This window comes from Pseudoalteromonas peptidolytica, from assembly GCF_012641745.1.
Lineage (GTDB): Bacteria > Pseudomonadota > Gammaproteobacteria > Enterobacterales > Alteromonadaceae > Pseudoalteromonas > Pseudoalteromonas peptidolytica.
The window spans coordinates 1-57,671 of record NZ_WEHZ01000017.1; the positions used below are offsets into that span (position 1 = coordinate 1).

Here is a 57,671-nt window from a genome sequence, read left to right on the forward strand (position 1 = left end):
CACCACCGTATACTTTTGCAAGTACGTTAGTGATTGCTGCAGTTAGAGTTGTTTTACCGTGGTCAACGTGGCCGATTGTACCTACGTTTACGTGCGGTTTTACGCGTTCAAACTTTTCTTTTGCCATTTTAAAATTTCCTATAAAGAAATTAAAGTCCAGCCCTAAGACCGGACCGAACTAAAATTACTTAACAGCGCGAGCTGCAATTATTGCATCAGCTACATTTTTAGCCGCTTCAGCATACTTTAGAAACTCCATTGAGTATGATGCGCGACCCTGAGTAGCAGAGCGTAAATCTGTTGCATAACCAAACATTTCAGAAAGCGGTACCTGAGCATTAACTTGCTTAGAGCCACCAAATGCTTCTTCCATGCCTTCAATTATGCCACGACGACGGTTTAAGTCGCCTACTACATCACCCATGTTTTCTTCAGGGGTGATTACTTCTACTTTCATGACAGGCTCAAGTAAAACTGGACTTGCTTCTAGCGCACCATTTCTAAAGCCCATCGAACCGGCGATTTTAAACGCCATCTCGTTTGAATCGACATCGTGGAACGAGCCATCAAACAAAGTGGCTTTGACACCCAATAGCGGATAACCAGCAAGAACACCTTGCTTCATCTGCTCTTGAATCCCTTTATCAACCGCTGGGATATACTCTTTTGGTACTGTACCGCCTACGATTTCGTTAACGAATTCATATATTGGCGCATCGTCATCAGAGACATCCATTGGTTCTAGCTTCAACCAAACGTGACCATATTGACCACGACCACCAGATTGACGCACAAACTTACCTTCAGCTTCAACAGAAGCTCGGATAGTTTCACGGTATGCAACCTGAGGCTTACCAACGTTACACACAACGTTAAACTCACGCTTCATACGATCGACAATGATATCTAAGTGAAGCTCACCCATACCAGAGATAATCGTTTGACCTGATTCTTCGTCCGTTTCTACGCGGAATGAAGGATCTTCTGCTGCAAGCTTACCGAGTGCAACGCCCATTTTTTCTTGGTCAGCTACTGTTTTAGGTTCTACTGCGACTGAGATTACGGGCTCAGGAAATTCCATACGTTCTAACGTAATTGGCGCTTCTTGAGCACAAAGTGTATCACCAGTAGTTACATCTTTTAGGCCGATAGCAGCCGCGATGTCACCCGCATGAACTTCTTTAATCTCTTCACGCGAGTTAGAGTGCATTTGAACAATACGTCCAAAACGCTCTTTTTTACCTTTAACAGGATTTAGTACCGAATCACCCTGGCTCACTTTACCAGAATAAACTCGGAAGAAAGTAAGTGTGCCGACGAATGGATCGGTTGCGATCTTAAATGCAAGCGCCGCAAACGGTGCATTATCGTCAGCTTCACGCGTATCTTCGGTTTCGTCATCTAAGACACCTTGGATAGCCTTTACTTCAGTAGGCGACGGCATGAATTCAATTACAGCGTCAAGCACAGCTTGAACACCTTTGTTCTTGAATGCGCTACCTGTCGTCATAGGCACAATTTCATTGGCCAATGTGCGTTGGCGAAGGGCTGATTTAATCTCTTCTTCGCTCAACTCACCATCTTCAAGATATTTTTCCATTAGTTCTTCAGAAGCTTCTGCTGCACTCTCAATTAGATGAGAGCGCCATTCTTCAGCAAGCTCTTGAAGGTCTGCAGGGACCTCTTCGTAAGTGAAAGTCATCCCCTGGTCTTCTTCATTCCAGTTAATCGCTTTCATTTTGATGAGGTCAATAACACCTTTAAATTCGTCTTCAGCACCAATCGGCAACTGAATAGGCACAGGTGTAGCACCAAGACGTTTTTTAACCTGCTCAACTACAGACAAGAAATCTGCACCCGTACGATCCATCTTATTGACAAAAATCATACGTGGCACTTCATACTTATTTGCCTGACGCCAAACCGTCTCAGTTTGCGGTTGCACACCTGATGAAGCACACAACACAACAACAGCACCATCAAGTACACGCAATGAGCGCTCTACTTCGATAGTAAAATCTACGTGTCCTGGAGTATCGATGATGTTTATACGATGCTCATCAAACTGAGCATCCATCCCTTTCCAAAAACACGTTGTTGCAGCAGAAGTGATCGTGATACCACGCTCTTGCTCCTGCTCCATCCAGTCCATAGTTGCGGCACCGTCGTGTACTTCACCAATCTTATGAGAAAGACCAGTATAGAAAAGTACGCGCTCGGTCGTAGTTGTTTTACCCGCATCTACGTGAGCACAAATACCGATGTTACGGTAGCGCTCAATAGGAGTTGTCCGTGCCATAATATCCTCTTAAAGGGTGTTAGCAGATTACCAACGGTAGTGAGCGAATGCTTTGTTCGCTTCAGCCATACGGTGAACGTCTTCACGTTTCTTAACCGCAGTGCCTTTGTTTTCAGCAGCGTCGATCATCTCTTGAGCAAGACGAAGACCCATTGATTTTTCGCCACGCTTACGAGCAGCTTCAACCAACCAACGCATACCTAGTGCGTTACGACGCACTGGACGTACTTCTACTGGTACTTGGTACGTTGAACCACCAACACGGCGAGATTTAACCTCTACCTGTGGGCGAACGTTATCAAGTGCAGCTTCAAAGATTTCTAGGTGCGACTTGCCTGATTTTTCAGCAGCCACGTCTAGCGCACCATATACGATTTTTTCAGCAGTAGATTTCTTGCCGTCAAGCATTACTACGTTAACGAATTTAGCAAGAAGCTCTGATCCGAACTTCGGATCTGGAAGAATTTTACGTTGACCTATTACGCGTCTTCTAGGCATTTTCTTTCTCCGGTATCTTCAGGTCCGTGTGTTACACGGATTCCCAAAACAATATATAAAAATTTAAAACTTAAGTGCTTGGCCTTACTAACGGAGAACCATTAGCCCTTAGGACGTTTTGCACCGTACTTAGAACGACCTTGCTTACGGTCGTTAACACCCGCACAGTCAAGCGCACCACGAACTGTGTGGAAACGCACACCTGGTAAGTCTTTAACACGACCACCACGGATTAGGATTACACTGTGCTCTTGAAGGTTGTGGCCTTCACCGCCAATGTATGAAGTTACTTCGAAACCGTTCGTTAGACGAACACGCGCTACTTTACGTAATGCAGAGTTTGGTTTCTTTGGTGTCGTTGTATATACACGAGTACATACTCCACGCTTTTGTGGACAAGCTTTAAGAGCAGCTGAGTTGCTCTTAGTAACCTTGCTACGACGTGGCTTACGCACTAGCTGGTTAATAGTTGCCATTAAATAGCTCCTGAATTAATAAATTACTACTGAAAAATAAAATCTTACCATTTAAGCGCGCTTCAATTTATTGAACGACTAAAATGGGTGGCCGAATTTTAATGACCAAAGTTTAACCTGTCAACCAAAAGTAATCATTAGCGGTCTTTAAATACCTTGAACCTAGCCTATTTTCAGCTTGAACTTATTGAAAGTTAACAAATCTTATGGGATTAGCGGAAAAACGATTATTGCAGTATACATATTCATATGACGTTTTGATGGCAACACGACAGGTCGCAACTTTGGCATGCTTTTCCTTAAATAGACCATAATAGTATAGGCATAAAAAAACCGCTGTGGAGTTAGCACAGCGGCTTTTAACTTATTTAGCTAACTGACTCGATTACTCGTTGCCACCTAGTAAATCAGCGTTTAATGCGTCTGTTAGCGCTTGAGTTGCTTCTTCCGCACTTACTGTTTGTTCTTCAAGTGCAGCTTCGCCTTGCTTACGACGATTGATACGCTCTTCATGGTAAGCAAAACCTGTACCCGCTGGGATCAAACGACCCACGATTACGTTTTCTTTCAGACCACGTAGCTCATCGCTCTTACCATTCACAGCCGCTTCTGTTAGAACACGAGTTGTTTCTTGGAACGATGCAGCTGAGATGAACGACTCAGTCGCAAGTGATGCTTTGGTAATACCCATCAGCTGAATTTCAAACTTAGCTGGGATCTTACCTTGCTTTTCTAGCTCACGATTTGCGATGTTAACACGCGCAACTTCTGCTTGCTCACCTGCTAGGAATTCGCTGTCACCACCATCAAGGATGATACACTTACGAAGCATCTGACGAACGATAGTCTCAATGTGCTTATCGTTAATCTTTACACCCTGTAGGCGGTATACTTCTTGTACCTCGTTAGTGATGTAATTAGATACATCAGTAACACCACGCAAACGTAGGATATCGTGCGGTGATTCTGGACCATCGGCAATAACTTCACCTTTAGCCACTTGCTCACCTTCGAACACGTTAAGCTGACGCCATTTCGGGATCATTTCTTCGTACGCATCACCTTCATCAGGTGTGATCACAAGGCGCTTCTTACCTTTAGTCTCTTTACCGAAGCTAACAGTACCTGTGATTTCTGCAAGAATTGCAGGATCTTTTGGTTTACGCGCTTCGAATAGGTCAGCAACTCGAGGTAGACCACCCGTAATGTCACGTGTCTTCGAACCTTCTTGTGGGATACGAGCTAGTACAGAACCTGGTAGTACTGTTGCACCATCTGTGATTTCAATCGTTGTGAATGAAGGTAGACGGATCTCTTGAAGACCACGCTCTTCGTTCTCAATGATTAGTTTAGGCTCTTTCGCGTTTACTTTCGCAAGATCCTTAACAACCACACGTGTTAGACCAGTTAACTCATCAGTCTGTGCTTCAGTGTTTGAATCGTCGATATCGCTGAACGATACTTTTGATTCATGTTCAATGATGATTGGGTGACTATGCGGATCCCAAGTAGCAACGATGTCGTTACCTTTAACGTCAGCACCATCTTGTACAGTTAATACTGCACCGTAAGGTACTTTATAACGCTCTTTCTCACGACCGTGCTCATCGATAATCGTGATCTCGGTTGAACGAGACGTGATAACGATTTTGCCATCAGCATTGATTACAAACTTCGCATTGTGCAGCTTCAAGTTACCATTGTTCTTAACTTGAACACTGTTCTCTGCAGACGCTCGAGATGCCGCACCACCGATGTGGAATGTACGCATCGTAAGCTGTGTACCCGGCTCACCGATTGACTGTGCCGCGATTACACCAACTGCTTCACCAGGATTGATGATATGGCCACGGGCCAAGTCACGACCGTAACAGTGTGCACACACACCAAAGTCGTTTTGACAGGTGATTACAGAACGTACTTTAACTTCGTCTACTGAATGCTCTTCTAAAAGATCACACAGTTTTTCGTCAAGCATTACGTTACGTGCAACAAGTACTTCAGTAGTACCTGGCTTACATACATCTTCCGCAACAACACGACCTAGTACTCGCTCGCGAAGTGGTTCTACAACGTCACCACCTTCGATTAGCGGCTTCATTACTAGACCTTCTTCGGTGCCACAGTCTGATTCGTTGATAACCAAATCTTGTGCTACGTCTACTAGACGACGAGTTAGGTAACCCGAGTTCGCTGTCTTAAGTGCAGTATCCGCTAGACCCTTACGTGCACCGTGCGTCGAGATAAAGTACTGTAGTACGTTTAGACCTTCACGGAAGTTCGCTGTAATTGGCGTTTCGATGATTGAACCATCTGGACGTGCCATTAGACCACGCATACCCGCTAGCTGACGGATCTGAGCAGCACTACCACGAGCGCCCGAGTCTGCCATCATAAACACTGAGTTAAATGACGGTTGCTCTTCTTCGTTACCTTCAGCGTTGATAACCGTTTCTTTTGAAAGGTTAGCCATCATCTCGCGAGAAAGGTTTTCGTTTACACGTGACCAGATATCGATAACTTTGTTGTATTTCTCACCGGCAGTTACAAGACCTGATTGGAACTGTTGGTTGATTTCTGCAACCTCAGCTTCCGCACGATCGATGATCTCACCTTTAGTTGGTGGGATTACCATGTCATTGATACCGATAGAAACACCAGACTTCATCGCGTAGTGGAAACCGGTATACATCACTTGGTCAGCAAAGATAACTGTATCTTTAAGACCTAGACGACGGTAACACTCATTAAGAAGACCTGAAATTTGTTTCTTACCTAGTGGTTTATTGATCAGTTCAAACGGCAAACCTTCAGGGATATTCAATGAAAGGATTGCACGACCTACTGTCGTATCTACTAGGTGAGTTAACGTGCCGCGCTCACGTGTTTCTTCGTCGATAGTCACTTCTGTGATACGCACTTTAACACGAGCGTGAAGCTCAGCAGCACCTACACGGTATGCTTTTTCAGCTTCTTTTGCATCTTTAAATACAGTGCCTTCACCTTTACCGTTGATGCGATCGCGAGTCATGTAGTAAAGACCTAGTACAACGTCCTGTGAAGGAACGATAATTGGCTCACCGTTCGCTGGTGCTAGGATGTTGTTGGTAGACATCATCAATGCACGCGCTTCCAACTGCGCTTCAAGCGTCAGTGGGACGTGAACCGCCATTTGGTCACCATCGAAGTCAGCGTTGTACGCCGCACACACTAGCGGGTGCAGGTGAATCGCTTTACCTTCGATAAGTACTGGTTCGAATGCTTGGATACCTAGACGGTGAAGTGTTGGTGCACGGTTAAGTAAAACCGGATGCTCTCGGATAACTTCGTCTAGTACGTCCCAAACCTCAGGTACTTCACGCTCAACCATCTTCTTCGCAGCTTTGATGGTTGTCGCCATACCACGGCGCTCTAATTTACCGTAGATAAATGGCTTGAATAGCTCAAGTGCCATCTTCTTAGGTAGACCACACTGATGTAGTTTCAGCGTAGGACCAACGGTGATAACAGAACGGCCTGAGTAGTCAACACGCTTACCTAGAAGGTTTTGACGGAAACGACCTTGCTTACCTTTAATCATGTCTGCAAGCGACTTAAGTGGACGCTTGTTAGAACCTGTAATTGCACGGCCACGACGACCATTATCAAGTAGCGCATCAACCGCTTCTTGAAGCATACGCTTTTCGTTACGTACGATGATGTCAGGTGCAGCTAAGTCTAGAAGACGCTTCAAGCGGTTGTTACGGTTGATTACACGACGGTAAAGGTCGTTCAGATCTGAAGTCGCAAAACGACCGCCATCTAGTGGTACTAGAGGACGTAGATCTGGTGGAAGTACTGGTAATACGCTCATTACCATCCACTCAGGGTTGTTACCTGATTGGTGGAACGCTTCCATTAGTTTTAGGCGCTTGGTGATTTTCTTACGCTTGGTTTCAGAGTTGATTGTTGGTAACTCTTCACGCATTTCAGCGATTAACTGACCAAGGTCTAGCTCGCGAAGTAGATCAAGTACAGCTTCTGCACCCATCTTAGCTTCAAACTCATCACCGTGCTCTTCAAGCGCATCTAGGTATTCTTCTTCACCTAGTAATTGACCGCGCTCAAGCGTAGTCATACCCGGCTCAGTTACCACGAATGATTCGAAGTAAAGTACACGTTCGATATCACGAAGCGTCATATCTAGCATTAAGCCAATACGTGACGGAAGTGATTTCAAGAACCAAATATGTGCAACTGGGCTAGCCAGCTCAATGTGACCCATACGGTCACGACGTACTTTTGTTAGCGTTACTTCAACGCCACACTTTTCACAGATAACACCACGGTGCTTCAAGCGCTTGTATTTACCACACAAACACTCGTAATCTTTTACTGGGCCGAAAATACGGGCACAGAATAAGCCATCACGCTCAGGCTTGAAAGTACGATAGTTGATTGTCTCAGGTTTCTTTACTTCACCGTAAGACCATGAACGCACCATGTCTGGCGAAGCAAGACCAATGCGAATTGCGTCGAATTCTTCGGTCTTATTTTGTTGCTTCAGAAACTTAAGTAAGTCTTTCACCTTAGCTCTCCTGTCGGAGGTTAATCTTGAGGGTAAACGCTGTTTACCCCTACATTCTTTTCAGTCCGGTTGCTGTTAAGCAACGCCGCAGCGCACTGCGGCGGTCGGATTAAATTTCTTCCAACTCGATGTTGATACCTAGTGAGCGGATTTCTTTCAACAATACGTTGAACGACTCAGGCATACCCGGTTCCATCTTGTGGTTACCGTCAACGATGTTTTTATACATCTTGGTACGACCGTTTACGTCATCCGACTTCACTGTCAACATTTCTTGTAGCGTGTAGGCAGCACCGTATGCTTCTAGTGCCCATACCTCCATCTCACCGAAACGCTGACCACCGAACTGTGCCTTACCACCCAGCGGCTGCTGAGTTACTAGGCTATAAGAACCAGTTGAACGCGCGTGCATCTTGTCATCAACTAGGTGGTTCAGTTTCAGCATGTACATGTAGCCCACTGTCACCTGACGCTCAAACGCATCACCAGTACGACCGTCATATAGCGTAACCTGACCACTTCTCGGATAACCACCAAGCTCTAACATGTCTTTGATTTCAGCTTCACGTGCACCGTCAAATGCTGGAGTTGCGATTGGTAGACCACCTTTAAGGTTTGCTGCCAAGCGACGGATTTCATCATCAGAGAAGTTAGCAATATCTACTTTCTGGCGACAATCACCAATTTCGTAAGCTTTCTTGATGAATTCACGCAGCTCATGAATTTCGCGTTGCTCTTTCATCATTTCTTCAAGACGTTCACCGATACCACGAGCAGCTAGACCCATGTGGGTTTCTAGGATCTGACCGATGTTCATACGAGACGGTACACCTAGAGGGTTAAGTACGATGTCTACAGTACGACCTTTGTCATCGTAAGGCATATCTTCAACAGGAACGATAGTTGAAATAACACCCTTGTTACCGTGACGACCAGCCATCTTATCACCAGGTTGGATACGACGTTTAACAGCTAGGTATACTTTAACAATCTTAAGTACGCCAGGTGCTAGGTCATCACCTTGAGTGATCTTGCGACGCTTGTTCTCGAAGCGCTTGTCGTAGTCAGCTTTAAGCTCGTCATACTGTGCAGCTAGTTGCTCAAGCTCTGCTTGATGCTCTTCATCCGCAAGACTTTGCGTTAGCAATTTCTCAGTATTAAAGCCAGCTATTTGCTCTTCACTCATACCTGCTTTGATCAGTAGGTTACGAGCGTGAGTTAGGATACCGCCTTCAAGGATTCTAAACTCTTCGTTGAAGTCTTTCTTCGCTTCACGAAGCTGCATTTCTTCAACTTCTAATGCACGTTTGTCTTTTTCAACGCCATCACGCGTAAACACTTGTACATCGATTACTGTACCAGATACTGAGTTTGGTACACGTAGCGAGCTATCTTTTACGTCAGATGCTTTTTCACCGAAGATTGCACGTAGTAGCTTTTCTTCTGGTGTTAGCTGCGTTTCGCCTTTAGGTGTTACTTTACCTACAAGGATATCGCCGCCTTTCACTTCAGCACCGATGTATACAACGCCAGACTCATCAAGTTTGCCTAGTGCAGATTCACCCACGTTTGGAATATCCGCAGTGATCTCTTCTGGGCCAAGCTTAGTATCACGGGCAATACATTGAAGCTCTTGGATGTGGATAGTCGTTAGACGATCTTCTTTTACAACGTTCTCTGAAAGTAGGATTGAATCCTCGAAGTTGTAACCATTCCAAGGCATGAACGCCACACGAAGGTTTTGACCAAGTGCTAAGTCACCAAGGTCTGTTGAAGGACCATCAGCAAGTACATCACCACGTACTACCGGCTCACCAACCATACAAGTTGGTTTCTGGTTAATACAAGTGTTTTGGTTTGAGCGTGTGTACTTAGTTAAGTTATAGATGTCGATACCCGCTTCACCAGGGATACGCTCATCTTCATTAACGTTAACAACAATACGGCTCGCATCAGCATATTTAACAATACCACCACGCTTCGCAACGATAGTTACACCAGAGTCTTTTGCTAGTGTACGCTCGATACCAGTACCAACTAACGGCTTATCAGCACGTAGTGTAGGTACAGCTTGACGTTGCATGTTCGATCCCATCAATGCACGGTTTGCGTCATCGTGCTCTAGGAATGGAATAAGTGCCGCGGCCACAGAGATTACCTGCTGTGGAGATACGTCCATATACTGAATGCTGTCGCTTGGCATAAAGGTTGATTCACCTTTAAAACGACAAGGAATTAGTTCTTCAGCAAATTGGTTATCATCAGTTAGCGTTGTATTCGCCTGTGCGATAACGAACTGACCTTCTTCAATTGCTGATAGGTAATCAACATCGTCAGTAACGATTCCATCTACTACTTTGCGGTATGGAGTCTCTAAGAAACCATAGTCGTTTGTACGCGCGTAAGTAGATAGTGAGTTGATTAGACCGATGTTTGGACCTTCAGGCGTTTCGATTGGACAAACACGACCATAGTGCGTTACGTGTACGTCTCGTACCTCGAAGCCTGCACGTTCACGTGTTAAACCACCCGGACCTAATGCAGAAATACGACGCTTGTGCGTTACTTCTGAAAGCGGGTTGTTCTGATCCATAAACTGTGAAAGCTGTGAAGAACCAAAGAATTCTTTTACTGCTGCTGAGATTGGCTTAGCGTTGATCAAATCCTGTGGCATCACGTTATCTAGGTCACCAAGACTTAGACGCTCACGTACCGCACGCTCAACACGTACAAGACCTACACGGAATTGGTTTTCTGCCATTTCACCTACAGAACGAATACGACGGTTACCTAAGTGGTCGATATCATCTACATCGCCTTTACCGTTACGGATGTCGATTAACACCTTCATCACACTAACGATGTCTTCTTTAGATAACGTGCCTTCGCCTTCGTCTGAATCATAACCAACTCGGCTATTGAACTTCATACGACCAACAGTCGATAGATCATAACGCTCTTCAGAGAAGAATAGGTTATCAAATAACGCTTCTGCAGCTTCTTTTGTCGGTGGCTCACCAGGGCGCATCATGCGGTAGATTTCTACCAATGCCTCTAGGCGGTTATTTGTAGAGTCAATACGTACTGTTTCTGACATGTACGCACCGCTGTCGACTTCATTGATATAAAGGGTATCAATCTTCGTGTGACCAGCTTTTACCAGCTCAGCCATAAGCTCAAGAGAAAGCTCAGCGTTCGCTTCTGCAATGATTTCGCCTGTTGACTCGTCAATATAGTTGTTAGCAACGATACGCCCAATGATGTACTCATGCGGTACTTCAAGGGTATCAATACCTTGCTTTTCTATACTCTTAATATGACGTGCAGTTATACGACGGCCTTGCTCAACTAGTACATCACCATTTGCATCTTTGATGTCAAATGCTGCGGTTTCACCACGCAGACGTGAAGGTACAAGCTCCATCAACACTTTACCATCTTTTACTTCGAAACTGGTTGTCTCAAAGAATAGTGCCAAAATCTCTTCAGTCGTGTACTCAAGTGCACGTAAGATGATAGATGCAGGTAATTTACGACGACGGTCAATACGTACGTAAAGGTTATCTTTTACATCGAATTCAAAGTCTAACCATGAACCACGGTAAGGAATTACACGTGCGTTATATAGTACTTTACCAGATGAATGTGATTTACCACGGTCGTTATCAAAGAATACACCAGGTGAACGGTGTAGCTGAGAAACGATAACACGCTCAGTACCATTAATTACAAAAGTACCGGTGTCAGTCATGAGCGGGATTTCGCCCATGTAAACTTCTTGCTCTTTTATGTCTTTGACCGTGCCAGGTGCATCTTTGTCCATTAGCACAAGACGTAGTTTAACGCGAAGTGGAGCAGAATATGTCACACCGCGGATTTGACATTCTTTAACGTCAAATACTGGCTCGCCAATACGATAACTAACGTATTGAAGCTCAGAATTGCCCGAGTAGCTCTTGATAGGAAATACAGAACGGAATGCAGCTTCCAGTCCAGTATCACCATCAGCGTCAGGCGCAATGAACTTATCGAACGATTCCAACTGCATTTGCAGTAGGAAAGGTATATCCAAAACCTGTGGACGTTTACCAAAATCCTTACGGATACGTTTCTTTTCAGAATAAGAGTAAGCCATGGGGTTCCTCAGCTTGCTGATCTTTGACCCAACCTGTCCAAAATTGAACAGACTTCACTGGCATCTAAGCCATGATAACAACATCTAAATTGTCACACTAACTTGCTTAACTAAGGACTTTAATACGCATCAGTTGCGCTTTATTGAAGTTCTAGTGTAACCAAGACAGTGTATCTTCAAACGCCATTGCGATTTTCAACAAAGATCTAAGTTATTGAAAATTACACTGAAATTTGAAGTTATATGCACGATAGAAATACATCGCTCTATAGCGCAAAAAGGCCGGTGATTAAATAATCACCAGCCCTTGCCTGATTTCTCAGGCAGCGAACCTAGCGGGAGCTAGATTACTTGATCTCAACTTCAGCACCAGCTTCTTCAAGATCTTTCTTAAGTGCTTCAGCTTCGTCCTTAGATACACCTTCTTTGATAGGTGCAGGAGCAGACTCAACTAGCGCCTTAGCTTCTTTAAGGCCTAGACCTGTTGCGCCACGTACCGCTTTGATTGCAGCAACTTTGTTACCGCCAGCAGCAGCTAGGATTACGTCGAACTCAGTCTTTTCTTCAGCAGCTTCAGCAGGGCCAGCAGCAACAACAGCAGCAGCTGCAGTTACACCGAACTTCTCTTCCATAGCTTCAACTAGTTCAACAACTTCCATTACTGACATTTCAGCAATCGCGTCAAGGATTTGGTCTTTAGTTACAGACATTTCAAATTTCCTAATTATTCACGAACCCAAGTGGTTCTAAAAATTTATTGATGAAAGGAGCGGTGCTTGGATTAAGCAGCTTGCTCAGCTTTCTGTACACGTACTGCTTCAATTGTTTTACACAATTTACCGGCAGACGCTTCTTTCATAGCGCTCATTAAGCGTGCAACAGCTTCGTCGTAAGTAGGTAGCTTAGCAAGCATTTCTACGTCAACGATGTCACCTTCGAATGCAGCAGTCTTAAGCTCAAATGCTTCGTTCTTTTTCGCGAAATCAGCAAAGATACGCGCAGCAGCACCTGGGTGCTCTGAAGAGAAAGCGATTAGGCTTGGGCCTACTAGCGACTCGTTAAGACATTCATAGTCAGTGCCTTCAACAGCACGTTTAGCTAGAGTGTTACGAACGACTTTCATCCATACACCCGCTTCACGAGCTTCTTTACGAAGAGCAGTGATCGCGTCTACTGTCACACCACGAGAATCTGCAACAACTGCAGATAGAGCACCTTTGGCAGCTTCGTTGACTTCAGCAACAATTGCCTTTTTGTCTTGAAGATTTAAAGCCATGGGTGTTACTCCTGGTTTGTTGGGAAAAACTTCCCAGTTCTACTTTACTCTACCGAAGTAGAGCTGCTTTTTACGGCGAGAACCAGAAGATTAGGAAAATCTAGCTGGGATTCACACCGTCTACGTAGGCGATTAATTAAGCAAAAGCAAGCTTTTGCACCTACGGTCTTGGACGGAAACGCAATTTATCGATTTATTGTAGACTATTAAGAAAACAATTTTCGAAATTATACGCTTCAACCCGAATTCTTTGCTTTGTAAAGAAGCACACTTCTCTACAAAATGGCGCAAAATTATAGTCTAATTTTTACGCCATGTAAACGCCAAACTCTAAATTATACTACTTGAGTATTTAGTGTAGCTTGGTCTACAGCAACACCTGCACCCATCGTAGTAGAGATGCTTACTTTCTTCACAAAAGTACCTTTTGCAGTAGAAGGCTTAGCCTTCTTAAGCGCAATGATTAGCGCTTCAAGGTTTTCTTGAAGTTGGTTAGCGTCAAAGTCTACTTTACCGATAGTAGTGTGGATGATACCGTTTTTGTCGTTGCGGTAACGAACCTGACCAGCTTTAGCGTTCTTAACAGCTTCTGCAACGTTAGGTGTTACAGTACCTGTCTTAGGGTTAGGCATAAGACCACGTGGACCTAGGATTTGACCTAGTTGACCAACAACGCGCATTGCATCTGGAGAAGCAACAACAACGTCAAAGTTCATTTCGCCTTTTTTAACTTGCTCAGCAAGGTCTTCCATGCCTACTAAATCAGCACCAGCTTCTTTAGCAGCTTCAGCATTTGCACCTTGAGTGAATACCGCTACACGTACTTCACGACCAGTACCGTGAGGTAGTACAGTTGCACCACGTACGTTTTGGTCAGATTTACGAGCATCGATACCCAGGTTTACAGCAACGTCTACACTTTCAACAAACTTAGCAGTAGCAAGTTCTTTAAGAAGAGCAACAGCTTCGTTGATTTCGTACTCTTTAGTGACATCCACTTTTTCGCGGATAGTACGCATACGCTTAGTTAATTTAGCCATTCTCTATTACTCCTCTACGTTCAAGCCCATTGCACGTGCAGAACCTGCGATCGTGCGTACAGCTGCATCCATATCAGCAGCAGTAAGATCTGGACGTTTCATCTCAACGATCTCTTCAAGTTGAGCACGAGTAACTGTACCAACTTTCTCAGTGTTAGGACGACCAGAACCAGACTTGATACCAGCTGCCTTCTTAAGAAGGTATGCAGCAGGTGGAGTCTTCATGTCAAAAGTGAATGAACGGTCACTGTAAACAGAAATAATTACAGGAACAGGTGCACCTTTCTCTAGAGACTCTGTACGTGCGTTGAACGCTTTACAGAATTCCATGATGTTCACACCGTGTTGACCTAGTGCAGGACCTACTGGAGGACTAGGGTTAGCCATACCAGCAGCAACTTGTAGCTTGATTAAAGCTTCAACTTTCTTAGCCATGATAATACCTCAATTGTGGGTCTTTGCCTCGTGCGCGCGAGGACGCGTACTCAAACGGCTTCCCAGTTAAAAAAACAGTCTTTTTGTCGCGTTTTTTACGCAATAACAAAAAGGCCGCTGATTATAGATTAATCAGCGGCCTTTGACAACTTTTTCAAGTTAGATTTTACTTGTCTTTCTCAACCTGACCAAATTCTAGGTCTACAGGCGTTGAACGACCGAAGATAAGTACCGATACCTTTAAGCGGCTCTTTTCGTAATCCACTTCTTCAACCACACCGTTGAAGTCAGCAAATGGACCATCGGTAACACGAACGACTTCACCAGGTTCAAACAATGTCGCTGGTTTCGGTGCTTCCGCGTTTTCTTGCAGACGGTTAAGAATACGATCAGCTTCTTTCTGACTGATTGGTGCAGGGCGGTCTGACGTACCACCAACAAAGCCCATTACACGTGGTGTGCTATTCACCAAGTGCCAAGACGCATCGTCCATTACCATTTGAACCAAGACATAGCCAGGGAAGAATTTACGCTCAGATTTACGTTTCTGACCTGCACGCATTTCAACCACTTCTTCAGTCGGCACAAGGATCTCACCGAATAGGTCTTCTAGCCCTTCGATTTTAATATGCTCGATAATGGTTTGTGCTACGCGTTTTTCAAAACCTGAAAACGCTTGGATCACGTACCAACGTAATTTCTTTTCTTTATTCTCATCCGACATGGGATCAGATCTCCAATCCAGTTAAAAAGCCTACTGCACGGAAAAGTATACCATCTAATCCCCATAGGATTAATGCCATAATCACCGTTGCAATGATCACGATGAAAGTAGTGTGAGTCGCTTCCTGACGCGTTGGCCAGATAACTTTACGTACTTCAATACGTGATTCTTTAGCAAAAGCGATAAAGGTACGGCCTTTCTCAGTCGTTACCAAAATGCCCAAAGCCACAGCGATAGCCGCAACTACGCCAACAGCGCGTACTAAAACAGATAAATCGGCATATAGATAATTACCAACTACGGCACCAGTTAGAAGTGCAATAGCAGCTAGCCACTTTACCGTGTCCATCGAGCTTGACGAGTTTTCAACATTAGTGCTCATAATCAATTTTACCTTAAATACAGACACAACAACCCTGCATAGAACAGGGTAAATCCATTCAATCCAAATTTACAAATAAGCGACTTAAGTGGTTTTGGGTCACGTTATTTTAAATGTGGACTTGTTGCTGAATTGGCAGGGGCGGCAGGACTCGAACCCGCAACCATCGGTTTTGGAGACCGCTGTTCTACCAATTGGAACTACGCCCCTGCAAAGTGGATGCCCATTATACTGACGAAGCAAACGAAAACAAGTGTAAAAGATGTGCAAAGTAGCAATTAATCAGATCTTGAATTTGTATCGCGATTAAAAAAGCTGCAAAAGCTCCCCTTGATAAAAATCACAAAGTAGCCAAACCTCCTCAAATGGATGGCTATCCGGTATCGCCCAGCTGTTTTTGAGACGTTTAAAATCCTCACTATGATAAATGGGGCTAGCATTTCGAATTAGTAGCCATACGCGCTCTGAATCATATTTCTTTTTAGCTTTTTGATTTAACAGACGTTGCAGCCCGATACTTAAAGGATCGCTATTAACAGTTTGACTCATTGCCGCCAATTCGCGTTGAATAGAAAGTGATAATGGACGCCCGAGCACCGCCATGGCTTCTTGTTCGCTGGCATAAAAATGGGCAACCTCTATATCAAGTTTGTATTCTCCTTGATAGCAGCTCACATCCGGCTTATTTGGCTGGTTATGCCAAATATGACGCATAGGTACCGAAAACTGTTCTTCATAGCAACGTAAAAACAGTTTCACGGCATCATGCTCTAATTTAATTTTTTCAGCTTCGCTTGCTCTGTCCATTTACAACCACTGCAACATCACTCAATAAGCTTGAAGCACCGAACCTAAAATTATCAGCGTTCAACCAATTTGCGCCCATAATATCCTCTGCCATGCGTAAATAGACTTGGGCTTCAGTCACAGACTTTACGCCACCTGCCGCTTTGAAACCAACGTCTTTACCGCTATTTTTAATGACCTGTAAGATCACTTCAGCCGCTTCAGGTGTCGCATTCACCGTAACCTTGCCTGTACTTGTTTTGACAAAGTCAGCACCCGCCATAATGGCTAATTGCGACGCTTCTGCAATTAACTTAGATGTTGCTAGCACACCACTTTCAATAATCACTTTTAGTTTGGCTTTCCCCGCACACAGCGCCTTACTAGATTGTACATATTGCCATGGCGTATCAGGGTCTCCGGCTATCAATTGTTGATAAGGCAATACCAGGTCTATCTCATCAGCGCCATCGGCAATAGCCTGCTGAGTCTGTTTCAGTACTTGCTCTAGCTTTTGTTCCCCTGACGGAAAGTTTGTAACCGTTGCTATTTTTATTGTTTGCCACTGGCGTATTTGCAGTTGCTGCTTCACCAGTGTGACGAATTGTGGGTACACGCAAATGGCGGCAGGTAAACCAATAGTTGGATCTATGCTGTCTAGCAACGCCATGATACTTTGCGTAGTGTCATTGTCTTTCAACGAGGTTAAATCCATCAAACTCAGTGCCAGCTGAGCATCAGCTTTAACTGTCATTATTGTTTTCCTTTTCACTGTATTTAGAAAGCCAAGTTAAAAGCATACGCTAAAACAGCAATAGGACAAATGTCCGCTCTTTGATGGATAACTACCCATACTGTGGCTCTTGCTACTTTATAATGAATAACTCATAACCAAAGGCTATATATTAACTTAGGCTGGGTCAAAACAAACTTAACCGCATGAAAAAATAGAAAAATTAATTTAAACCGTGATTTTTATAACTTTTGGTTATATGGGGTCGGTTTAAATTATTTTTTCCTCGTTTTGCAACTCTATATGCTGCCAACTATCAATGATGCTGGACACCGGTCTGACATCCATTATCAAAAAGTTAAGAGGTCGCTGTGCAATACTTGCCTATTTTTACCAAATTAGAAAATAAACCTGTGTTAATCATAGGCGGTGGTGAAGTTGCACTAAGAAAGTGTCGTGCCTTCTTGAAAGTAAACGCAGCTATTACGTTAGTCGCTCCAATATTTTGCTCTGAACTTGAAACACTTGCTGCCGAAGCTCAAGTGACACTTAGAAATAAAAAGTTTGACGAAACAGATTTAGATAATGCGATGCTGGTAATTGCAGCCACCGACATTGAAGCTGTCAACGCCGAAGTCGCGCAATTAGCAGAAGCACGTAACCTATTTGTTAACGTTGTCGATGACCAACCGAAGTGCAACTTTATCTTCCCCTCTATTGTCGACAGAAATCCAATTACCATCGCCATATCCAGTGCAGGCACAGCTCCGGTACTTGCAAGGCGCTTACGTGAAAAATTAGAAACACTGATACCTCAACATATCGGCCCACTTGCGAATTTAGTGGGCCAATTTAGACATAAGGTAAAGTCACGGTTTAAGCACTTTGCTGATAGACGACAATTTTGGGAATCAGTTTTCGATTCAAATGTAGTTAGTGAAGTACAAGCTGGCAATAATGAAAGTGCACAAATGCAACTTGAAGCCATGTTAGCAAGTACTCCTTCACCTGAAGGCGAGGTTTATGTCGTCGGTGCGGGCCCTGGAGACCCAGAGCTACTGACGCTTAAGGCATTACAACTAATGCAACAAGCAGATGTTGTGGTGTATGATTACTTAGTTTCTGATGAAATCATGGAACTTGTACGTCGCGACGCTGATTTGATCTGCGTCGGTAAAAAAGCAGGCAACCATAGTGTAAAGCAAGAGCAAACCAATCAAATTCTGTTAGATCTCGCAAAACAAGGCAAGAAAGTTTGTCGTATAAAAGGGGGAGATCCCTTTATTTATGGCCGAGGTGGAGAAGAAGTTCAAGTACTTGCAGAGCATGGGATCCAATATCAAATCGTACCTGGGATCACAGCAGCAGCTGGCTGTAGCGCCTATGCAGGGATCCCGCTAACGCATAGAGATCATGCTCAAGCGATCCAATTCGTTACTGGCCACTGTAAACAAGATGGCCAAGAATTAGATTGGGAGGGGTTAGCGAAAGCCAACCAAACCCTCGCGGTTTACATGGGTGTGATCAAATCTCCCCATATTCAAGCACAATTGCTTGCGCATGGTCGTTCACCTAGCACCCCTGTCGCCATAGTTGAGAATGGCACGCGACAATCACAGCGGGTAATAAGAACACAGCTTGACCAATTAGCCAAAGCAATCGATGAACATAGTATATGCTCGCCTGCTCTGCTGATAATCGGTGAGGTCGCTGCATTACATGAGCAACTAGCTTGGTTTAATCAGAACAATCAAATAAGCAGTTTCGCTCAACCGATTACGCAAGTTGCGTAATCACTGTACAAGATAGTTAAATTTATAAGTAGGACATAAATCATGGCTTTAACTCATCTCCAGCAATTAGAAGCTGAGAGCATAAAGATTATTCGTGAGGTTGCCGCTGAGTTTGAAAACCCAGTAATGTTGTATTCTATTGGCAAAGACTCTTCGGTACTGCTGCACCTGGCGAGAAAGGCATTCTTCCCTGCAAAAATACCATTTCCTTTGCTCCATGTTGATACTAACTGGAAATTCAGAGAGATGATTGAATTTCGCGATCGCTTAGCAAAAGAATATGGCTTTGAATTGCTTGTGCACAAAAACCCTGAAGGGCTCGAAATGAATATTAGCCCCTTCGTCCACGGCTCCGCCAAGCATACCGACATTATGAAAACACAAGGCCTAAAGCAGGCTCTTGACCAATATGGCTTTGACGCTGCATTTGGCGGCGCCCGTCGTGATGAAGAGAAATCCAGAGCAAAGGAGCGAGTTTACTCATTTAGAGATAAACATCACCGCTGGGATCCAAAAAATCAACGACCAGAGCTGTGGAATACCTATAACGGCCAAGTGAATCCTGGTGAGAGCATCCGCGTATTCCCATTATCTAATTGGACTGAGCTTGATATTTGGCAATACATCTATCAAGAGCAAATTGAAATCGTTCCGTTGTATCTCTCTAAGCCCCGCCCGGTAGTAGAAAGAAACGGTACACTTATCATGGTTGATGATGATCGTATGCCACTTGCTGAAGGTGAAGTGCCGGAAATGAAATCTGTACGCTTCAGAACACTTGGCTGCTACCCGCTAACGGGCGCTGTTGAGTCAGAAGCAGATACATTAACTGGTATTATTGAAGAGATGTTGCTATCAACGTCGTCAGAACGTGAGGGCCGAGTCATTGATCATGATTCAGCAGGGTCAATGGAGAAGAAAAAGCGTGAGGGGTATTTCTAATGTCAACGGCAAATGAAGTAAAAGAATTAGGCATTGAAACCTATTTAACGCGTCAACAAGACAAAAGCTTGTTGCGCATGATGACCTGTGGCAGCGTTGATGACGGTAAGTCAACACTGATTGGTCGCCTGCTCCACGACAGTCACCAAATTTATGAAGACCAACTAGCGGCACTACACAAAGACAATGAAAAAGTTGGCAATGCTGGTGAAGAGCTAGATTTAGCATTACTTGTTGATGGCTTACAGGCTGAGCGTGAACAAGGTATTACCATTGATGTGGCTTACCGCTATTTCTCGACAGCGAAGCGTAAATTTATTATTGCCGATACGCCGGGACACGAGCAATACACCCGCAACATGGTAACAGGAGCCTCGACCAGTGATTTAGCCATTATTCTGGTTGATGCCCGATATGGTGTTCAAGTACAAACAAAGCGTCATAGTTTTATCTGTGACTCTTTAGGCATCAAGCAGTTTGTAGTCGCGATAAACAAAATGGATATTGTTGACTTTGAAGAAGCCGTTTTTGAACGCATTAAAGCTGACTATTTAAAGTTTGCTGAGCAACTGAATGTAGAAGATATTCGCTTTGTACCCATGTCTGCATTGAAAGGTGACAACGTTGTTAATCGCTCAGAAAAAACACCTTATTACAATGATAAGCCACTACTTGAACTACTCGAAGATTCTCCGGCAGCAGAACCGAATCACACATTCGAAGCGCGCTTCCCAGTACAGTATGTAGTGCGACCAAACTTAGATTTTCGTGGATTTCAGGGAACCCTAACATCTGGCAACTTACGTGTAGGTGACGCCGTTAAGATCCTACCTTCAGGCAAAACGTCAACGATTAAAGAGTTGGTGACATTTGATGGTAACCTAGCACAGGCAGAAACGGGTCAAGCATTCACCATCACCCTCAATGACGAAGTAGATGTCAGCCGTGGAGATGTCATTGTGCCAGCCAACTCCAGCGCTCAAGTTACCAATAAACTTAGTGCTAAGCTTGTATGGATGCATGAAACGCCGCTACAACTTGGTAAGAGCTACAATATCAAACTAGGTAGCAAGAAAACCACTGCAACCATAACGCACATTGACTATACCATTGATGTCAATACTCTTGAGCATGGCCAGGCAGATTCATTGTCATTAAATGAAATTGCCATTGTAACACTCGAGCTGACTGAAAATGTAGTTGCTGACGAGTATAGCCGCAATCATGAGACTGGCTCGTTCATTTTAATTGACCGCCTCACCAACCTAACCATTGGTGCAGGTATGGTCGCAGAGGTACAAACTGCGACCACCACATCCTCAAGTCAATTTAGCGACTTTGAGATTGAGTTTAACGCATTAGTTCGCAAGCATTTTCCACATTGGCAAGCGCTTGATATTTCGAAATTAAAATAATGCACCAGCGCCTGTTAGTCGAGGTATGACAGTATTATGGAACAAGTCATTTTAACAGGCATTATGCTAGCGTTAATCGTGTGTCTATTTGCCACACGTATTAACGCAGCTTGGCTGTTTACAGGTGCAATTGCAACGAGTTATTTGACTGGATTGATCGATTTAGAATCCATGCTAGCCAATTATGCTAATCCTTCGTTGATCACGCTTGTTTTGCTCATTTTGGTTTCCATAGCAATAGAAAAAACAACGCTGGTAAGCAAACTTGCCCAGTCAATGGCACAAGGGAGCTTAACAAAAGCGGTTTTAAAGCTTGGACTATCAACTGCATTTTTATCTTCTTTTACCAATAATACAGCTGTAGTGGCATCTCTCATTACTAAGGTTAAGGAGAGTAAAACCCACGCCCCCTCTAAGCTTCTACTCCCATTGTCATATACCGCCATCTTAGGTGGAACTTTGACATTAATAGGGACATCAACAAACTTAATCGTCAATGGTTTTGCTGTTGAAGCTGGTATGGCGCCATTTGGCTTCTTTGATTTTACCTTGGTAGGACTGGCGGTTTTGGCCGTTGGTTTGGTGACTATCACCATCATGCTTAAGTATTTGCCTGATAATGGAAAAAATGATGACGAAGTGGTGCCGTTCTATCTTGAAGGAAGAGTAGAGCCTAGCTCAAAACTCGTCGGTCGTACCGTAGAGGAAAATGGTCTACGCGACTTGAAAGACTTATTCCTTGCCGAAATCATACGTGGAGAAAGGCGTATTTGTGCAGTTACGCCACAACAAGAGATCCTTTCAGGCGACGTATTATTATTTGTTGGAGACATCAATTCAGTCCCCCTCTTGCAACGTTTTGATGGACTCAAGATAGTCCATGATAAACACGAAAAAGACGTGGAGCATTTAGTCGAAGTCGTTGTTAGCCAATCGTCTCGATTCTTAGGGAAAACCATTAAAGAGATCCGCTTTAGAGAACAGTTTCATGCTGCGATTATCGCCATTCGTCGTGGACATGATCGACTACAAGGAGGGATCGGGCAAGTTAAGTTACAAGCAGGTGACTCATTAATTTTGGCACCGAGTAGTGACTTTTATGCACTGCCAAACCTGAAACGCGAGTTTGTCTATATTTCAGGACTAGACCTTCAAGCACACCTTTCTAGCAATAAGTCTAATACGGTGTTGGCTAGTTTTGCCACCGTCATTGGCTTGAGTATCTTTGGTATTGTGCCGCTAGTTAAAGGGCTAATTGTTTTATTAGGCGCACTTGTACTACTTGGTACTATTAAAGTACCTGAGATGAAACGTCGCTTTCCCATCGAGCTGGTCGCGATCGTCGGCAGTGCAATTGGGCTCGCCAAACTCATGATTGAAACCGGGTTGGCAGCTGAAATTTCATCTAGCCTGCTGTGGCTACTCGGAGATTTTGGTCCTTATGGTGCCTTTATCGCTATTTTTGTGATGACGGTAGTATTTACAGAGCTTATTACTAACAACGCGGCAGCCGCACTGTCATTTCCGGTTGCCTATGCACTCGCGAGCGGCTTTGGGGTCAACCCCTTGCCTTTTGTGATGGCGGTCGCGTTTGGTGCATCAGCAAGTTTTATTTCACCATTTGGTTACCAAACAAACCTAATGGTGTATAGCGCAGGCAACTACCGTATTCGTGACTACATCACCATAGGGCTGCCCTTGTCGTTGATTTATTCCGCAACGGTACTCATTGTAATTCCATTTGTCTTTCCATTTTAACAGAGCAGAATATGGACGAAAATATTGTTTGGCATCACTATGCCGTAGATAAAACCAAACGCAGCCAATTAAAAGCTCATAGACCTTGTATACTTTGGTTTACTGGCTTTTCAGGCTCGGGGAAAAGTACTGTAGCCAATGCCTTAGAACATGCACTGTTAGCGCGAAATATACATACCTATCTATTAGATGGCGATAATGTCAGACATGGGCTCTGTAAAGATTTAGGATTTAGCGATGCTGATCGTGTCGAAAATATTCGCCGGGTTGGTGAGTTAAGTAAGCTAATGGTCGATGCCGGACTGCTCGTGCTCACCGCTTTTATTTCGCCTTTTCAAGCCGAGCGAGATATGGTTCGTGACTTGGTGTCTGAAGGTGAGTTTATTGAGGTTTACCTTGATACTCCACTCGACGTTTGTGAGCAGAGAGACCCAAAAGGACTGTATAAAAAAGCGCGTGCAGGCGAGATAAAACATTTTACCGGCATTGATTCTGCGTATGAGCCCCCAATTAACCCAGAAATATGTTTAAATACTTCTGAGCAGTCGTTGGAATGTTCTGTCCAGCAACTAATAGAGTATCTACTGTCAAAAAATATCATAAGGTAAGTCATGAATCATACGGATCTGCTAGAAGAAGTATTAAATCTGAGTATTCGCGCTGGTGAAGCAATTATGAAGATTTATGCCAAGGACTTTAACATTGAATTTAAAGAAGATGAGAGTCCAGTCACTGAGGCAGATCTTGCTGCACATAAAGTGATAGTTGCAGGACTAAAAGAACTTACCCCAGAGCTCCCAATTTTAAGCGAGGAAAGTGCGGTAATTGACTGGGAAGAACGCCGCCAGTGGCAATCATACTGGCTAGTTGACCCAATCGATGGCACAAAGGAATTTATCAAAAAAAATGGGGAGTTTACCGTCAACATCGCGCTTATCAACAACGGCGAACCCATTCTGGGTGTCGTTCATGCTCCGGCACTCAATGAAAGCTACCTCGCTGAACAAAGCATTGGCGCTTTCAAACAAACCGGTGAAGCGCGCATTGAACTTAAAGTCACCACTAAACCAAACCAAGGCGTAATTAAAGTGGTTGGTTCGCGCTCCCACCCGTCAGCTGATCTTGCACAATATCTTACCCGTTTTGAACAAGTTGATATGGTACCAAAGGGAAGCTCATTGAAGTTATGCTTAGTCGCAGAAGGCAAAGCCGATGTATACCCACGCCTAGGCCCCACTTCTGAATGGGATACAGGCGCTGGACATGCAGTTGCAAATATCGCTGGAGCAAGCGTAGCCCAGCTCAATGGTGAGCCGCTACGGTATAACCAAAAAGCTGACTATCTCAATCCTTACTTTGTGGTGTCTAGATTAGAAGAGTGATACCACATAATCGCTTATACATGTTAGCCCGAGATTAACTCAACCGATACCGCCAATCTTGGCGTAGGGTTTACTTATGCTAAGTATTGGTTGGTTTATTCGCAGCCCGAGTCAGTACTTTATCGTACACCTGTTTTAAAACTTCGCTGGGTACAGTTAAAGAAAATTGTTCTCTTACTAACTTCTCAAGCTGCGCAAAGCTTTCGATCGGTTGCTCTACTACATTTCCATCGCACTCATGCCATTCAAAGTAGCTTTGGTTTCGGATCAAGTAGCGATGGCAATGACTGACACGAGATACAATCAAGTTATTGACAAACCCAGCATCAGGGTGTTGATGAGAGAAAAAATGGCCGATTTCACAATCTGATTCAAAGATTTCACCCAAGTCAACATGATACAAAGTGAGCGGAGCTTCTCCTTCCTCTAACAATGTCACTTTCACATAATCAGATGATTTTTGTACCTGATAAGTTTGGCGTCCTTGTATACTAAGCGCTTGGTTGATATTGATGGGTGCTTGGGGAGACTTTACCCCAAAACCAACGTCAACTAAATACTCTTCCCCTTCCAGTTCTAGTAGCGTCATGCGATGAGAGCGAGGGTTGTCCTGTTGACCATTGAGCATTACCCTTGCAAGCACAGGTCGAACCGTAAAGCCTAGCTGTTGTAACGCCAAATAGGCAATCTTATTTTGTTCAAAACAATAGCCACCTTGCTTTTGGGTGATTAGGCGATTAAATAAAGCGTCTTCATCAAGTAATAAGCGTTCACCATACATAGCATTAATACTTGAAAAGGCGTATCGATCTAAATGTTTTTGCTGCAACTCAGTTACAAGTGCAAGGCCTGAGCCTTGCTCTAGAGACAAGCTATCTAGGTAATTTTTAATATTCATTGCTAATTCCATCACTGAATCCTTAAGTTGATGGGAGCAGGTTAAAACCTCGACTTAAGTTTAGGTCAATACTTAATATAAACTTTTTACCATCAACATCATGCAAACAACTGATGTATTTTTGAGTCTGATAAAAGTAGGTGCTTTGCGCGCTCTACTGATAAAGGTTTTGACATTAAATACCCCTGACTTTGCTGACAATAAAGCCGAGACATCACAGCTAATTGCGCCGCCGTTTCTATCCCTTCTGCTGTTACGACAAGATTGAAGCTCTTAGCAATAGCGCAAATTGCCTCAATAAGCTGCTCGGCTTTGTCATCATACTCAATCCCTGCGATAAATGATCTATCGATTTTTACTCCGTCAATTGGCAGATGATTGAGCCTAGCCAGACTGCTGTAACCAGTACCAAAGTCATCAATATAGATCCCAAATCCTGCGTCATGTAAGCGTTTTAATGGCTCAACTAGCATATTCTCCTCTGCCATCATCGCAGATTCGGTTAGCTCTAGCTTAATTTGTGATACAGAGATCGACGCGACTTCACACTGTTCTATCAGCCAATCCACAAATTGCTGAGAATGTAGCTGTAACGGAGACACATTGACAGCAACAAACATACTGTCATCCCCCACATCATGAATGAAACTCAGCGCTTGTTCAAAAACCCACTGACCAAGCATGGTAATTTTTCCACACTGCTCAGCGATGGGAATAAACTCAGCTGGGCTTACATCACCGAGCAAAGGATTGTGCCATCGTAACAATGCTTCAAACCCCTTCAAGCATTTACCTTGCTGACAATACACAGGCTGCAGATTTAACGTCAGCTCTTGAACAGGGTTCATCACGTTCAATGCCTGCTCCAATTGAATCTTTCGTCCCGCCTCGTTAGCAATCGCGTTAGTAAAAATATGATACGTATTTTTGCCGCGCTTTTTGGCTTCATACATCGAAATATCAGCATCATGCAGTAACTTTTCAGCATCACAGCTGATGCAAGGTGTTGTGAAATGCCTTACTCCTATACTGCCACTTACACTATGCGCTTGATCTTTTAGTGAAAAGGGTGCACGGATCTGTACTAAAACATCTTCTAATACCCCTTCTATCGGCTGCGGTAGTTGCTTATCCTCAATGAGGACGGCAAACTCATCGCCTCCAAGTCGTGCAATCTCAGCGTAACCACTTAGCAACCCCCGCATGCGCGAAGCAAACTCGGCTAATAACTTATCGCCAGCTTGATGTCCTAACATGTCATTTATCAATTTAAACCTATCTAAATCAATGTATAACAGTGTATATTTTGCGCTCTGTTTTTCGCGCACTTTATCAACTAAAGAAATAAAACTTTGTCGGTTAAGGAGATCGGTGAGGCTATCATGTTGTGCTTTATACCTCAGCTGCTCTTGAAGTAATTTTCCTTGAGTAATGTCTGTTACTCGGCCTTCATACAAACATGAATCAGGGAGGTGCAACCAGTTGCCTGAGTGCCTAAGCCAAATATGCTCACCACACTCAGACGTTGCCAGCCACTCCATTTCTTGGTGCGCGTGCTTATTCGTTACAATGCCTTGCCATAGATCTTTGCACTCATAATCTTGCATGAGTGTCGCAAAACTGGTTTCAGGCTTAGGCGGATTGCCCGCAAACAAAAGCTGATTGAATGCTGGGTTTGAGTCTACTATGTTGCCATCTTGATTTAAAACGAATAGCCCTTCATGACTATTGATAAACAGGCTTTTATACTTTCGTTCAGCCGCTACCTGTTGCTGCAGTGCCCCTAGTCGTTTATTTGACTCGCTTTGTAACCTTTGATTGGTAATTTCCAATCGTTTGGTTCTCTCAACCACGAGATTATTTACTGTTTTGTTGCGATTCTTTAGCTGTTGCAGCTGCAACCAAACCAAAAGAATACACACAGTGATAACGGATAAGAAAAGCACAATTAAGATTTTATGATTATTTAACCAGCTGGGATGCAAAAGAGACTCATCAAACAACTGCATGGTAATGGGCATACCATAGAAGTTGATGGTTCGCTCAGCACTTGGTGTGAATTCATCCAAAGCAAATTGCTGTTGCCAATCGGAACTATAAATAGCCTCCCCCTTGGAGGCAACCACGAGATGCTGTTTGCGTTGTTGGTAGAGTTGACCAAATAATGATTCCAGCAAAATAGGTAATTCAAAGCTTAACCCAAGTATTACGTTAAACTCGTCCCCTTTAGCTTGCTGTATTAAGAGGCTGAGCTTCTTTTGATTTGGCCACACAAAAGTAGATAGTGCATTTTGATTTTGTTGAGTAAATATATCTTCTGTCAAAAGCTCAGCCTGCCCCACTGTTTGACCAACTTCTGAGACTGGTGCAGCTTTAGTCACCACCAACCAGCGGCCAGATTCACTTACCTCGTTATGACGGATTTTAAAGTCAAAATAACCACGATTTCGCTGTGCGGTTTCAAGTGCAGAGAACTGTCCGGGCTCAACCAATACATATGTTTCCATACTTAACCCTAAATTGGTTGTAGCTAGCTGAGACTGAGCAATTTCATAAAAATCAGCACTTTGATGTCGGTTTAAATAAGCATCTATTGAATAAAGCAAATGAGCCACATGTTGCAATTTACCATTAAGTAAATACTCAAGCCTTGATAACTCCTGCTCTTGTTTATGATCTAGCTGCTCTTGGTAGTAAATATTGACAATCACGCCTACGTAGAGCAAAGACGTAAACAAAAACAATAAACCAAACATTGGCAAGCATCGCCGTATGGTACGCAAGGCTTTAACATCTTTGATATTACTAATTTGCGGTCGTTTAAATCTGGACATATTTACTAAACATTGTATGCTACTGCCATTCGATAATAATTCTTATTTACAATGAATAAAAGTAAACTTTTCCTTTTTTTGCTTTTTTGGGTACATTTTGATCAAGCCATCGCGCTGCAATCATCACAGCCACAAGTTAACGTTTATTCATTTCGAAAATACAAGCTTATCCAACCTGTTATTCACGCTTTTGAGCAAGAGACGGGCATAAGTGTCAATCTCGTCAATGGCAAGTCACAGCAGCTCCTCTCACGCTTAAGAACTGATGGAATTAACTCGCAAGCAGACGTACTACTGACTTCTGATCTGATCCAATTGCATGACTATAAAGATCTACTACGCCCATTAGATGAGATTGGAAGTTGGCACATCATTAATCCTGCGTTTAAAGATGATGATAAACGCTGGGTCAGCGTTTCGATGCGAACTCGCGCCATATTTAGAAGAAAAGCTTCAAATACACCGTTACCACAGGTTTATTCTGATCTGAATAAGCCACAATTTAAAGGGAAGTTTTGTATTCGTCAGTGGTCTCATAGTTATAACCTCGCTCTGGCATCAATACTCTATACTTCTTCATACTCTGGTGATTACATGTGGCTAGAACAAGCCAATACATTGCTAGCAAAACGCCCAGTTGGCGGTGATAGAGATCAACTTAGAGCACTTGCTCTTGGGCAATGTGAACTGGCGTTTGCTAATCATTATTACTGGCTAATGATGCACCACTCTGACAATAAAAGAGACAAGATACTGGCAGAGCAACTCGAGATCCACCATATAAAAATGCACTCGGGTAAAACTCCAGTTTCCACAACCACAGCAGCAATTTCACGACATGCGCCTAATGCCAAGGCAGCCATGCAGTTTGTGGAGTTTTTATTAAAACCAAGTACCCAGTCTATGTATGCTGAGTTACTTCACGAATATCCTGTCCTTGGCAGCGCACAATACAACCGTGTGCCGTTTCATCCAGCTATTGAACAAATCAAACAAGGTCTAAAGCAAGTCAAACGAGCACAGGCGGTGATTAAATCAATTAGCGAAAATCACCTGTAAGTCACAATTAAATATTGGTACAGGTCGTTTGGCTAATTGTATTCTGGTAAATGTCTTAGCCGGCTTTGGACCCTGTAGGGTTTGTACACTGTGCTCACGCTCTGAATATACTTGTTGATAGGGGTATTTGTTATCATTTTCACGCCACGTCAAGGTAAGATGACCACCTTCATAACGCCAGCGACCTTGGTAGTGGCTCCCAACCTGCTCCCAGCTCCCCCTTTGGTTGAGCTGCAATTGCAGCGCATCGTCACATTGATGAGAAAATAATAGGTTTGGAAGTAACTGCACGGCTCTATTTTTAACCAAGTACAGCCCAGCATTCCCAGGAGTATAGCGATGCCCTTCCATGTTAAATTCAGAAGTGGTGAGCGATTCAAAACCAACCGCTTTTACAGCCGCCTCAACTTCTCCAAGCCATCTCTCACCCGATGTCATCGGCGCAATATTCAAACGTGCACTATCATACTTTTCAGGAACAGGCAGTGAAGTAAAGCGAAAATTAACCTCTCGCTGCGCTAACTCACGCATCAGATTTTGTCTTGTGGTGTCGTCTAGCCCTGATTCAAAAATGTGTAAAGTTTGGGTACTACAACCGCTCAGCAAGCAAGCGGCTACTAAATAAATATATCTCATATTCATCCTTGAGCACGATAACTTGAGGCTGAATTATATTATCCACTTACCTTCAAGTTTGGTGCTATTTTTGCTCCAAGTTAACACCTAGATAGCCAAGTTTCAACTGCAGATTTTGGATAAAGAATATCTTTGAAAAGATGGTGCTGTTGATGATGTAAATGTTGCTCTTGACTCGGTAACCCTGCTTGGATTTGACTGTGATGCTCATTAAAACGTGAGATGACTGAGAGCTTGTCTTTGGCTTGAGTAAGCGACTCATTGACATAGTGACGTACATCATCCGCGGTCATTAGATCTGTCTTATCGACCTGCATAAGCTCTTTTCTCAATGCTGTGCGAATCCCCATCGTTGCCTCCATTAACATACTGATAAAAACAAATCGCGTGGACGACCTGCAAAATACACACCAAATACTTCAGTAATGTTAAAGACACAGGTTTTAGCAAAAAAGTTTCGTCATTAATCGTAGTAATTTTATATACTGTCGTATAAGGCAATAAGACACTCGCTGTGTTAGGTAAATACGGCATGTTGAGGTTATAAAAATGCAAGATGGGTTTATTGAAATTGAGCTCGAAGAAGAGCCGATAGAGTTGTGCAACCTTTTGAAAGTGCTCGACTTAGCAGAAACTGGAGGACATGCAAAGTTATTGATCACTGAAGGTTATGTAGCAGTCAACGATGAAATATGTACGCAAAAACGTAAAAAGATTTACTCGGGCGATATTCTGCATTTTGATGGCGATGAATTTCATTTAACGTTAGCACCAGACGCGACACCACAGCCTAGAGCAGTTGCAACACCAAAACCATCAACTGCCACGCCGACTGCCAGTAAGAAAAAACGACAAAAGTCGGGAAAATCTTACACACAAGTGGACAAAAATACAGGCCGTAAGCCCATTTCTTTTGGTTAACTCGTATCGCTTTGACAGCAAACCACAACTCTTTTCTCACCGCTGTAGTGCACTAATGCCCCGCTAGAGTGCACTCATCTCTTGAAAAATTCCCTTTTCAACACTAGGACTATAGATGTACAAAAATGCAGCAGGTTTGCAATTGGTACATTCTATGCAAATTTCTTTGCATGATTAGAATAAGGAAAAGGGTCAAGCATGAACAATTCATATAATACCCTGACTCAGCTTACCGTCGGCGAGCGTCAGGTGCACATTCACTCACTACCAGCGTTGAACGATAGGGCAAAGAGACTGCCATTTTCTCTGAAAATCTTACTCGAAAACCTACTACGCCATGAAGATGGTAAAAATGTTACTGCCAAGGACATCGATGCGCTACTTAACTGGAAGCCTGAAGAAAAACCAAGCAAAGAAGTGGCTTTTACCCCAGCCCGCGTCGTAATGCAAGACTTCACCGGCGTGCCCGCAATCGTCGACCTTGCAGCAATGCGTGATGCGATGGCAAAGCTAGGTGGTGACCCAAATAAAATCAATCCCCTGTCTCCTGCTGAAATGGTCATAGATCACTCAGTGCAAGTAGACGAATACGGTCATGATGGCGCATTTGATTTAAATGCAAAACTTGAGTATCAACGCAATAAAGAAAGGTATGAATTCCTGCGTTGGGGGCAAGGCGCATTCGACAACCTAAAGGTTGTGCCACCAGCAACGGGTATCGTGCATCAGGTAAATTTAGAGTATTTGGCACGAGTCGTGTTTGAAAAAGATATCAATGGCATGCCCTTCGCCTACCCCGACACACTTGTCGGTACAGACTCACATACAACCATGATCAACGGCCTTGGCATATTAGGCTGGGGCGTAGGAGGGATTGAGGCTGAAGCCGCAATGCTTGGTCAACCTATTTCCTTACTCATCCCTCAAGTGGTTGGCTTTAAATTGGAAGGTCAATTACCTGAAGGAACAACCGCAACCGACTTAGTTCTAACAGTAACGCAGATGTTACGTGAGCACGGCGTTGTGGGTAAGTTTGTTGAGTTCTTTGGTGATGGCTTAGCTGACCTGCCACTAGCTGACAGAGCCACGATTGCTAATATGGCGCCTGAGTATGGTGCCACATGTGGGATCTTTCCTATTGATGATGAAACCCTTGAATACCTTCGCCTCACCAACCGTGACGAAGAGAAGATAGCGCTGATTGAAGGTTACGCAAAACATCAAGGCATGTGGCGCGAGCCCGGTGATGAGCCACTTTACACCGACGTTTTAACACTAGACTTAGCGACTGTCGTTCCAAGTCTTGCAGGTCCAAAGCGCCCACAAGATAGAATCCCTCTCAATGACGCAGGTAAAATTATCCAAGCCCATTTAGGAGAATTTCAACATGAGCGCAGTGAAAAAAATGCCGTGTCGGATCAAGATGAAGCTCGCACCGTTAGTGAAGGTGGGACTTCTCGGGTTGACCAAAACGAACCGGCAACCCTTGGTGTTGGTAAGGTTAAATTTAAAAAACAAGAGTTTGAATTAGTCGACGGTGCCTGCGTTATTGCGGCTATCACAAGCTGCACAAACACCTCAAACCCAAGTGTCATACTTGCTGCTGGCCTTGTTGCAAAAAAAGCCAAAGCACTTGGATTAAAGCCCAAGCCTTGGGTGAAAACGTCATTAGCTCCAGGCTCAAAAGTAGTCACTGATTATCTAAAACAAGCTGACCTTTTAGCGCCACTTGCGGAACTCGGTTTTGATTTAGTCGGCTACGGCTGTACAACTTGTATCGGTAACTCCGGCCCATTACCAAAAGAAATTAACGACGCCATCGTTAAACATCAGCTGGTCGTCAGCTCAATTCTATCTGGAAATCGTAACTTCGAAGGGCGGATCCACCAAGATGTAAAAATGAACTTCCTCGCATCGCCGCCACTTGTCGTGGCCTATGCAATCGCAGGGCGAACTGATATTGACGTCTACAATGAAGCATTGTGCCAAACTGATGACGGACGGGATGTATTCTTAAAAGACATTTGGCCATCGGTCTCTGAAGTCAGTGAACTAGTTTCTCAAACTGTGACCCAAGCCATGTTTGCTGAAAACTATGCCAATGTTTATCAAGGGGATAAACATTGGCAAGAGATCGCTGTTAATCAAAGCGAACGCTATCACTGGCAAGATAGCTCTACTTATATTCGTAAAGCACCCTTTTTTGATGATATGAGCAAAGAGCCACCAGGGATCCCAAGCATCAAAGGCGCAAGGTGCCTTGCTAAACTCGCAGATTCAGTTACTACCGATCACATCTCTCCTGCCGGGAACATTAAAGCGTCAGCTCCCGCTGGGGAATATTTACAATCACAAGGTGTGAAGCAAGCGGATTTTAACTCTTATGGCTCACGCCGTGGTAATCATGAGGTAATGATGCGTGGTACCTTTGCGAATGTGCGCTTACGCAATCAGCTAGCCCCGGGTACCGAAGGAGGGATCACTAGGTTATTACCTGATGGCGCTCTTATGAGTATATTTGATGCAGCTGAACAGTACCGACAACGTAATACACCATTGGTGATCTTAGCCGGTAGTGAATATGGTACAGGCTCATCGAGAGATTGGGCCGCTAAGGGTTCATTACTCCTTGGCATAAAAGCGGTTCTGGCAAAAAGTTATGAGCGTATCCATCGTTCTAATCTTATTGGTATGGGTGTGTTGCCTTTGCAGTTCAAACCAGACGAAGGTCATGAAGAGCTTAGTTTAAGTGGTGAGGAGGAATTTGAAATAGAAGGGATCTACGACACCGCAACTGAAGTCATCGTTACCGCCAAAAATGCCAAAGGTGAGGAAAAACAGTTTTCAGCAGACATTCGCATAGATACCCCAAAAGAGTGGGAATACTATCAACATGGTGGGATATTACAGTATGTGCTGAGACAAATGCTCAATTAATCTAACAGCATTAAAAGAGCATAGCACTTCAGCTGAAATCAGCGCTATGCTCTACTTTGATACCGAGCTTCAGCGAAGCTCGTTTTCTGTTGTCACCGCTGTTATACCAGTGCAAACTTGAATAACATGAACTGTGAATAATTCAGGGTTTTCGAGCGTTAAAGAGTAAGCGCACCTTACCCAAACTTCAGGTTAAGTATCAAAACCGTCCCGTATAAATAAGTGTAACAGTGTTAAGGTCGGCATCGTTTAGATCCGACCCTAAACCAAATCGAACCGCTGAATGAGCATTAAACCAGTACTCTGTTTGCAGCTCAACGATTGACTCATTAAACTCTTCTTCTTGTAGCCTCGCAGACACCGCAACTTGCCAGCTTTTGTTGAAATAATAACCAGCTTGTACTTGCCAAAAGTCCGTATCTGCTGCCACTTTTTGCATCTTCACATCCCACCCAACACCATCCTCAATCTCGGTATACCTAAAAAAGGGCGCAAGTGCTGTTTCAGTACTATGATCATCTACACCAAAGCCATCAAACTCTGAACGTTGACCGATAAATGTTAAGCCTAGCTGCATATTTCGACTGACGAAACGACCCACCTGTAACAATGCAATGGTATCTTTGGTGGACACAGAAAATGCCTCATCATCACTAAATTGAGTGACATCTACCGCCACCCGCCAGTGCCGCCCAATAAACAGCTCAGCATCAGCTTGGTACAATTGCCAATCATCATTTGTGAATCCCCCGATGGAAAAGTTATCACTTTTCTGTAAATAGCCCTGCAAGCTATAAGGTGTGCTATTGTTTTTCAAAGTTGTCAGATAATGCTTATACTGAACACCTAAGAATCCATCCTCAATTTCCAAAAACTCACCGAAACCGATACTTACTTCGTGTGAATTGGCTGCACTCATACCGGAATAAAGTAACAACCCAAGTATTGGTAGTACTCTCATGTTTTCCCCTTTACGTTAATGCAAAGATTGTAACGATGAGAAAAAATCGCCATAGTAAAAAAATGTAAGCATATGTATAAGAAAAGGAGACAAACATGTCCATTTGGTTTTCCCCAATTAGCCTTGAGTTGTGTAAATCACTAGATGAGGGAGCGACGGGTAAAGGTACATTAATGAAAACTTTGGGTATCGAGATTAGCGAAATTGGCGATGATTATCTTGTAGCGACTATGCCTGCGACCCCTCAGCATCACAACCCTATGGGAATTGTACATGGTGGTGCAAATGTGGTGTTAGCGGAAACCGTCGCAAGTTATGCGGCAAACTTTGTCGTAGATACCGAACGATTTTACTGTGTCGGTCAGGAGATTAATGCAAATCACTTAAAAGCCTCGCGAAACGGTATACTACGAGCTGTTGCTAAACCTATCCACCTAGGAAAACGCTCTTCAGTGTGGGAAGTACGCATTACTAATAGTAAAAATGAACTATGTTGTATCTCACGAATGACAGCAGCAGTGGTATCACGTTAAAGCTTGATCTACCACAATTCATAACGATGCAATTCACCTCATGATTATTGCACCAACAAGCATGGTGAGGTGAATATAATGTCAGCTTCCAAACTCTGGCCTTTACACCTACTTATCGTATCAGGGCTTGCGCTCATTGTGATAGGTCATACTATACTGACGACTCAATGGCTGCATGAGTTGGGGCCAAGGGGCTTGTAGTAGGTGCCAGCTGTATTGCTCTTGGCCTTACTTGCTCGCTACCCACCAAAATCTATCTTACTATTTTACTCATGCGCCGCGAGTATAAGGGGTGATATGTTCTGAGCTTAATTTCAGAAGTCTGTTAGTTAACTACAATAATGTCTAAGTGCAATGGAGTATTGAGTTATAACATGTGGTGCTTAATACCTAGTTGCTCAGTATTACTTGATATTAGAGTGTGATTACTGCACCCTAAACCAAGAGTTTGAGATAGGCGTTAAACAGTGGATAAAGTTGATACTATCATTATTGGCGCGGGCGTTGTCGGCCTTGCTATTGCAGCAAAACTTAGCCATAACCGTAGTGTGCTTGTCATCGACAAGGAAACTCATGTTGGCGAACATACCAGTAGCCGTAACAGTGAAGTAATCCATGCAGGAATTTACTACTCTTTAGATAGCCTCAAGCAGCTGTTATGTGTTAGGGGTAAAGCGCTTCTTTATGAACGTTGTAAACAACTTAATATCCCTTACAAGCAACTCGGTAAGTTTATCGTCGCGACCGACGAAAGTGAGGCGCAGCAACTCGACGCAATCAAGCAGACAGCGTATAACAACACCGTCACGGATCTGAGCTTCGTTTCGCCTCAAACCATTAGCCAACAATTAAGCCATTTAAGCATTCACAGTGCGTTGTTTTCTCCTACCACTGGTATTGTGGATAGTCATCAGTTGATGCTGTCTTTGATTGCCGAAATTGAAGCCAACGGTGGTATTGTTGCAACCCAAACAGCATTCATGGATGTTCAGAAGCTGGCCGAAGGCTTTGTCATAGCGATGCGCTGTAAGGACGAGCATTATGAGCTGTGTTGTAGTCAACTCATTAACAGCGCAGGGCTGTCAGCGCCTGATATACTGAACAAAATAACTGGTAATAACCCCCAAGTGGACGCTTATTATTGTCGTGGTCGCTATTACCGCTATCAAGGGAAACACCCATTCCAACACTTAGTTTATCCTATTCCAAATAGACATGGCCTTGGGGTACATGCCACATTAGATTTGGCTGGACAGTTAAAGTTTGGGCCTGACACTGAGTATATAGACAACATAGATTATCGCTTTGACGACTCGCACAAGGCACAGTTTATAAAAGCGATAGCTCAATACTGGCCACAACTCGACCCCTCTAGACTGACACCAGACTATACCGGGATCAGGCCAAAGCTCAGCCGCCACCAACAAAGTGATTTTGTGATTCAGTTCGAGGCAACACACGGTATCGCTAACTTTGTCAATTTGATGGGGATTGAATCCCCAGGCCTAACTGCAAGCTTAGCGATTGCTGAGTATGTTGAGCAGCACTTATAGACTGTTTAGCGGTTTTCCTTTAGCGCCTCATCTATTTTTTTTGCTCTCTCGTCCATTAACTTTTGTACGTCTTGGGTGTCCTTCATTAACTGCTGCACCGCAGCAGGGTTTAACGCTGTCGGTACTACTTTTGAAGAGGAGTTATTGGGCTCTTGTTCAGCCTTGGCGGCAAGAATACTTGTATCTTCAGCTGCTATAACTGTAATTTTACTCTCGTCTATTTGATATGCTTGAGAATGACCATGCGGGTTTGGCTTATCGGAATAATGCCACTGTCCCTTTGCATCCTGCCAGCGATATACTTGTGTATGCGAACTCGACGCTGGCTTACTGTCACCTAACAAGTCGTTTGTATGTGATTTGACTTGATCCATTGCATCTATTCCTTGGCGCTTCAACTCATTTGCATTGTGTTCTACCGACTGGGTTATCGACTGCACACTTAACCAAGGCTTTCCATCTGGTCGTTTGAGCACAAATAAACAGGCCACTGCGACTAGCATGACCATAATCATCAAATAACTCGCGGCTTTCATTTTCATCTCTTCATTGTCCTTTGAGCCCATACTTTAGCAGTATCTTTTTAAATTGTTCAGTCTTTTTAAAGTCAGTTAGAAAATGATTAAAATCATTGCAAAGCGTTTTTGCTTTTTGACTGTATCCAAATTGTAATTGCAATGGTGCAACATCAGATATACCTTGAATTACTAGCTTCTCATCAAAATGGGCGTGTTGTAGCTGGTACCAACGTAGGGTAGGTTTGCCAATAATAGTAAAAGCGATTGCCTTATGCCCCCCACCGGCGAGCACAGATAAAACATCATGCTCAGAGTAATAATCTTTCCTCTGTAACTGGTCATGTTCTAAATACGGCTCCAACTGAGGGTAGGTATAGCCAAAACGCCCAAGAAACAAATGCGATTTTACGTCCGTCATATCAAACTGTTCGGCTTGTTTATGTGTCACGATCACATCTTCAATAACATAAAGGGGCTCACTCCAGCACATTGGAGTTATACCTCGATACCACAGCTCTGATTCCATTCTAACATCAACTGTTCCCTTTTCGATTTCAACTGATGAGCGCCTTTCGGGGTACAGTAGATAGTTGATTTTATATCGATACTGCGCTGCGAAGAGTTTAAACACATCAATAATAAGCCCTTGCTCAGCGCCATGCTCAATAATAAAAGGAGGGTAATATTGAATGGCAAAATTAATATGCTCCTCACTACTAGCAACACGCCCCGATACAACAGCTAGCAAAGTGCAAAGACATGTACAGAAATAACCCACTTTTACAAACGAGATCAAAGCCACCTCCTCGACTTTGATTAAGCAATAGTCTAAGTATGACTGATAGCCACCAATTTCCAAGTTAATGCCTTTGATAATTCGGCTCAGTTATATGAGGCATACACACAAAAATAGACGAATAGGCGTCTTTGGGTAACATTGTTTTTCAAAATTGACTGGATACTCAGATGAACATAACAAGGAGGGTATTCATGAAGTACACACCGCGTTGCTTGGTGATACTCAAACTGTAGAGCGCGCTTGTACCGCTCTATCCTCGCCCACAGCAGCCAATTAAGGTATAAGGTAGATTGACCTGCATGGGCGAGGCGGCGCCTTTTATGCAACAATGCTCACGATATGGTAGCCCGAGGTTGAAACGTTGGCGTAGTTGGCATTAAATACCATCACCATCAATATGTAACCCACATTCACGATTCAAACCGAAGAAGCGTGTTTCTTCCTCTGTCATGCCGGGCTCAAGCTTACGAGTAGTATGTACATCCCCCATTGATACATAGCCCTGCTCCCACAGTGGATGATAAGGCAGATCAAATTTGGTGAGGTATTGGTATACATCTCGATTATGCCAATCAATGATAGGATAGAATTTAACAGTTCCTCGACTTAACTCAACAATCGGTTTGTCAGCGCGTGTCGCAGACTGTTGTCGGCGCAGGCCACTAAACCATGTACCTGCATTAAGCTCACGCAATGCTTGAGTCATGGGCTCCACTTTATTTAGGGTATTATACTGCTTAATCCCCTCTTCACCTTGCTCCCAAAGCTTGCCGTATACTGCTTCTTGCCAAGCTGGACTTTGTTTAGCGCGGTATATTTTAAGATTAAGTGCCAAGCGCTCTGTTAACGATTCAATAAATTGATACGTTTCCGGAAACAAGTAGCCCGTATCGGTCAGTACCACTGGAATATCTGGTTGTTGTTGAGTCAGAAGGTGTAGCATCACCGCTGCTTGAATACCGAAACTAGAAGACAAAAAGTGAGTATCCGGTAAATTTTCCAGTGCCCAAGCGACTCTTTGCTCGGCTGTTTTATCACTCAATAAGGCATTAGCATCAGCAAGTAACATTTGCTGGGTTGCACCATCAAGAGTTAATATTTGTTTAAAATTACTCATTTTCTCATCCAATGGGCAGCTTAGCTGCCCGTTTTAAGTCAAGCGTGGAAATCAGTTTTTGATACTTTGACTTCCGCAACAATTTCTTTGCGGATAACATAATCACCAAAACACTCGCCTTCTTTACGCTCTTTAACCCACTGCCCAATCAGCTCATCAAGAGCGGGAAGAAATACCTCTTCACCGACATTTTCCAAGTACAGTTTAGGAATACGAGTACCCGCGCGGTTACCGCCTAAATACATATTGTATTTACCAAGTCCTTTACCAACGAACCCAACTTCAGCGAGCATCGCTCGGCCACAGCCATTAGGACAACCAACGACACGAAGAATAATATTCTCCTCAGCCACCCCGTGCTTAGCGAGCAAATCTTCGACTTGTGTTACAAGCCCTGGTAAATAGCGTTCTGCTTCTGCCATTGCCAATGGACATGTTGGTAGTGACACACATGCCATGGAGTTTTTGCGCTGCTCTGAATGCTTACTATCAATCAAACCATGCTCGCGGGCGATTTGCTCGATTTGCGCTTTATCTTCAGCCGCAACACCAGCAATAATAAGATTTTGATTTGCAGTCATGCGGAAATCACCTTTATGGATCTCTGCAATTTTGCGACAACCAGTTTTTAGAGGTTTATCTGGGAAATCTAAAATACGGCCATTTTCGATAAACACCGTTAAGTGATGCTTACCATCGATACCTTCAACCCAACCAAAACGGTCACCACGATGCGTAAATTCATAGGGGCGGCTTGGTTCAAATTTCATACCGGCACGATTTTCAACTTCCGCCTTAAACACCTCAGTGCCAAATGTATCTAGCGTATATTTGGTTTTTGCGTTTTTACGGTTTACTCGGTTACCCCAGTCACGCTGCACAGAGACCACATGCTCAGCAACAGCAAGCGTGTGCTCAAGCGGGATAAAACCGAGGTCATCTGCTTTACGTGGATAGGTATTCACATCACCATGGGTCATCGCCAAACCACCGCCCACAAGCACATTGAAGCCAACTAGTTTGCCGTCATCAGCAATAGCAACAAAGTTGAGGTCATTCGCATGTACGTCTACTTCGTTATTTGGTGGAATGGTTACCGTAGTTTTGAACTTACGCGGTAGATAAGTATCACCTAAAATCGGTTCAGCTGTTGTTTCCGTTTTTTCACCGTTCAACCAGATCTCGGCATATGCTTTGGTTTTTGGTAATAAGTGCTCAGAAATCTTGGCCGCCCACTCATAAGCTTCTTGATGTAACCCAGACTCAACAGGGTTTGTGGTACACAACACGTTACGGTTTACATCACCAGCCGTCGCAATAGAGTCGATCCCGACGCTATTTAGCAATTGGTGCATACCTTTGATGTTTGGCTTCAATACACCGTGGAATTGGAAAGTTTGGCGCGTTGTTAGACGAATACTACCGTACATGGTTTTATCCGCTGCAAACTCATCAATTGCCAACCACTGGTGTGGTTTAATGATGCCGCCAGGCATACGAGCACGAAGCATCACGTTATGCAATGGCTCAAGGCGTTGCTTAGTACGCTCAGGACGGATATCGCGGTCGTCTTGCTGATACATACCGTGGAAGCGGATAAGTTGAAAATTATCCGCTGTAAAGCCACCGGTTAGCTGATCGGTCAGATCCGTTGAAATTGTGCCTCGCAAGTGGGCACTTTGTGACTTCAAACGCTCGTTATCAGAAAACTTTGCGCTTGCATCGAGCTTACTATTCGGTTTGATTTCAGAATTGCTCATTGTCTTTCCTACATTAAAATTGGCTGACGGTATAACAAGACGTGTTAGTAAACGTCTTTCTGATAACGGTTTGCGCTGCGCAATGCTTTTAGATATTGCTCAGCTTGTTCATCATCTTTCCCTCCATGGGTTTTAATGATGTCGATAAGTGCTTGATGTACATCCTTAGCCATTCTAGTGGCATCGCCACAAACGTAAAAATGGGCACCCTTTTCAAGCCAAGCAAACACAGCTTCGCCTTTCTCTCTCAACCTATCTTGCACGTAAATCTTTTCTGCCTGATCACGGCTAAACGCTAAATCTACATGGGTCAATAGACCCGACTTTACGTATTTTTGAATTTCTACTTGATATAGGAAATCTTCAGTGAAGTGTGGATTGCCAAAAAACAGCCAGTTTTCACCTTCAGCGTCTCGTGCTTCACGCTCTTGTAGGAAGGCTCTGAACGGCGCGATACCAGTACCTGGCCCTACCATAATCACAGGTGTTGTATTGTCACTCGGCAACCTAAAGTTATCATTATGCTCACTGAATACTTTAACTTTAGCCCCTTCTTCAGCACGATTCGCTAAGTAGCCTGAGCAGCCGCCGAAGTGTTTTTCACCAAAAGCATCAAACTCCACTAAGCCAACGGTGAGGTGTACTTCCTCTTCAACTTCCGCTTGACTTGACGCGATGGAATACAAACGCGCTTGCAATTTACGACAGCAATCAACCAACGCTTGCGCCTCAATGTTCGCAGGGTTTTGTTTAATCACATCAAAGATCTGTCGCTCTTCAATATAGGCACGTAATGCCGCTTTATCGTTTGCAAGTGCGCTTAGTTCCTCATTCCCAGTCGCTATCGCATATTTTTCAACAAAGCCTGGATATGACTGTGTTAGCTCAAGATGCTCAATTAAGGCTGTTTCTACTGAAACAGTTAGGTCACCCACCTTGACAGTTTGCGCTTTATCAAGGTTAAGTACCTCAAGAATAGCAGCCACTTCTTGTGGATCATTTAAGAAGTACACGCCAAGAGAGTCTCCTGGTTGATAAGTAATATCAGAGCCTTCAAGTGAAATCTCGATATGACGAACATCTTTACTGGAATTTCTCCCGGTTATTTTTTGAACCACATTTAGCTCTGCGGCAAACGGATTTTGTTTGGTATATTGACTGGCGACAGGCTCTGGCATGCCAAAGGGCATGCTGATGACATTACCACCTCCGGTTTGCTGCGCTTTGAGCTCTGGCTCAAATACGTCTAATGCTTGTGTTATCCACTCTTGCGCTTGCGCTTCATAGTCTACATCTAAGTCAATACGGGGGACGGCAATCTCAGCACCTAACGCGCCTAGTCGTGCTTCAAAATCTTTTGCTGTCTGGCAGAAAAATTCATAACTGGTATCTCCAAGACCGATAACAGCTTGTTTCACGCCAGCAAGTTTAGGGGCTTTTTTACTCACCAAAAATTCATGTAATGCTTCAGCATCTTCAGGCGGTTCACCATCACCATAAGTTGAAACAGCAATCACCAAAAACTTTTCTTTTTTTAGGTTAGCTGGTTTGTAATCTGCCATATTAACGAGCTTGGTCGTCAACCCCCGCGCTTCAGCTTGGGTCTTGATAAGCGTTGCGACACCTTTTGCGTTGCCAGTTTGTGAACCATATAAAATAGTTAATGGTGCAGAGTCACCAACACTCGCAGTTGCTTGACCAGCTACACCTGATAAAGCAGCTGAATTGGCTGTGGCTGCCAAGTAGCCACTCACCCATGCCTGCTGGATTGGATTTAGCTCCCCAACTAAGCCTTGTAATTTTTGCAGTTGTTCATTTGTCAGCGGACTTGCTGCAGCACTAAGTTGACTTAACAACATCATGGATCCCCGTACCCAAAAGGTTTGCTTGCTCATTGCATCATTGGCTCGCTCACAGCGGAGCCTGCTTTTATAAGCCTGAAGCATACGTGGCAAAAGATAAGATCAAAAAGAATAGAATCTGCTTTTATATTCCTTTTAGTTATTGAAGATGAAAAAGTCCAAATAAAATAACTTAAAAGAAGTGCAATATTTAGCCTTTAAAAGTATTAACATTGCCGTAACAGAGTTGATGTAAAATCAACCTGTCAAATAGACAAATCAATAATATAGATAATGATAATAATGAGAGTAAAAATGAAACACGGGAAATATAAACACCTGCTCATCGGGTCGTGCTGTTCACTATTGAGCCTAAACGCCACTGCACAAGTGCAAAATGGCAGCTTTGAAAGTTGGAGTGGACAGGCTCCAAGTGGATGGACGACGATTGATTCTGGAATAACGCTATCTTCAGTCACAAGCCCTGTAAAAGATGGCAACTATGCTGCCGCAATTCAGGTTAATACTGCAACTCAAAGTAGTACAGACTTGCAACAACAAGTTAATGTTGAAGCAGGAAAAAGCTATCAATTTAGCGCATGGGTTTATCATACTGAGGGTGGTGTCAAAGCAAGGTTAGTGGTGGATGGCTATCATGGTTACTCAGACCAGTTCAATGTCGGACAATGGCAGCAGATTAATCACACCTATACAGCAACCGCAACGACTACTATCAATGTTGGTTTACGCTTTTATGATGGAAGTGGCTTTGATGGCAGTGAAACCGTTTATGTTGACGGCTTTGCACCAAGTAATGTGACGCCAGAACCACCGACAAGTTGTCAAAGCAACAGCTTAAATCTTGCTTTGATCACTGATAACTATGCCAGTGAAACCAGTTGGAAAATTACCAATACCGCAGGTAGTACAATCGCAAGTGGCGGTAATTATAGCAACAACCAATCCGTTAACGAGGGAATTTGCCTTGCCGATGGTAATTACACCTTCACTATTTTAGATAGCTACGGTGATGGCATTTGTTGTAGCAATGGTAGTGGGCAATATACTTTAACACATGGCTCTAAAACGATTGCATCTGGGGGACAGTTTACCAGCCGTCAAGATCATAGCTTTAGCCTTGGTAGCACGTTACCACCACCAACGGGAGATGGATACTACGCCACTACCGCGGGGCTAAGCGGTTATGCACTTAAAACGGAACTGCACCGTATCATCCGAAATCATCAATCTCAGGGCTACTCGGCAATTTGGGGCTTCATAGATCAAAGTGAACGAGATAACTACTTTGAAAAAGATAATAGTATTCTTGATAGGTACTCTGAAAAACCATCGGTAAGTGACAGCATCACTTATGTTTCAACCGGTTCACAGTGTGGCACCTACCGTGTAGAAGGAGACTGCTATAACCGTGAGCACTCTTTCCCTAAATCTTGGTTTGGCGGAAAAGTAGAGCCGATGAATTCAGACATCCATCATATTTTCGCCTCTGATGGTTATGTTAATTCAAAACGGAGTAACTTCCCTTTTGGTGAAGTCGGCAGTGCCTCTTACACCTCAAGTAATGGTAGTCGCGTAGGTTCTGCTACAGGTATTAACTATAGTGGTACTGTATTTGAGCCTATCGATGCTTTTAAAGGAGACTTTGCCCGTGTCTATTTTTATATGGCAACACGCTATCAAGATGTTATCGCTAACTGGCAAAATAACACCAGCTATAGTGATGCTGTATTAAACGGTAGTCAGGATCAGGTATTCGAGACTTGGGTTGTTAATATGCTAAAGAGATGGCATAACGAAGACCCTGTTGATGCGCTTGAACAAGCTCGTAACCAAGCCGCTTATGAATTCCAAGGGAATCGTAATCCTTTTGTAGATCACCCTGAATTTGTTGAAGCCATTTGGTAATGTAAAAGTCTAAAATTAGTCTTTACAACCTAGTCCTCCTTACGAGGAGGACTAGCCTGCACATCTTATCAAAAGTTGTTGTAATAGAATTCCACTAACGCGGATTTATCGTCAATGGCTCTAAGGTTATCTTGGCGTTGCCGCTTGCCCCCATATGATTGCTATAACGCTGACCTTCAAATAAGGTGTAGTACACATCCACGTAATCATCGTCATTAGTAAACCAGTGACTTGGCATGGCCTTTATCAATTGGTTGGTTAGCTGTGGGATCAGCGCATATCCTTGAACGTTTGGATCAGGGATCGCACGCATCACTTGTGTCACAATATCTAAGAAAGTTGTCGCCAATTCTTGATAATTTGTGTTGTCATCCTGTTCCATCAGTAACAAATCAGCCGCTTGCCAACGATATCTTTCCCAATGAATGATAATTTGATTTGGTGTGTAGTCTCTACCGTCATGATCTAGATATGGCATATCAACAATATCAAGTACAGGCTCGTCGCGCGAAGGGTTAACACCTGTCACAATACCATATACTTCTGCTGCGCCAGACACCCAAGGCTCTTGGTCATTATTCAACCTAATCTTTTTTAGCACACTGGTAGAAATCGGCGCAGCTTCGTCATTAGCCTGCATTTCAGCCGATGGCATCATCATTCCTTGCTTTGCAAATACTCGCTTCATGACCTCAAGCCCTTCAGCTTTGGTTTTCTTTGCGTCAAGCTCCACGATAAGCACTGGCCGCTCAGGCATCTTGTGTGCATCCAGTAAATGCAATTGTCCATGTTGATCGAATGCTTCGACATATTGCCACGACTTATCATCGCCCTTGGGTGCAAATGCGATTAGAGGCACTTCACCTTGCTGCCATTTTGTAAGCATTTGGCTTGAGGCAATACGTAGTTGATAAAGGTTAGATGTGTTATCAGTTAACCCTTTCAACGCACGAGTGTATTGACTAGCCTCTGTCATTAACTTTGCAGCCGCCCCACCAACTTGTAATTGTTCTAATGAGATAGTGTCTTGGTATTCACTAAGCTGGGTCTGTACTTGAGTATTAATTTGATGCAACGATAGTGCTAAATTTTTTGCTATCTGTTTCTTTATATCTGCCACCTGAACAGGTGCTGCGTTAAAAACATCAAGCCCTTGAAGTGAGCTGTAAGCATTTGGCGTCTGTGCAGTAGCTACGCTTGAAAAAGTTACACTACCAAGCATGGCAAGTGTTAGGGTAGAAAGTGTTACATGTTGTTTCATCTTGCGTTCCTAGAAATAATCCGTCTTAGTGAACAAACAAGATAAAACAACAGGAATAATTTATCAACAAGTTAACAACGTTAACATATAAAACAATTTATTCTAAGTTTTAGAGTTTTTATTCTTCAATTGGGTAGAGCGTTATTTCTATTCCAGCACCAATTGCAGAAATTCTGAGCAACGTATCAACATGCAGTGCTTGAGAAAAGCACTTTGGAGACTTGCCAGAACTAAAACCAATATCAAAGGTGCGTTTTGTGCAACTAAGCCATTGCTTTAATGCGACCTTGGAGCAGGACTCAATCAGCTCACACAGCTGGTTAATCGCCTTATCAGGTGTTAGTTCGGTAGTGTTCGCTTCAATTCTAGCCAACTGACGATAATCATCTTGATCATAATGCAACACGATAGCGTTTTTCTTCAAATCTGAAACTAACGTGCTGATATCTTGCTTAGACTCTAGTTCCAAATCGACATTTAAAAATTGAATTTCAGACATGTGTTAAAAGCTACCTTGTAAAACTAAATGTTATAATGGCTTAATAACCTGAGATTTTGTAAAAGTAAGCAATTACCTAATCTACACTTAGGTTATCCAGAATGCGACAATGTGACGCATTCTACACTGCGTATGTTATCGTTATCATATTCACGAATAACTAGAATAACATATTGTGATGATTAAAAAACTGCTAAAGCCTGCCCGTAAACTCCATAAATATCTTGGTTACTTACTCTTCCTCCAGATTTTTGCTTGGCTGCTTGGGGGCTTAGTGATGAGTGCTATTCCTCTAGAAAAAGTGCATGGCAAACATCTTGCTTTGCGCAAACTCGATAATCCGTTTTCCTCTGCTGACTATCGTGCTGACATCAATAAATTAGTACAGCAGTCAACGAAGTTGGAGCATATCCAGTTTAGTCACTTTCTTGGTTTACCTATCATCAAACTAAATCATGACGAGACACAAGTATTTAATGGCATAACTGGCGCCCCTCTGGCAGCACCTAGTAAAATGCAAATAATTCAGCAAGCTGATAAACATGTATTAATCACTGCACAGGTGATTAGCGCGACACACCTTGCCCAAGGGCCTAGAGAAATAGGTTATAGAAAAAACGTATGGAAAGTTGAGTATGGTGATGCGCTCAATACCACACTTTATCTGAGCGCAAGCAATGGAGAAGTCATTACAGTGCGTAGCAGCCTTTGGCGTATTTTCGATTTTTTCTGGATGTTACACATTATGGATTACGACGAACGTGAGGACTTTAATAACCCATTACTTGTCTCATTTGCAGCAACAAGCGTCTTATTCTGCATAACCGGTTTATTGCTATTACTACAGTCTCCTCCTTGGCGTAAACGCCGACGGTATACATAATACGGCGTGTACCGCCCTATTTCGTTGTTAGTATTGATGAGTTTTTTGATATAGTGATATTCCCTGTATTCCACCCTAAGGTGAGAGGTTATGTCACGCTTTTTCTACATTATAGTGCTCTACTTCTTTGCACTAACCGCCAGTGCGCAAGATTTCAGCTCTTTCTCACAAGCTAAGAAATATCTTTCAAAACAGGTCACTGAAGATAGCCGCACCTTATATTGTAACTGTGGTATCACCAAGCGGGGTAAAAAGCTGGTACCCGACACCACAAGCTGTGGGTATACCGCTAGGTTGCCTTATACAAGAAACGGCAAAGAAAATGCTCGAGCAAATCGCATTGAATGGGAGCATATAGTCTCGGCATGGGAGTTTGGTCATCAACTGCAATGTTGGCAACAGGGAGGTAGAAAACACTGTCGAAAAGTGAGTGAAAAGTTTAGAAAAATGGAAGCTGACATTCACAACCTTGCCCCTGCTATCGGCGAAATAAATGGTGATAGATCTAATTACCGTTTTTCTATGCTCCCTAATACCGAAGCAAATTATGGCGCTTGCCCTGTTAAAATCGACTTTAAACTACGTCGTATCGAGCCGCCTTACTATGCAAGAAAACGCATTGCTGACGCCTATTTTTATATGGAAAAAACCTATGGTTTGAAAATATCGACTCAACAACGAAAGTTATTCACAGCTTGGCAGAAACAGTGATTGCTAGATGAGCAAAGCGATGCTAGCTTTTAGTTATACAACTAAAACAGGAACGTAAATACGATGCAACGTATTACTCTAGTTTTCGCATCAACAGTGATAAGCCTAGTATTAGCAGCATGCGGAGGCGGTGGTAGCGACTCCTTAGGCACTGACAACCCTGGCAATAATACTGGGCAAACCGAGCCGCCAATTTGGACATTTAACCAATTTTCACCTTCGAGCCAGTTCCTTAATTACTGTGCAACGCCACGCACTGGCACCGACCAATTCAACAACAACCAACCTTATCCCGATAAGGTTGGTACCGCTATGCACGAAAAGATGTGGCTCCGGTCTTTTACCAACGAAACTTACTTATGGTATGACGAGGTCATTGACAACGACCCTGCACAATTTGACACGGTTACTGATTACTTTGATCAACTGAAAACGAACCAGAAAACTCCTTCAGGTAACGATAAAGATCAATTTCATTTTTATGAGTCTTACGACAGCTTCCAAAAGCAAGCGCAAGCTGGGTTCACAACTGGCTATGGTATTCGCTGGGCAGTAATCTCTACTTTACCGCCACGCAACTTTACCGTTGCAGCGGTGGAGCCAAACTCTCCCGCCGCTGCCGCAGGCATTCAACGAGGCGATAAAGTACTATCCATTGATGGAGTCGACTTTATCTCCAGCTCTGACAGTGCCACACTCAATGTAGGGCTGTCTCCTGCTCAAAGTGAACAGCATGAGTTCGTATTTGAAGACCAAGCAGGTAACCAAAAATCGGTTACTTTGACCTCTGTAGATTTCAAAACATCCCCCATTCAAAATGCTCAAATTATTAACTACGCGGGTAAGCAAGTAGGGTATGTGCAATTTAATCAGTTTATTCCAACCGCTCAAGATGGTCTAATCGAGGCGTTCAACCTATTCAAAACAAGACAGATCGATGACCTAATACTAGACATGCGTTACAACGGCGGGGGTCGTGTAATTATGGCGGCTCAGCTAGGTTATATGATTGCTGGGAATAATAGCCTAAACAAAACGTTTACCTTTAGTACCTTGAACGACAAGCGCACCGCAGAAGAAGAACGTACAGAGTTCGAGTCCAGAGTAATTAACTGGGCTGAAAACACCTTTACATCGACCAATTTACCTACAGTTTCCCTCCCTAGAGTGTATATCCTCTCAAGCCGAGGCACAGCATCTGCAAGCGAGAATGTGATCAACGGATTACGTGGTATTGATGTTGAGGTGCTTCTCATTGGCACCACTACGAGAGGTAAACCATACGGATTTGTACCAGCACAAAATTGCGGCACAGTTTACTACACAATTCAGTTTGGCTCAGAAAATGCCAAAGGCTTTGATGACTATGCTGACGGCTTTACACCCTCAGGAGCGTCCAGTAATGGTGAGATAGGTTTGTCGTCACAAGTACCAGGTTGTATTGTGGCTGATGACTTCTCAGAGTCACTCGGCAGTCAAAATGAAGATTTGCTCGCCGCTGCACTCTCTCATATAGATACTGGTAAATGTCCTGAGACTATCCAATCAGCTCCGAGGCTTGCACCTACGCAATATGGACAAGGAGATAGATCAGGTAATGCAGTGACGCTGCCACATTACCCTCTACGCGATAACGCAATCTTACTGAAGCCAAAGGAGTCACAGTGATCCGCATATTGTATTAATTGCGCTACTGTCTACAGGAAGTGCGAGCGAGCATATACTTACTTGCGCTTCCTGCTCAGCAAGCATAAAAAGCCAAACTAGCTGGGGTCTGTTGACCTTTCCTGTTTGATTTTTTTACCCTGAATATGGTTTGGTCGCGGCGCTCGGCTTACCGCCTAATAATCCAAGCAAAAAAGAAAAGCGTGCGCTAAAGAGCTGTCAGTTGTTAAAGTGGCGCTTTAACACCTCACATAACGCTTGTACTTTTGCTGTGCGATGTACTAACACATGGGTGACTAACCATACCTGACTACACCACCTTAGCTCCTCTTTTAGTATCGGCAGTAAATCAGGGTAGCGTCTCGCAACATTGTGCTGAACACCGCCAATACCAAGACCATTCACAATTGCTCGTGTAGCATCTGAAGTTTCTGATACTCTGAAGGTGACTTGAGACTCTGCAATATGCTCATCGACCCAAGCAAAATAAGGGACTCTAGCATTAAACCCACTCACCCCCGAGACGAAATTATGCTCCCGTAGTGCGTCTACTGTCGTCGGTATTCCCATACGCTTAATGTAATCGGAGGACGCGTACAATCCAGCTTCTAAAGTAGTCAATTGTTGCACCACGTAATCTGGTTCATCCGGCTTAGGTCCGGCTCTTACTGCAACATGTGCTTGACCGTGATCTAACCGCAAACGCTTTTGATCAAGCAACACTTCTAGTTGTACTTGGGGATGCTGCTGCTGAAAAGTAAGACAAGGCTCTGACAATATATCCATAAAACCACTGACTGTCGTCACTAATAGCTTACCTCTTAGCTGACTATCTGATGCAACGATTGAGGTACTCAATTCCATCAAACGCTCGTCGATAATCGTCGCCGTTGCTAACAGCTTTTCCCCCGTTTGTGTTACTTGATAGCCACGAGCATGGCGGTGAAACAAACGCGTACCTAACTCTTTTTCTAAGTTATTAATACGCCTAAGTACTGTACTGTGATGTATGTGCAGATACTCAGCTGCTGCAGACAGCGTGCCGAGCTTCGCTACTGTGTAAGCGACTTTGAGATCTTGCCAATCTGTGAATTTATCCATAACCACCTCTGTGCATATATGCACACAAGCTTTGCGTTTATTCAGCTTTTATGCAAGTGAAATTTTGCTACTATAAATTCAACGAAACAAAATAAGGTATCAGCAAGATGACTACAGCTAAAATTATCGCTCTAGCGGGCAGTTTAAGAAAAGACAGCTATAACCAACTTCTCATTCAAGCCGCGGCAAATTATGCACTGGAAAGTGGTGCCGAGGTAGAGGTCGTAAAATTACGGGATTTAGATATTCCAATGTTTGATGAAGATCTAGAAGCTCAAGGTACACCACAAGGTGTTCAACTACTCAAAGAAAAGCTTCGTAATGCCGATGGGATCCTATTGGCTAGCCCTGAATACAACGGCTCATTTACCGCCGCGCTCAAAAACGCAATTGATTGGGCATCGCGTACAGAGCAAGGTGCAGTGCCTGCGTTTAGAAACAAAGTTGTTGCACTTTACGCCACATCACCCGGTGGTCTTGGCGGCTTGCGTGGTTTAAACCATGTTCGTGACGTACTATCAGGAATTGGCAGCCTAGTACTGGCAGATCAGCTCGCGGTTCCAAGTGCATTTAATACCTTTGACGAACAAGGTAAAATTAAAGACCCAGATCTAGCAGAAAAAGTTTCTAACCTTGCTCTGCAACTAGTATCTGTTGCAAGTAAACTAAAATAACGGACAGATAGCTTTGCATATATCTTGCTATGGACGTTTAGCTCATGCACACTAAGCGTCCAAAGCAAATGACAACTTTAACCAAACAGGTAATAATACCAATTTGACTTAATACTTGCTCAATTTGAAGGAGTCAATCTGACGCTAACCACGTTAAAAATTTCTTATTTAGAACCACTAAATAGCAAAATTTTTGCCTAGTTATCGACAAGATTTTCTCGCCTCAAAATAGACCACTTAATTAAGAAAATTGATATCACGCTAAGTTTCGATAACGAACACCTCTTTGGTTGCCGGTTTTATCGCCTGCTGTATTAATCTCACTAAACATGCTCGCCAGTATTTACAGTGAACGTTACAGGGCAATCAGCCAGCTCTTCTCAACTTTAGGCTAAGTAGATAGCTCGCAAACTGGCATTATGGACAGGAATAACAGGAGCTAGCTTTGCAAAGCAATCACAGCCATCTATTTACCCCGTTTTTGCAACATCACTTTCATTGTATTCAATTTGACCCAGATAGTTATTCTGAGCAGTCTTTTGAGCAACATAACATCTTCCTTCCTGATACTTTAGAGAAAGCAGTTGCAAAGAGAAAAGCTGAATTTTTAGCAGGAAGGATCTGCGCGAAAGCGAGTTTAACAGCATTAGGTCATGATAACTTTACCGTACTGAACGGCTCTGACCGCGCCCCAATTTGGCCTAACAATGTAGTCGCGAGTATCACCCATACCCGTGGAATTGCTGCTGCTATTGCCACTAACAATACGCATACCATTGGTTTAGGTATTGATATTGAAAGAGACATGAAGCCAAAACAAGAAATCGAATTACAACGACAAATTTTACATCCGGCTGAGTTCGAGAGCTTTCGTGGACTGGCAAAACACGTACATTGCCCGTTAACCGTCATCTTTTCAGCTAAAGAGAGCATCTACAAAGCACTTTACGGGACGGTAAATCGATTTTTTGGATTCGATGCAGTGAAATTGAGTCAATTCGATACCCATACCTTGTATTTCACTCTTATGGAAAATTTACATCCACAATTGAGCATGGGTCAAACTATCAAAGTATTTTATCAATGCACGACAGGATTGGTTTTGACCGAGTGTGAATACCATATCACCTCAGCATGACATAATGAATAAACGCTCCACTGGGCGTTTATTCTTTATGTTCAACTTTTGCTTAGATTACTGGGCGGCAAGTTGAGCGCTGCGACCAAAACGCACTCAGTGGAACAAAAATCAAATGGCAAGAGTCAACAGACCCTAGTTTTACGTTATACCAATTTGCTTAATTAAGTAGTCTATTTTGAAGCGAGAAAATCTTGTCGATAACTAGGCAAAAATTTTGCTATTTAGTGGTTCTAAATGAGAAGTTTTTAACGTGGTTAGCGTCAGATTGACTCCTTCAAATTGAACAAGTATTAAGTTAAATTGGTATTATTGAAACACCACGTTTTCACTGCCTGTCGCAGCTTTAAAACGCACAATCAATTTCTCACAATCTTTCAAAATCTCTGGTTCCAAACGCTCTTCTGCACGCCAGCGCTGACTGTCCATTTTATAGATTTCTTTTTTAGAGTATTTCTTGCGTGCGTCATGAGTCGGCATTTCCTTCACCTCCTCATACATCTGATAGACACCAGGGTAATCTAGCTGTAAATCCACCTCATTATCAAAGCTATATTGAGAGATAAGCACCCAGACTCTGAGACAGCCTTCAGAGTACTCACACTGTTTCTCTTTCATCGCCCGGGCGATAAGGTTTACGCTATCAGCTATCTTGCTATTGCGCTGTTGACGCGATTTCTCTAATTCTATCGCTTTTTCTTCACGATGCTTGGCAATTTTTTCTTTTTGCACCTTCAACTGCCATAGCAATTTACCTGCGTAAAATGCCAAACCAGCAATGATCACAGCGCCGATAAAAAGTGCGACAATCCATGCAGTGTTCATTATTTGTTATCTTCCTCTAAGTCATCATCTAGCCATTCATTTGCTAAGTCATTACTCATAAACTGATCTAACGGATCATCTTCTTCCATGTCACTTTCTTCAAATTCATCATCAATACCTAAAAGTTCACATAATTCTTGATGACGTGCAATACCACGATTGAAGTATTTAGCATCTTTGCCTGTGAGTAATTCACCCTGCTCATGGCGCTCAAGCAACGACATTAAACGCTCGTCATTTTCAAGTTGCTCTAACTCTTGCTCTGGCGTCAGCACCTCAGCGGCGTTATGTAACTGCGCTTGCGGCTGTAAATGACGCTTCATTTCAGGCTGTGTATTTTCTTTAACCGGTTGCGACTCAACAACCAGAGAAATAGGTTTTTTACTTCCAGCTCGAGGATCTTTTTTTGCTGTCACTTCAGACTGCGCTTTTGGTGATATGTCTGGCGCATTTCTTGAGCCAGGCTTTTTACCTTTCGTTTTTTTATTACGCATCTCTTTTATTGCGCGTAACTCTTGAAGCTTTTCTTTACTTAACCTAGGTGTACCATTGGTCGCAATTTTACGTGTCTTTTTCTTTCTGGTCATAATCAATTACTCAAAATTCTGGCGTGTATTACGCTTGGTGAGAATGATGACATCATTCCCTATAAATTCTAAATCACAATCTTGCTGCGCAGCAAAATACGCAAAGGTTTTCTGACTAAAAAACGAAATATGTGTTAAGTCATTCTTATAATGCCAATTAGCAAAACGCGATTTATCTATCACAAGTTTAGTCATTAATACGAGCGGTTGCCCGCAATCTAGCAGTGCTAATAATTGCTGTAGTACCTGTCTTGGTTTGGCAAGGTGCTCAACCACTTCGGTGCTAACAATAAAATCATACTGTTGTTTTAGCACCTCCGGATTATTGGCATAGTACAAGTCAAACAATGAAACTTGATGTCCTACCTCTTCCAACATTTTTGCAAGCAAGGGGCCTGGTCCACAACCAAAATCTAACCCTAGACTTGGCTTCGATAGGCGAGCTATTAGCGGTTCAGAAACCCGAGTTAAAAAGCGGCGATAGCCTGCATCTTCCAAATCATTCTCATGACTATCATAAATCGCTTTTTCTTGCGCTGGTGTTAGCCTTGAATTTGGATCCGCCATAACCAGATGGCAGCACTGACATTGCCAATATAGTCTATGTTTGTCTTGGTGATAGGTTTCAAGCTGCTCACCTAGACATAGGCCACAACTTATCAGAGTTGAATCTTGCAATGGTTAACAATAATTGCTTAATAAGAAGGCTATTGTATCAGGTAAGCGAAAAGCAACCAAATAAAAAGGCGGCAGAGATTACTCTCTACCGCCTACTAATCTGAGCGTCACAACTGGACACTTCTCCCTTCGACTTTTAAGCCTTATTATTCTTATTATTTTATTGTCGTCCGTATTGTTTTTATTTTAGACTTCCGTGACATTTCCATATTGTTATTGTTATGAGACTTCCATGAATTTCTTATTCTCGGTCTTCCTAACGCTTTCTTGATAGTCCTTTGTATCAATCTAGATACTAAATATTGCCACCTACGCTTCCGTATCGCATTGTCCCTTTTTTTGTATTGCTTGGCGACAACGAATAATTTACGCTCCTGAGCCTGAGTTACAACTGTTCAATAACAAATTTCTTACCTTAAATTTTTTAATCAAACAGAAATCATATTGATTACATTAACTTACAATGAACCAAAGCTTAAAATTAAGCTAAAACTTACAATTAAGCAAAGACAATATCTCACAGAAAAAGTGAGATATGTCTCACATTTTAGGATATAAAAAAAGGCAGCGTGTGCTGCCCTTTTTTCAATAGTAGGAGTTTACAACGAGCGCTATAAACTCAATATACGACTTTAGTGTAGTCCACCTAAATATTTAGATAGTACTTCGATATCTTTGTCAGTAAGCTTTTTCGCGATGTCACGCATCATGCCGTTCATATCGTTATTGCGAGTACCGTCGCGGAACTTTTCAAGCTGGGCTTTGATGTACTCAGGATGCTGGAAAGATATCTTAGGAAATTTAGCCAATGATGTACCATTGCCTCGAGGACCATGACATGCTGCACAAGAAGGGATCCCTCTTTCAGCATCACCCGCTTTATATAATTGCTGACCAACAGCAACCACATCTTCAGGTGTTGTACCAGCAGACATAGATAAGGTAGAGAAATACGCAGCTAAGTCTTTCATATCTTGATCTGAAAGAGGCATAGCCATACCACTCATTACCGGATCCATACGCCCTTCTTTACCACCTGAGGTCATTCCTAGCTTAAACTCTTGCAGTTGCTTGTAAATATAATCGGCATGCTGTCCTGCGATTTTTGGATACATAGTCACAGGGGCGTTGCCATCTGGACCGTGACATGCTGCACACGTTGCAGATTTCGCCTTACCTGCTTCTGCGTCACCATCGAATGCCGATGCGTTGCTTGCTGACAACGTACCAAGCAACATTGTTAAAGTTAATGCTATTTTTTTCATGGTAAATTCTCTGTTTCCGACCCTGTAATTTGCACCCATGCGAACTAAAGTCGCTCTCTTTATCGCTTGGGTAAATAATACCAATCAGTACTAAAATTAGGTTGTTATCTTAATCAGATGAATCTTACATGCAGTACTCAGCAATAATAACGCCAAACAGCACCGATCCACCCAAATATGCCTCGTTCAGTAGTGACTACTGATGGGTATACTCTTTAGATTGACATTGCAATTTCTACATTCTACACGATATTACTTTCTCTGGCACGTTTTCTGCCCATATTAAGCTTATAATTTACAGGGATTTGACCTAGATTAATTAATAATGGCGCATCAATCCCCGCCTTACGCTCAAAAAGCAGCACCCATAACTGTTAGCGTAACGCTTTTGGTTTCAGCCATACTGTTATAAAATACGCAATTCAATCCGCGAAAGTTTAATCAGTTAGGAGTCAGCGTGCTAAAATCTCGCGTGAAATATAATCAGGCACAGTTTATTACCAGTGCCCCAGATATCAGTAAACTACCACCGGATACTGGAATTGAAGTGGCTTTTGCGGGTCGTTCTAATGCAGGTAAATCAAGTGCTCTCAATACATTAACCGATCAAAAGCTTGCTAGAACGAGTAAAACCCCCGGCCGTACCCAGCTTATTAATACCTTTTCTTTGGGCGAGGATCAGCGTCTTATCGATTTGCCTGGCTATGGCTTTGCCAAAGTACCACTAGAAATGAAAAAGAAGTGGCAAAAAGCACTGGGTGAATACCTACAGCGTCGTAAATGCTTAAAAGGGATTGTGGTGCTAATGGATATTCGCCACCCGCTGAAAGATCTTGATATGGATCTTATCAATTGGGCAATTAGTAGCAATATACCCGTGCTTGCGCTACTGACCAAAGCGGATAAGCTAAAACAAGGTAAGCGCAAAGCTGAAGTGCTTCAAGTTCGCCGTGCCTTAGCAGAGCTAAATGGCGACATAACGGTACATGCGTTTTCGTCCTTGAAAGGTATCGGCTTGAATGAGCTGGCTTGGAAATTAGACGAATGGTACCTGGGCCCTTTTGTTAAAGACAAGACTGAAGCTACAGAGTAAAAAGCGCCATGACGAAATAGAGGCGCGCCTATCCAAGATAGAAGCGCGTCTTTGCCGACATTAGATAAAATCCATTTTTATCTTCTTGCAATATCTCCACCCACTGGTAGTAGACATTTCGTGACACTCTAGCAGTTAATCCGTAATTGAGCCGCAAAAAGGGAATATCAACGCCATTTGCTCGTTCTAGCGCCAGTGGAAACATACTACTAATCGGCCATTCACGTCCTATGTTGTCCACAGCAATGATGCACGGAGCAAGTGACAAGCTTGAAGCATGTTCACAAAAGTACCACTGCTCAATCACAAAAGGATGTGCCATCACCTTCACAATGCAGCTTTCTGCCGGAGTTTTTA

51 protein-coding genes and 1 tRNA gene (1 of these 52 running past the window's edge) are annotated in these 57,671 nt (G+C 43.3%); 19 read left to right on the forward strand and 33 right to left on the reverse strand.

Going from position 1 to position 57,671, the window contains the following annotated elements; genetic code table 11:
- The 15 genes from F9Y84_RS12175 to deoC form a co-directional block, all read right to left on the reverse strand.
- On the reverse strand, window positions 1-127 hold a 127-nt coding region (locus tag F9Y84_RS12175), incomplete at its 3' end, for a GTP-binding protein (RefSeq protein WP_033023824.1).
- A 57-nt stretch (window positions 128-184) separates the two neighbouring features.
- Window positions 185-2,299, reverse strand: coding sequence for an elongation factor G (gene fusA / locus F9Y84_RS12180; RefSeq protein WP_125251556.1), 2,115 nt, complete (start codon window positions 2,297-2,299; stop codon window positions 185-187).
- A 27-nt stretch (window positions 2,300-2,326) separates the two neighbouring features.
- The gene (rpsG, locus tag F9Y84_RS12185; protein WP_099031881.1) at window positions 2,327-2,797 is read right to left on the reverse strand and encodes a 30S ribosomal protein S7; all 471 of its coding nucleotides are present in this window, start codon (window positions 2,795-2,797) and stop codon (window positions 2,327-2,329) included.
- Window positions 2,798-2,898: 101 nt separating this feature from the next.
- Entirely contained in the window at window positions 2,899-3,273 is a 375-nt protein-coding gene (rpsL, locus tag F9Y84_RS12190; RefSeq protein WP_010387308.1) for a 30S ribosomal protein S12, read from the reverse strand.
- Window positions 3,274-3,658: 385 nt separating this feature from the next.
- Complete coding sequence (gene rpoC, locus F9Y84_RS12195; RefSeq protein WP_147389240.1) at window positions 3,659-7,840, reverse strand: DNA-directed RNA polymerase subunit beta'; 4,182 nt, start codon at window positions 7,838-7,840, stop codon at window positions 3,659-3,661.
- A 109-nt stretch (window positions 7,841-7,949) separates the two neighbouring features.
- Window positions 7,950-11,975: a DNA-directed RNA polymerase subunit beta gene (gene rpoB / locus F9Y84_RS12200; protein ID WP_125251554.1), complete on the reverse strand. Its 4,026-nt coding sequence runs from the start codon at window positions 11,973-11,975 to the stop codon at window positions 7,950-7,952.
- Window positions 11,976-12,322: 347 nt separating this feature from the next.
- Window positions 12,323-12,685, reverse strand: a complete 363-nt coding sequence (gene rplL, locus F9Y84_RS12205; RefSeq protein WP_125251553.1) for a 50S ribosomal protein L7/L12 — start codon at window positions 12,683-12,685, stop codon at window positions 12,323-12,325.
- Between the two features lie 71 nt (window positions 12,686-12,756).
- Window positions 12,757-13,251 carry a 50S ribosomal protein L10 gene (gene rplJ / locus F9Y84_RS12210; protein ID WP_147389241.1) on the reverse strand — a complete coding sequence of 165 codons (495 nt, stop codon included), beginning with the start codon at window positions 13,249-13,251 and terminating at the stop codon, window positions 12,757-12,759.
- A gap of 335 nt (window positions 13,252-13,586) precedes the next feature.
- Entirely contained in the window at window positions 13,587-14,291 is a 705-nt protein-coding gene (gene rplA, locus F9Y84_RS12215; protein ID WP_125251551.1) for a 50S ribosomal protein L1, read from the reverse strand.
- A 6-nt stretch (window positions 14,292-14,297) separates the two neighbouring features.
- Window positions 14,298-14,726, reverse strand: a complete 429-nt coding sequence (rplK, locus tag F9Y84_RS12220) for a 50S ribosomal protein L11 (protein ID WP_099642992.1) — start codon at window positions 14,724-14,726, stop codon at window positions 14,298-14,300.
- A 166-nt stretch (window positions 14,727-14,892) separates the two neighbouring features.
- A complete protein-coding gene (gene nusG / locus F9Y84_RS12225) occupies window positions 14,893-15,450 on the reverse strand; it encodes a transcription termination/antitermination protein NusG (protein ID WP_010376230.1) in 558 nt (185 codons plus the stop codon).
- Window positions 15,451-15,454: 4 nt separating this feature from the next.
- Window positions 15,455-15,832, reverse strand: a complete 378-nt coding sequence (gene secE, locus F9Y84_RS12230) for a preprotein translocase subunit SecE (protein ID WP_147389242.1) — start codon at window positions 15,830-15,832, stop codon at window positions 15,455-15,457.
- A gap of 133 nt (window positions 15,833-15,965) precedes the next feature.
- Window positions 15,966-16,042 (reverse strand) — tRNA-Trp (locus F9Y84_RS12235).
- A 96-nt stretch (window positions 16,043-16,138) separates the two neighbouring features.
- Complete coding sequence (locus F9Y84_RS12240; protein ID WP_125251550.1) at window positions 16,139-16,639, reverse strand: hypothetical protein; 501 nt, start codon at window positions 16,637-16,639, stop codon at window positions 16,139-16,141.
- The gene (gene deoC, locus F9Y84_RS12245; protein WP_147389243.1) at window positions 16,617-17,372 is read right to left on the reverse strand and encodes a deoxyribose-phosphate aldolase; all 756 of its coding nucleotides are present in this window, start codon (window positions 17,370-17,372) and stop codon (window positions 16,617-16,619) included. The genes F9Y84_RS12240 and deoC overlap by 23 nt, the downstream gene beginning before the upstream one ends.
- Window positions 17,373-17,722: 350 nt before the next feature.
- On the opposite strand from deoC, the gene cysG reads away from it, so the two are divergent.
- From cysG to cysQ, 6 genes are read left to right on the forward strand one after another with little or no spacing between them, the layout of a single operon-like run.
- Window positions 17,723-19,144 (forward strand): siroheme synthase CysG, encoded by a 1,422-nt coding sequence (gene cysG, locus F9Y84_RS12250; protein ID WP_147389244.1) that lies wholly within the window; start codon window positions 17,723-17,725, stop codon window positions 19,142-19,144.
- A 42-nt stretch (window positions 19,145-19,186) separates the two neighbouring features.
- Window positions 19,187-20,086 (forward strand): sulfate adenylyltransferase subunit CysD, encoded by a 900-nt coding sequence (gene cysD, locus F9Y84_RS12255; protein WP_125251547.1) that lies wholly within the window; start codon window positions 19,187-19,189, stop codon window positions 20,084-20,086.
- Window positions 20,086-21,501 carry a sulfate adenylyltransferase subunit CysN gene (gene cysN, locus F9Y84_RS12260; RefSeq protein WP_147389245.1) on the forward strand — a complete coding sequence of 472 codons (1,416 nt, stop codon included), beginning with the start codon at window positions 20,086-20,088 and terminating at the stop codon, window positions 21,499-21,501. The genes cysD and cysN overlap by 1 nt, the downstream gene beginning before the upstream one ends.
- Before the next feature lie 33 nt (window positions 21,502-21,534).
- Window positions 21,535-23,259, forward strand: coding sequence for an SLC13 family permease (locus tag F9Y84_RS12265; protein ID WP_176033321.1), 1,725 nt, complete (start codon window positions 21,535-21,537; stop codon window positions 23,257-23,259).
- A gap of 11 nt (window positions 23,260-23,270) precedes the next feature.
- On the forward strand, window positions 23,271-23,867 hold the full coding sequence (gene cysC / locus F9Y84_RS12270) for an adenylyl-sulfate kinase (RefSeq protein ID WP_147389247.1): 597 nt from the start codon (window positions 23,271-23,273) through the stop codon (window positions 23,865-23,867).
- A 3-nt stretch (window positions 23,868-23,870) separates the two neighbouring features.
- Complete coding sequence (gene cysQ / locus F9Y84_RS12275) at window positions 23,871-24,641, forward strand: 3'(2'),5'-bisphosphate nucleotidase CysQ (protein WP_125251543.1); 771 nt, start codon at window positions 23,871-23,873, stop codon at window positions 24,639-24,641.
- A gap of 79 nt (window positions 24,642-24,720) precedes the next feature.
- Here the strand turns inward: cysQ and F9Y84_RS12280 are convergent, their stop codons facing one another.
- Window positions 24,721-25,539, reverse strand: coding sequence for an arylamine N-acetyltransferase family protein (locus F9Y84_RS12280; RefSeq protein ID WP_225740792.1), 819 nt, complete (start codon window positions 25,537-25,539; stop codon window positions 24,721-24,723).
- A gap of 98 nt (window positions 25,540-25,637) precedes the next feature.
- The gene (locus F9Y84_RS12285; RefSeq protein ID WP_244297229.1) at window positions 25,638-28,373 is read right to left on the reverse strand and encodes a putative bifunctional diguanylate cyclase/phosphodiesterase; all 2,736 of its coding nucleotides are present in this window, start codon (window positions 28,371-28,373) and stop codon (window positions 25,638-25,640) included.
- 78 nt (window positions 28,374-28,451) lie between these two features.
- Between F9Y84_RS12285 and F9Y84_RS12290 the strand changes: the two genes are divergently transcribed.
- The gene (locus tag F9Y84_RS12290) at window positions 28,452-29,432 is read left to right on the forward strand and encodes an extracellular solute-binding protein (RefSeq protein WP_247652034.1); all 981 of its coding nucleotides are present in this window, start codon (window positions 28,452-28,454) and stop codon (window positions 29,430-29,432) included.
- Here the strand turns inward: F9Y84_RS12290 and F9Y84_RS12295 are convergent.
- Window positions 29,409-30,068, reverse strand: a complete 660-nt coding sequence (locus tag F9Y84_RS12295; protein WP_147389249.1) for a hypothetical protein — start codon at window positions 30,066-30,068, stop codon at window positions 29,409-29,411. The two genes, F9Y84_RS12290 and F9Y84_RS12295, sit on opposite strands and share 24 nt — an antisense overlap.
- Before the next feature lie 80 nt (window positions 30,069-30,148).
- Window positions 30,149-30,418, reverse strand: a complete 270-nt coding sequence (locus F9Y84_RS12300) for a hypothetical protein (RefSeq protein WP_125251538.1) — start codon at window positions 30,416-30,418, stop codon at window positions 30,149-30,151.
- Window positions 30,419-30,617: 199 nt separating this feature from the next.
- Between F9Y84_RS12300 and F9Y84_RS12305 the strand changes: the two genes are divergently transcribed.
- Both F9Y84_RS12305 and acnA read left to right on the forward strand, forming a co-directional pair.
- On the forward strand, window positions 30,618-30,989 hold the full coding sequence (locus F9Y84_RS12305; protein WP_125251537.1) for an RNA-binding S4 domain-containing protein: 372 nt from the start codon (window positions 30,618-30,620) through the stop codon (window positions 30,987-30,989).
- A gap of 198 nt (window positions 30,990-31,187) precedes the next feature.
- Window positions 31,188-33,926, forward strand: a complete 2,739-nt coding sequence (gene acnA, locus F9Y84_RS12310; protein WP_147389250.1) for an aconitate hydratase AcnA — start codon at window positions 31,188-31,190, stop codon at window positions 33,924-33,926.
- Between the two features lie 199 nt (window positions 33,927-34,125).
- Here acnA and F9Y84_RS12315 read toward each other — a convergent pair whose 3' ends face one another.
- On the reverse strand, window positions 34,126-34,887 hold the full coding sequence (locus F9Y84_RS12315) for a hypothetical protein (RefSeq protein ID WP_125251535.1): 762 nt from the start codon (window positions 34,885-34,887) through the stop codon (window positions 34,126-34,128).
- A gap of 95 nt (window positions 34,888-34,982) precedes the next feature.
- Here F9Y84_RS12315 and F9Y84_RS12320 point away from each other — a divergent pair, with 95 nt between their 5' ends.
- The 3 genes from F9Y84_RS12320 (at window position 34,983) to F9Y84_RS12330 (ending at window position 36,973) form a co-directional block, all read left to right on the forward strand.
- On the forward strand, window positions 34,983-35,420 hold the full coding sequence (locus F9Y84_RS12320) for a PaaI family thioesterase (protein ID WP_125251534.1): 438 nt from the start codon (window positions 34,983-34,985) through the stop codon (window positions 35,418-35,420).
- A gap of 78 nt (window positions 35,421-35,498) precedes the next feature.
- Window positions 35,499-35,621 (forward strand): hypothetical protein, encoded by a 123-nt coding sequence (locus tag F9Y84_RS22420; RefSeq protein WP_263972638.1) that lies wholly within the window; start codon window positions 35,499-35,501, stop codon window positions 35,619-35,621.
- Between the two features lie 266 nt (window positions 35,622-35,887).
- On the forward strand, window positions 35,888-36,973 hold the full coding sequence (locus F9Y84_RS12330) for an NAD(P)/FAD-dependent oxidoreductase (protein WP_147389251.1): 1,086 nt from the start codon (window positions 35,888-35,890) through the stop codon (window positions 36,971-36,973).
- Window positions 36,974-36,978: 5 nt separating this feature from the next.
- On the opposite strand, the gene F9Y84_RS12335 is transcribed toward F9Y84_RS12330, so the two are convergent.
- From F9Y84_RS12335 to F9Y84_RS12355, 5 genes are all read right to left on the reverse strand, one after another.
- On the reverse strand, window positions 36,979-37,515 hold the full coding sequence (locus F9Y84_RS12335; RefSeq protein WP_147389252.1) for a DUF4124 domain-containing protein: 537 nt from the start codon (window positions 37,513-37,515) through the stop codon (window positions 36,979-36,981).
- Between the two features lie 4 nt (window positions 37,516-37,519).
- Window positions 37,520-38,287 carry a substrate-binding periplasmic protein gene (locus F9Y84_RS12340; RefSeq protein ID WP_211091627.1) on the reverse strand — a complete coding sequence of 256 codons (768 nt, stop codon included), beginning with the start codon at window positions 38,285-38,287 and terminating at the stop codon, window positions 37,520-37,522.
- Between the two features lie 379 nt (window positions 38,288-38,666).
- Window positions 38,667-39,407 carry a phosphoadenylyl-sulfate reductase gene (locus tag F9Y84_RS12345; RefSeq protein ID WP_128730613.1) on the reverse strand — a complete coding sequence of 247 codons (741 nt, stop codon included), beginning with the start codon at window positions 39,405-39,407 and terminating at the stop codon, window positions 38,667-38,669.
- A 38-nt stretch (window positions 39,408-39,445) separates the two neighbouring features.
- A complete protein-coding gene (gene cysI / locus F9Y84_RS12350; RefSeq protein ID WP_147389253.1) occupies window positions 39,446-41,167 on the reverse strand; it encodes an assimilatory sulfite reductase (NADPH) hemoprotein subunit in 1,722 nt (573 codons plus the stop codon).
- Between the two features lie 44 nt (window positions 41,168-41,211).
- Window positions 41,212-43,026: an assimilatory sulfite reductase (NADPH) flavoprotein subunit gene (locus F9Y84_RS12355; protein WP_147389260.1), complete on the reverse strand. Its 1,815-nt coding sequence runs from the start codon at window positions 43,024-43,026 to the stop codon at window positions 41,212-41,214.
- 297 nt (window positions 43,027-43,323) lie between these two features.
- Here F9Y84_RS12355 and F9Y84_RS12360 point away from each other — a divergent pair, with 297 nt between their 5' ends.
- Window positions 43,324-44,934, forward strand: coding sequence for an endonuclease (locus tag F9Y84_RS12360; protein ID WP_147389254.1), 1,611 nt, complete (start codon window positions 43,324-43,326; stop codon window positions 44,932-44,934).
- Between the two features lie 94 nt (window positions 44,935-45,028).
- Here the strand turns inward: F9Y84_RS12360 and F9Y84_RS12365 are convergent, their stop codons facing one another.
- Both F9Y84_RS12365 and F9Y84_RS12370 read right to left on the reverse strand, forming a co-directional pair.
- On the reverse strand, window positions 45,029-46,195 hold the full coding sequence (locus tag F9Y84_RS12365; RefSeq protein ID WP_147389255.1) for a DUF3103 family protein: 1,167 nt from the start codon (window positions 46,193-46,195) through the stop codon (window positions 45,029-45,031).
- 118 nt (window positions 46,196-46,313) lie between these two features.
- Complete coding sequence (locus F9Y84_RS12370) at window positions 46,314-46,694, reverse strand: hypothetical protein (RefSeq protein ID WP_125251527.1); 381 nt, start codon at window positions 46,692-46,694, stop codon at window positions 46,314-46,316.
- 178 nt (window positions 46,695-46,872) lie between these two features.
- Between F9Y84_RS12370 and F9Y84_RS12375 the strand changes: the two genes are divergently transcribed.
- The 3 genes from F9Y84_RS12375 to F9Y84_RS12385 all read left to right on the forward strand — a co-directional run bounded on the left by F9Y84_RS12375 (window position 46,873) and on the right by F9Y84_RS12385 (window position 49,956).
- Window positions 46,873-47,577: a hypothetical protein gene (locus tag F9Y84_RS12375; protein WP_128730610.1), complete on the forward strand. Its 705-nt coding sequence runs from the start codon at window positions 46,873-46,875 to the stop codon at window positions 47,575-47,577.
- 90 nt (window positions 47,578-47,667) lie between these two features.
- A complete protein-coding gene (locus F9Y84_RS12380) occupies window positions 47,668-48,288 on the forward strand; it encodes an endonuclease (RefSeq protein ID WP_147389256.1) in 621 nt (206 codons plus the stop codon).
- A gap of 63 nt (window positions 48,289-48,351) precedes the next feature.
- Window positions 48,352-49,956 (forward strand): S41 family peptidase, encoded by a 1,605-nt coding sequence (locus F9Y84_RS12385; protein WP_147389257.1) that lies wholly within the window; start codon window positions 48,352-48,354, stop codon window positions 49,954-49,956.
- Between the two features lie 216 nt (window positions 49,957-50,172).
- On the opposite strand, the gene F9Y84_RS12390 is transcribed toward F9Y84_RS12385, so the two are convergent.
- Complete coding sequence (locus tag F9Y84_RS12390; RefSeq protein WP_128730608.1) at window positions 50,173-51,054, reverse strand: LysR family transcriptional regulator; 882 nt, start codon at window positions 51,052-51,054, stop codon at window positions 50,173-50,175.
- Window positions 51,055-51,161: 107 nt separating this feature from the next.
- On the opposite strand from F9Y84_RS12390, the gene F9Y84_RS12395 reads away from it, so the two are divergent.
- Together F9Y84_RS12395 and F9Y84_RS12400 are read left to right on the forward strand one after the other, a co-directional pair.
- A complete protein-coding gene (locus F9Y84_RS12395; protein WP_128730607.1) occupies window positions 51,162-51,728 on the forward strand; it encodes an NADPH-dependent FMN reductase in 567 nt (188 codons plus the stop codon).
- A 445-nt stretch (window positions 51,729-52,173) separates the two neighbouring features.
- Window positions 52,174-52,866: a 4'-phosphopantetheinyl transferase family protein gene (locus F9Y84_RS12400; RefSeq protein WP_125251521.1), complete on the forward strand. Its 693-nt coding sequence runs from the start codon at window positions 52,174-52,176 to the stop codon at window positions 52,864-52,866.
- Between the two features lie 309 nt (window positions 52,867-53,175).
- On the opposite strand, the gene F9Y84_RS12405 is transcribed toward F9Y84_RS12400, so the two are convergent.
- The 4 genes from F9Y84_RS12405 to F9Y84_RS12420 form a co-directional block, all read right to left on the reverse strand.
- The gene (locus F9Y84_RS12405; RefSeq protein ID WP_128730787.1) at window positions 53,176-53,691 is read right to left on the reverse strand and encodes a DUF2489 domain-containing protein; all 516 of its coding nucleotides are present in this window, start codon (window positions 53,689-53,691) and stop codon (window positions 53,176-53,178) included.
- The gene (yihI, locus tag F9Y84_RS12410; protein ID WP_128730788.1) at window positions 53,691-54,278 is read right to left on the reverse strand and encodes a Der GTPase-activating protein YihI; all 588 of its coding nucleotides are present in this window, start codon (window positions 54,276-54,278) and stop codon (window positions 53,691-53,693) included. Before yihI ends, F9Y84_RS12405 begins: the two co-directional genes overlap by 1 nt.
- 6 nt (window positions 54,279-54,284) lie before the next feature.
- A complete protein-coding gene (locus tag F9Y84_RS12415) occupies window positions 54,285-54,956 on the reverse strand; it encodes a methyltransferase domain-containing protein (protein ID WP_147391120.1) in 672 nt (223 codons plus the stop codon).
- Window positions 54,957-55,588: 632 nt separating this feature from the next.
- Entirely contained in the window at window positions 55,589-56,221 is a 633-nt protein-coding gene (locus F9Y84_RS12420; protein WP_125251517.1) for a c-type cytochrome, read from the reverse strand.
- Window positions 56,222-56,678: 457 nt separating this feature from the next.
- On the opposite strand from F9Y84_RS12420, the gene yihA reads away from it, so the two are divergent.
- On the forward strand, window positions 56,679-57,314 hold the full coding sequence (yihA, locus tag F9Y84_RS12425; RefSeq protein ID WP_147391119.1) for a ribosome biogenesis GTP-binding protein YihA/YsxC: 636 nt from the start codon (window positions 56,679-56,681) through the stop codon (window positions 57,312-57,314).
- 28 nt (window positions 57,315-57,342) lie between these two features.
- On the opposite strand, the gene F9Y84_RS12430 is transcribed toward yihA, so the two are convergent.
- Window positions 57,343-57,671: the 3' portion of a DUF1285 domain-containing protein gene (locus tag F9Y84_RS12430; RefSeq protein ID WP_147391118.1), read on the reverse strand. The gene runs 202 nt beyond the window's last position; only the last 329 of its 531 coding nucleotides appear in the window; its start codon lies beyond the right edge, outside the window; it ends in the stop codon at window positions 57,343-57,345.

Excerpts from the sequence above, each read along its gene's own strand:
- fusA (WP_125251556.1), bottom strand. The coding sequence starts at position 2,299 with ATGGCACGGACAACTCCTATTGAGCGCTACCGTAACATCGGTATTTGT.
- rpsG (WP_099031881.1), bottom strand. The coding sequence starts at position 2,797 with ATGCCTAGAAGACGCGTAATAGGTCAACGTAAAATTCTTCCAGATCCG.
- rpsL (WP_010387308.1), bottom strand. The coding sequence starts at position 3,273 with ATGGCAACTATTAACCAGCTAGTGCGTAAGCCACGTCGTAGCAAGGTT.
- rpoB (WP_125251554.1), bottom strand. The coding sequence starts at position 11,975 with ATGGCTTACTCTTATTCTGAAAAGAAACGTATCCGTAAGGATTTTGGT.
- rplL (WP_125251553.1), bottom strand. The coding sequence starts at position 12,685 with ATGTCTGTAACTAAAGACCAAATCCTTGACGCGATTGCTGAAATGTCA.
- rplJ (WP_147389241.1), bottom strand. The coding sequence starts at position 13,251 with ATGGCTTTAAATCTTCAAGACAAAAAGGCAATTGTTGCTGAAGTCAAC.
- rplA (WP_125251551.1), bottom strand. The coding sequence starts at position 14,291 with ATGGCTAAATTAACTAAGCGTATGCGTACTATCCGCGAAAAAGTGGAT.
- rplK (WP_099642992.1), bottom strand. The coding sequence starts at position 14,726 with ATGGCTAAGAAAGTTGAAGCTTTAATCAAGCTACAAGTTGCTGCTGGT.
- nusG (WP_010376230.1), bottom strand. The coding sequence starts at position 15,450 with ATGTCGGATGAGAATAAAGAAAAGAAATTACGTTGGTACGTGATCCAA.
- secE (WP_147389242.1), bottom strand. The coding sequence starts at position 15,832 with ATGAGCACTAATGTTGAAAACTCGTCAAGCTCGATGGACACGGTAAAG.
- F9Y84_RS12240 (WP_125251550.1), bottom strand. The coding sequence starts at position 16,639 with ATGGACAGAGCAAGCGAAGCTGAAAAAATTAAATTAGAGCATGATGCC.
- deoC (WP_147389243.1), bottom strand. The coding sequence starts at position 17,372 with ATGACAGTTAAAGCTGATGCTCAGCTGGCACTGAGTTTGATGGATTTA.
- cysD (WP_125251547.1), top strand. The coding sequence starts at position 19,187 with ATGGCTTTAACTCATCTCCAGCAATTAGAAGCTGAGAGCATAAAGATT.
- cysN (WP_147389245.1), top strand. The coding sequence starts at position 20,086 with ATGTCAACGGCAAATGAAGTAAAAGAATTAGGCATTGAAACCTATTTA.
- cysC (WP_147389247.1), top strand. The coding sequence starts at position 23,271 with ATGGACGAAAATATTGTTTGGCATCACTATGCCGTAGATAAAACCAAA.
- cysQ (WP_125251543.1), top strand. The coding sequence starts at position 23,871 with ATGAATCATACGGATCTGCTAGAAGAAGTATTAAATCTGAGTATTCGC.
- F9Y84_RS12280 (WP_225740792.1), bottom strand. The coding sequence starts at position 25,539 with ATGAATATTAAAAATTACCTAGATAGCTTGTCTCTAGAGCAAGGCTCA.
- F9Y84_RS12285 (WP_244297229.1), bottom strand. The coding sequence starts at position 28,373 with ATGTCCAGATTTAAACGACCGCAAATTAGTAATATCAAAGATGTTAAA.
- F9Y84_RS12295 (WP_147389249.1), bottom strand. The coding sequence starts at position 30,068 with ATGAGATATATTTATTTAGTAGCCGCTTGCTTGCTGAGCGGTTGTAGT.
- F9Y84_RS12300 (WP_125251538.1), bottom strand. The coding sequence starts at position 30,418 with ATGGGGATTCGCACAGCATTGAGAAAAGAGCTTATGCAGGTCGATAAG.
- F9Y84_RS12305 (WP_125251537.1), top strand. The coding sequence starts at position 30,618 with ATGCAAGATGGGTTTATTGAAATTGAGCTCGAAGAAGAGCCGATAGAG.
- acnA (WP_147389250.1), top strand. The coding sequence starts at position 31,188 with ATGAACAATTCATATAATACCCTGACTCAGCTTACCGTCGGCGAGCGT.
- F9Y84_RS12315 (WP_125251535.1), bottom strand. The coding sequence starts at position 34,887 with ATGAGAGTACTACCAATACTTGGGTTGTTACTTTATTCCGGTATGAGT.
- F9Y84_RS12320 (WP_125251534.1), top strand. The coding sequence starts at position 34,983 with ATGTCCATTTGGTTTTCCCCAATTAGCCTTGAGTTGTGTAAATCACTA.
- F9Y84_RS22420 (WP_263972638.1), top strand. The coding sequence starts at position 35,499 with ATGTCAGCTTCCAAACTCTGGCCTTTACACCTACTTATCGTATCAGGG.
- F9Y84_RS12335 (WP_147389252.1), bottom strand. The coding sequence starts at position 37,515 with ATGAAAATGAAAGCCGCGAGTTATTTGATGATTATGGTCATGCTAGTC.
- F9Y84_RS12345 (WP_128730613.1), bottom strand. The coding sequence starts at position 39,407 with ATGAGTAATTTTAAACAAATATTAACTCTTGATGGTGCAACCCAGCAA.
- cysI (WP_147389253.1), bottom strand. The coding sequence starts at position 41,167 with ATGAGCAATTCTGAAATCAAACCGAATAGTAAGCTCGATGCAAGCGCA.
- F9Y84_RS12355 (WP_147389260.1), bottom strand. The coding sequence starts at position 43,026 with ATGTTGTTAAGTCAACTTAGTGCTGCAGCAAGTCCGCTGACAAATGAA.
- F9Y84_RS12360 (WP_147389254.1), top strand. The coding sequence starts at position 43,324 with ATGAAACACGGGAAATATAAACACCTGCTCATCGGGTCGTGCTGTTCA.
- F9Y84_RS12365 (WP_147389255.1), bottom strand. The coding sequence starts at position 46,195 with ATGAAACAACATGTAACACTTTCTACCCTAACACTTGCCATGCTTGGT.
- F9Y84_RS12370 (WP_125251527.1), bottom strand. The coding sequence starts at position 46,694 with ATGTCTGAAATTCAATTTTTAAATGTCGATTTGGAACTAGAGTCTAAG.
- F9Y84_RS12375 (WP_128730610.1), top strand. The coding sequence starts at position 46,873 with ATGATTAAAAAACTGCTAAAGCCTGCCCGTAAACTCCATAAATATCTT.
- F9Y84_RS12380 (WP_147389256.1), top strand. The coding sequence starts at position 47,668 with ATGTCACGCTTTTTCTACATTATAGTGCTCTACTTCTTTGCACTAACC.
- F9Y84_RS12385 (WP_147389257.1), top strand. The coding sequence starts at position 48,352 with ATGCAACGTATTACTCTAGTTTTCGCATCAACAGTGATAAGCCTAGTA.
- F9Y84_RS12390 (WP_128730608.1), bottom strand. The coding sequence starts at position 51,054 with ATGGATAAATTCACAGATTGGCAAGATCTCAAAGTCGCTTACACAGTA.
- F9Y84_RS12395 (WP_128730607.1), top strand. The coding sequence starts at position 51,162 with ATGACTACAGCTAAAATTATCGCTCTAGCGGGCAGTTTAAGAAAAGAC.
- F9Y84_RS12405 (WP_128730787.1), bottom strand. The coding sequence starts at position 53,691 with ATGAACACTGCATGGATTGTCGCACTTTTTATCGGCGCTGTGATCATT.
- yihI (WP_128730788.1), bottom strand. The coding sequence starts at position 54,278 with ATGACCAGAAAGAAAAAGACACGTAAAATTGCGACCAATGGTACACCT.
- F9Y84_RS12420 (WP_125251517.1), bottom strand. The coding sequence starts at position 56,221 with ATGAAAAAAATAGCATTAACTTTAACAATGTTGCTTGGTACGTTGTCA.